Genomic DNA, 57,671 nt, shown 5'->3' on the forward strand with positions numbered 1-57,671 from the left:
AAGGGCTATGAAGCTTATACAGCAAGCACTTTAGGTTGCTTGTCGCCCCTTGAAGTGGTATAGATATAGGTTTTATCCGTCCCCCTGTTGAAGAGAACATATTTAACTGGGAGACAATTTTTCAAGAGTCGCTAATGGTAGCTTTACCTGAAACACATCTACTGGCAAATCAATTCAATATTCCTTTAACATCTTTGGGGAATGAGTCATTTATTCTATTTCCGAGAAAAATAGCGCCCGGACTCTACGATTTAATTATCAGTCTTTGTCAACAAGCAGGTTTTAGTCCTCATGTCGCCCAAGAAGCCATCCAAATGCAAACTACCGTCAGTTTAGTAGCAGCAGATATGGGGATAGCTATTGTCCCTGCATCTTTGCAAAATCTACAACGAACCGGAGTAGTTTATAAAAATATCCAAGAAGCCACTGCAAAAGTTGCATTAGCAATGACTTGGCGCAAAAACGAAACATCGCCAACTTTACAGAGATTTCTGCACACAGTTCGAGCGCTTCGGGAGTGTTTTTAAACCCTATTTACCATTGCCATGACTGTAGACAAAGGTACTTCGGCAAAATATTTCTGCTGAAATTGTTCTTCGCTGACGGTGGCTAAAAACTCTGCAATAGCGGTATCGGCGCTGCTGTCAATGATAGTATTAGGACTCCATATAAATTGCAAAGAACGATCTTGTCTTGTGACTGTAAAGCCCCAATATTTTAAAGCTTTGATGCCTAGAAGTAAGCTTCTGTCGCTAATTTTCAGTTTTTCTAAAATTTGTATACGGGTTGCTAATTGATTTGTGCGACTGAGATATTTAGCAATACCAACTAGGGTTATCCAAATTTCTTGTGGTGGTTGCAGACTGGGTTTAGACCAAGCAAGGACTAATTGTTGATTATTATAGAGCGATCGCCGCCACCAGGCGCGTAAATCATCCCAATTCATTGGGCATTCTTCTAGGATGAGGGATTGGGGATTGGGTGCTGGGGATTGAGGACTAGGGAGGTTACGCCAGTCGAGAATTTGGGTTGAGTGTTGGGTTTTGAGTTCTGAGTTAGGGTTGGGACGGACGGCGATTAATCTGATTTCGTAGCGTTTTTTAAAGGTGTTGTAGTCTAATTCCGCAATGCAATCACATCTACCTATGGGTAATTCATCTTTGTAATGTCCCCACCAAATACCGGGAAAGGGATTTTTGCTGGAGTCGTCACGGATATCAAATTCGGCTTTAATATACTGTACTTTTTTGCCTTGCGAATCTTGTTGATTGCGATGCCAAGAATTTTCAAACCAACAATTTTGAATCAAGAGTTTGGGAACAGGGTTGCCCATACCACAAGGTTCTAGCAGTTTTAATTCTAAAAATAACTCTTTACCTAAGTCTGCAACGGTGACTGCTATATCTGCTTGTACTGTTGGGGTAAGATTGACACTACCTAAGGTTTGCCGTAGTTGCTGATTAATTGCTTGGGTAAATAGGGGAATGTTTTGGGCTAACAAACTCAACCCAGCCGCAAAGGGATGTCCGCCAAAACGATGTAATAGATGTGCTTGGTGCTTCACCAATTGATATAAATCAACAGAATTCACTGAACGGGCTGAACCACGGGCGAGGGATTGGGAAGAATCTTGCTCATTCTCCAGTCCGTCAGTACTTAATAAAATTGTGGGGCGACCTGTTTCTTGGGCGACTTGTCCGGCGACTAGGCCTAATACACCTGCTGGCCATTGGGGGTCTTCGAGGACGATGACGCTGGTGGTGGATAAGTCTAACTGTGTAAGTTTTTGGGTGACTTGTGCTTGTACGTCTTTCTGTAAGGATTTACGCCTAGTGTTTGCTAGTTCTGTGACTTCAGCTAATTCATGACAGCGATTGATATCACGACTGGTTAATAGTTCTACACAGAAGCTAGCATCACCTTGAATGCGGCTGACAGCGTTAATGCGTGGCCCTAAACCAAAGGAAATATCTGTGGGGCGATCGCCACTCCTCTGGCACAATTCTAATAATCGCCCTACCCCTGGTCTACGCCTGGCGGTTGGTGGTTGTTGAAAATCGGCTTGCAGTCTCTGAATACCCAACTGTGCTAAATAACGACAATCTCCACTGAGTTGTACCAAATCAGCGATTAATCCGACTGCAACTAAATCGAGTAAATCTTCTAAAGGATTTTGGGGTACATCAGGTAAGGATTTATAAAGGGCTTCTATTAATTTATAAGCTACTCCCACACCTGATAAATGAAATAGCTGATGTTCGTTGGGTAAATAACGGGGGTTAATAATTGCTGTGACTGGTGGGCGTTCTGGGGGTAAGGTGTGATGGTCTGTCACTATGATATCTATACCTAATGTTTGGGCATAGATAATTTCGTCAATATTTGTACTACCTGTGTCGCAGGTGACGATTAATGTACAACCTTGCTTGGCTAAATTAGCAATACCAGCTTCATTCAATCCGTGGGATTCTTTGAGTCGATTAGGAATGTAATAATCTAACTGTTGATGTTGCTGAAAAAATTGCCCTAAACCATCCCACAAAACAGCAGTTGAAGTAATTCCATCAGCGTCAAAGTCTCCCCAAATGGCAATTTTTTCACCTTTGTTGCGTGCTTGTTGTAATCTTGCCACTGCCAACTGTATCTCTTGCCCAAACTCAAAGGCGCTAGCTGGTTGATAAGTTTTAAAGTTAATAAAGGCTGCTAATTGAGATTCTTGTTTTATTCCCCGTTGCCATAATAATTGTGCTGCATATATCCCTTTAGATGTAGCTGCATACTTCTGCACGGCTTGGATAAACCATTCTGGTGGTTGTTCGGTCGCTGTTATAATCCACTGCATTGAATTAATTTTAAAACTTATTAAAGTGGACTTTGTTCATCACTAATTTGATTTTCATTGATTAAGGGATTAATGACTACCTCGTTAGCAACTCCATCCGCTTTACGCGCTCGAATGGCAGGACGAGAACGCCTATAACCTGCTCTCTCAGCTTTTTGATGTTCGTAGTCAATTAGTCTGCCATAATAGGGATGCTTGCTTAAATTCATGGATAGAAAGATATGTTGGCGGATATTACCAAAACCTTTGCGGTTGAAAAATTTAACTGCTGGTGTATTTGTGGGGTCAGTATCTACTAGCATAAATCGCGCCCCATCTTCAATCATCCGAGCCACAACTTTATCAACTAATTTGTCAGCAACTCCCTGACGTTGAAATTTAGGATTTACTCCTAGCCATAAAATGTATCCATAAGTCCAAGATGCTTTTGTAATAATAGTTCCTAGAATAAATCCTGCTAGTTCTCCATCTGTTTCGGCAACTAAACAGTATTCTGGATCTGTGTTATATAGTCCAATTACTTCCCATTCATCCCAAGTACGATAAAGGTAAGGATATAAATCACTAGTAAATAGTTCTTCTCCTAAATGATATACAAGGGCTATATCATCTATGCCTAATTCGCGCACGTAAATAATATCATTTTCAGCAAAGTTTGCCATAATTTTTTAAAAAAATAGAGGCTAAATTAGTTTATTGACCTGGAAAGGGATATATATTTTCAGTACTTTTTCCTAAAGTGATACTTCTTCAATAGCGTCAAGATCAGGGAAAGATTGATTGATTGCTTGTGCTGTGATTTCCAGAGAATTTGATTCGCTACTATTTAGTTTATGACCGACTGTCGGTAGGAGGCGATCGCACTTTTTAGCAAATTGGCAATAATCACAGGCTTTACTATTTACGGGTACTTGGGGAAATAAAGTTCCTTGTTGATAATTATTTAGCCATTTAGTTAATTGATCTAGTAATTGATCTAGTTTTCTCGCTGTTTGAGTGTGTAAATTATGACTGTAAGTAAATTGAATATTTTGAGGTTTACCTTGAGATTGTACAAACCAGTAAGTCATAGAAATATTTTCGGGTGAGTATTGGCTAGTTTCAGCTAATACATACAGATATAAACGCGTTTGCCAATTCTGGGCTAATTTGCGTTTGTCTGGTGGTTTAGGGTATGTTTTCCAGTCAAAAATTTGGGCTTGTTGGTGGTCTGCAATTAATAAATCGTAGATAACCGTGAGTAAATAGTCTTGAAATTGGAGAGTGCGGTAGTGTTCACTTTCTCGAAAAGTTTGTCTATCGGTTGCTGGGGTCAGAATTTCTGGTGCTGCATTGGCAAAACCAGACATCCAGTTTTGTAGTTGGGTATCAGCTTGTAAGAAACTATCAATTGGCAAACCCATTTCTTGTTGCTGCATTAACAAGTGAAAGCGGCTACCTAAAGTTAGTTTGTCCGTATGGTCGGGATCTAAAGGTGAGTTGAGTTGTTCTAAGTGGGTATGTTGAAATTTACGCGGACAGGTTTCGAGTAAATTCAGTTGTCCTTGGGACAGACGTATTAATTGATTGTCAGTTGTCAGCATAATCCTATTTTAGAAGCGATCGCCTGACTATAACTAATAGGATTTTGGATCTGAGATAAACACCAAGTGGGAATAATAAAGTAATCGGTTTGAGGAAAGTATTTTTATGAGCAAAAAATCTCCCAGAGCCAAAGCTTGTAGCTGTCACAATATTACCTGCTGTCCCGCAAAAGAAGCAGGCAAACTATTTCTCTGGTTTCCCATTCCCCATACCCTGAAAAAAGTCACTGATTATTTACAAAAGTTGGCGATTAAGTTTGAATTGATGGGTGAAAGACCAGGTTTAGGTCTAGGTTGTAGAGCTGGACAAGCCCAAGAGATTGCTCATAGTGTGGCTCAAATCCTGACATCAAGAGAATTAAAAGAGACACAAGTTCTATTCATTCGCGGTGCTATCCAACCGCAACTCCAAGATTTTAGTGATATCTCATCATTACAACGCTTTGTCAAGTTTAGTCAGTCCGATTGGTTAGTAGAAATGCTGGCTCAGGAAAGATTCACCAGTCACTTTCAACCGATTGTCTCAATGAAGAATACATCAGAGATTTATGGATATGAAGCATTATTGCGCGGACTAGATGAACAAGGGAATTTAATACCGCCACAGCCCATTGTGGAGTTAGCAACCGAAGCTGGACTTCTTCCTCAACTCGACCGCATTGCTCGCCTGAGTACAATTGCTCAATTCAGCAGTCATCAAGTGAGTGGGCAAATTTTCATTAATTTTGCACCAACGGCGGTTTATGATCCAGCGTCTTGTCTTAAAAGTACAGTAGAAGCCATTGATCAAGCTGGTATTTCTCATGAACGGGTGGTATTTGAAGTTGTAGAGTCAGATAGTCCTCAGGATTTAGATCATCTGAAAGCTGTTCTCAAGTACTACCGGGATGCAGGTTTTTCTATAGCCCTTGATGACCTTGGTTCTGGTTATTCCAGTCTCAACTTACTACATCAATTACGTCCAGATTTTATTAAATTGGACATGGATTTAATTCGAGATGTGCATCAAGACTTATACAAAGCTTCAATTACCGAGAAGCTGTTAGAAATAGCTCAAAAGTTAAATATTCGTACCGTTGCTGAGGGGATTGAGTGCATTGAGGAACTAAATTGGGTACAAGAACGAGGTGCAACTTTTGCTCAGGGCTATTTAATTGCTAAACCTGATATAGTACCTGTGACAACAACACCGCATTTTGATACAAATACTTCAACTCTAGTTTTGCATTGTTCTAAGCAGGTTGAGCAGTTTGTCCAACACCAAAGTGAGTCTGAGAGAATTGTTGCTGCTGTTACACAACGTATTCGACAATCATTAAAGTTAGAGGAAATTTTGCAGACTACCGCAGATGAAGTGCGTCAGCTGTTTGAGGTAGACCGAGTATTAATCTATCGATTTGAGCCAGACTGGAGTGGATTAGTTGCTGTAGAGTCTTTAACGGAAGGATCTATGTCTATTCTGGGGTTTCATATCCTAGATACGTGCTTTCAATCTACTCATGCGGCTTACTACCAACAAGGCAATACTAGGGCGATGGAAGACATTGAAAATGCTGGACTGTCGCCATGTCATCTTCAGCTTTTGCAGAGTTTGCAAATTAGGGCAAATTTGATTGTGCCTATCTTACAAAAAGAACGTTTATGGGGACTATTAATCGCTCATCAATGCACTAGCACCCGACAATGGCAGCAATCTGAGATTAACTTATTTAACCAGCTGGCGAGTCAGGCCGCGATCGCCATTCAGCAGTCGGAACTTTATCTACAATTACAGCAAGCAAACCTGGAATTACAGCGCCTTGCTTGTTCAGATGGTCTGACTCAAGTAGCAAATCGACGCTGCTTTGATAATACGATCGCCTTAGTGTGGGAGCATTTAGCACGAGAGCAGGGTTCGTTATCTTTAATTTTGTGTGATGTCGATTGCTTTAAGCTTTATAACGATACCTTAGGGCATCTGGCTGGAGATGATGTACTTAGGCACGTAGCTGGGGCAATTTCTCGGAGTGTGAAAGGCCCTAGCGATTTAGTTGCTCGGTATGGTGGCGAAGAGTTTGCTGTTATTTTACCCAATACTGATGCGGAAGGGGCGATCGCTGTTGCTAAAGAAATTCAGTCCAATGTGAGTATATTACAACTGCCTCATCCTAGTTCTCAAGTTAGTGAACTCATTTCCTTAAGTCTTGGTTTAGCTACTACTATTCCCGATAGCCAGTCGTCTCCGGCAATTTTAATTGCTGCTGCTGATCAAGGACTATATCAAGCAAAAGCCCAAGGCAGAAATTGTCTAGTTCAGGTGGAGAGGATATGAATTAGGGATTCACGTAATCAGGTTTTTTGCTGGGGTAAGTTGCCAGGGCAACCCCTAAACCCCTAAACCCAGTCTCAACAAAAAATCCGGATGCGTAAGCCCAAATAAAAATAAAAGGTGAAAGAAATGAATTTTGCCTTTTAGTTCATCCTTTCACCTTTTTTATGTACCTGATGCTTATTTAATGTTAGCCTTTGCGTCCCTCACTGCGGCAAGAAAAAATAATCCTGTCAGAGGAATGCTCAAACCCAGGATAACTGCGGTGGTTTGGAAGCCTAAATCTGGTTGTCCATAACTGAGTTCAAACACCGAGCCAACAGCTGCGATCGCGCTTATGCAAGAGCCAAGGAGAAATAAACCGCTTTTTGGAGTTAAATACACTACTAATCCACCCTATGCTACTGGTTTCACTGCCTGATACGAGAAGCCATTTTTAGATAACTCCTGCGCCAAAGTCAAGGAATTATCTACACGGTCTACAAATACTACACCGTTGAGGTGATCCATCTCGTGTTGAATGCAGCGTCCGAGTAGGTCAGTAGCTTTCAAGGTCTGAGGACGGCCATTTTCATCTTTATAGGCAACTTCTACGACTTCCGGGCGTTTGACATCCATATAAACTCCCGGAATGCTTAAACACCCTTCTTGGGCGCTACAGATTTCGCGGCTGACTTGTTTAATTGTGGGGTTAATTAATACCAGTGGCGGATTCGCTGGGTTATCCGGTTCGCAATCGATGACAATGAGTTGTTTGTTAATTCCTACCTGGGGTGCAGCTAAACCAATGCCATCATTGCTGTACATAGTTTGTAGCATCTCCCGGATCAATTGCCGGGTTTCATCATCTACTTTGGTGATCCGCTTTGCTGGTTGACGCAGCACGCGATCGCCTAAATAGTGGAGTTGCAGAGGTGGATTTTTTAACTTTTTTTTCTCAACAGCAATTTCAGAAGGCATGACTTTTGTCGGCTAGATTGTGCAAATTCCTACTGACCTAATTCTATCAATTTAGTCATTAGTCCGTAGAGACGTTGCACGCAACGTCTGTCACTCAAAACAGAATTGTCCAACCTTGCTTTTGAGCCTGTTTTCTGGTGTAGGAAACACCATCAATCTTGATGCCTTTCTCATCTAGGAGAGTAATAATACCACCATTGTTGTCTAATTGAATACTATTGCTATCAATAGGTATTTTGACAACTTCACCGGAATTAATTACACCATATAGGTTTTGTTTGCGCTTGTTCCTATCTGCTAATGACCAACTATCCAAGTCTACTTTCTGGGGTGAAATATTAATTAAGGTAATCGTCTCTTTTGCTACATCTTCACCCGGAGGATTCACTAATGCAGCCACAATCCGTACTGCTCCGGTGGTGACAGTTGGTGTGATTATGTCTATATCGTCTATTCTGTTACCAGTGATATCGTCGGTATGGAATGTCTGGGATTGGAAGGCTAAGAAAATACCTACCCATTGATTTCGGGTTGGATAGTGAATCAACAGTCCGCCATCTTGCCAAACACCGTTGTCTTTTTTAAATTGGGCGGCGTTACCCTGGTTCATATGGATGTCATGAATACCGTTCCCTGGAAGAAACCCGAAATATTTGTCTTTGATATCCATTTCGGGTCCCCATCTTTCACCAAAAGGATAGAGGACTGCATCTGTGGAAGCGATCGCCCGTGCAATGTATAATTCCAGCAATTCATTGAGGTCATTATCAGGCCCCGGCACATCATAGGGCAAAGGCTTCATCTGTTTGGGGTCAAACAAATTCCCCCGAATGTAGTCTAAAGCAATTCCCCCTGGTTGGCGTGGCAACTCATAAAAGCCGAAATCTAACTCTAATAATTCTTTAGTTATGGGATGGGAGAAATTTTCATCCACAAGATAAAGCAATTCTGAAGGGCTTTGCTTTGATTTGACGTTGATAGCAATTCGGTGCTTTTGTTTGTTGTCCGTTACAAGTATTTGGTAATGGGGACTAGAACCTTCACCCAATTTACGATTTAGCGCACGACTTTTTAATACACCATAATTCTTTAAGGGCATTTATTTCTCCTAACTTTTAGGGTGCAGAATGCTACAACTGGATAATTGCTGGTTCACTAAGTTAATTACTAGGTATTGCTGGAATTGGCTAGTACCCAATAGGGTGATTTTTTGCTTTTATGTAGTCAATTAGCCACACACCAACCCTAACCAATGGAGATAAGCATCAGAATTCGTAGCTAGTAATTTTGCTCCTCGATAAGTTCTCAATACTGATTTGGCCGTCCCTTGCAGATTTGCCATTAGTCTTTGATTCTCAGCATTTGCTTCTCAGGCTAGACTCCACCACGTATTATTTTGCATCAGTAACTGGGTAATTTTCAGACTGCAAGTGCCATCAATACATTCATTATGAGCAACTGATTGTACTGAGAAATTAGAGAGAACTTGAGAAGAATTTAAATAACAAGTTAGATTCTGGAACTTATAGCGTTTCTTCACGAAGATGTGCTTTATTTGTGGACTGTAGAGACATTGCATACAACGTCTCTACATCATTTATGGGGTGCAACTTCATAGAGAATTGGTATTTGAGAGATATCTTCTCTTGTTTCTGGTAATTGCTCCTGATTAATTAAAGAATATTGCTGAAACCCAACTTTCATATCTTTTGGTATCGTACCAGGAGAAAACCAAGGCAATTCGTTACCTGTGAGCATAATATCAAAGTGTTGAGTGCTTGGTAGTGAACGGGGAATTCAAAATTACCTCCTAGCTGTAGGGTATGTTGAATTGATTTGTTCCCAGTCCTTCTTGGTCATGCGAAGCGATCCAGTTGATGGGACAATAAAAATGAGAAATCATGCCTACCTTCATATTGCTTCCGGCCTAAAGGAATCTGTAAAGATGTGGAAAAGAATTGTATTGACGTTGCTATTGGTCTTGAGTTTTAGCTTGAGTAATCCTGATGTAGCCAAGGCTGCTGGATTCAAAAGCTTTGTAGACACTGCTGATGGCTATGAGTTTTTATACCCTAATGGCTGGTTGCAGGTAAAAGTTGCTAACGGCCCTGATGTGGTGTTTCACGATTTAATTGAAATTTCCGAGAATATCTCTGTTGTCATTAGTCCCGTTCCCGATGACAAAAGTTTGAAAGAACTGGGTACACCAACGGAAGTAGGTTACAAATTGGGAAAAGCCGCTTTAGCACCTCCTGATTCTGGTCGCTCGGCTGAACTGGTCAACGCTTCTGAGTACGAATCAGAAGGTAAAACATACTACCACCTTGAGTATTTAGTAAAGCTTCCCAATCAGCAAGAACGACATAACATCGCCAGTGTGGCTGTTAGTCGTGGTAAACTTTTTACCTTTAACGCTTCGATTCCTGAAAAACGTTGGCGAAAAGTTAAAGGGACTATGGAAGATGTGGCGAACTCTTTTGTAGTGTATTAATAGAAAGTAGGAAATAGCTGTTGAGGGTTGAATGTTATCAATAATCAGGTAAATATATCAGGTCAGTTGTAAGACTTGATTGGCACAAAAAATAAACTCCTTCAATAATTAATTGAAGGAGTTACTTTAAGCCTTTATTGATAATTTTAGGAAATTTTTTTGAGCTGCTGGAGCTTAAGTTTGAATCTTTGGTTATGTTTGAGTACCGAACCAGCGCCGAGAGTCCCAAGGGCAATTAAGCTGAGGATAGAATTAGGCTCAGGGACGTTGATGATGGTTGCAGAAAAACTAATGGGTAACTCGCTATCTTCGCTTCCTAAATTTTCAAAACCTGGTGTTAAAGGCGGCGCTGAAAAAACTTCTAAATAACCGGGGGTGGGCAAAAAACTGGCAAAAAACGGACTAGCATAATTTCCCCCTGAAGTTGAATATCCAAAACCGTCACCAGTTAACTGCTGAGTATTCAGACTAATTAAATTGTCAACCCCAAAAGGTTCGTTTCCCGGTATTGGAGTCCCCACAGATTGTAAACCAGTAATTGTTTCGCCATTTCGTGTACCAGCAATTTCCAAAATCTCGTAGAAACCCAAATTATCAGGGATGTCATTAGTTTTAAAAGTACCTTTTGCTACTATGCCCGAACCAGAATAAATCCACTGCCAAAGTAAAGTAGAGGCAGAGGCGGCTTCCATACTCCCAAACAGCAATCCAGATGAAGCGGTGATAGCTGTAGCAGATAGTAGAGCTAGATTTTTCATTAATGTCGCTATTATGATTGCAGATATTGTAAATGATTTACGTATGTATGGGATTTTCCCACTATTTGTTTTTTACCTAAGTAAATTTTATGAAAACTACACAATTTATACTAGCTTCTGCTTCTCCGGCGCGTCGCCGCTTACTGCAAACTGTGGGTATTGAACCAATAGTTAGCCCTAGTGATTTTGATGAGTCGCAAATCGAAGAAACTGAACCCGGAAAGTTAGTGCAGATTCTCGCTCAATGTAAAGCGGAGACGGTAGCGCCACAGTTTCCATCAGGGTTGGTGATGGGGTGCGATTCGGTATTGGCTATTGATGGTAAAATTCACGGTAAACCAATAGATGCGGATGAAGCGATCGCTCGTTGGCAATTGATGCGAGGTCAGGTTGGCGACCTCTACACAGGCCATGTTTTGATTGACAATTTACAAAATCGCACTTTAGTCAAGTGTCAAGTAACAAGAGTTTACTTTGCTAATATTAGCGATCGCACTATTCAAGCCTATGTTGCCACAGGTGAACCACTCAAGTGTGCAGGTGCTTTTGCTTTGGAGGGTTTTGGTAGTTTATTTATAGAAAAAATCGCTGGTTGTCACAGCAATGTTATTGGGTTGAGTTTACCCCTACTTCGACAAATGCTAGAAGAGTTAAATTATGATGTCACTGATTTTTGGAAGTAGTTAGCACTTACCCATGAAACGAAAAATCAAGGGTTTGGAGAAGGGTATAGGGGTATAAATCAATTCAAAATACCCTACGGGAAGGCAAGCCTACAAAATTCAAAATTCAAAATTCAAAATAAATGTTTGAAACCCCTACACCCCTACACCCTTACCCCCTTACACCCAGTCTCAACAGATAACCTGGGTGCGTAAGTTTTATAATTACCTTTTACCTTCCTCCTCTGATTGACGTTGTGATTGTCTAAAAGCTTGGTACATATCTGGTAAACGGCTATAGAGGGCAGCGATTTTGAGATACATTTTGTGGGGAATAGCCGGAGTACCAGAAACAACTTCTCCTGGCTTAACATCGTGGAGAATACCTGTTTGAGCGGAAGCAGTCGAGCCGTCACCCATTTTTGCTTGATTAGCAATTCCCACTTGTCCTGCCAAAATCACGCGTTTGCCTAATTTTACACCTCCAGCCAGACCAGTTTGGGCGGCGATCGCACAGCCTGCGCCAATTTGGCAACCATGAGCAATTTGGACTAAGTTATCAATTTTGGTATCGTATCCCACTCTGGTTTCTCCCACTGAAGGGCGATCAATGGTAGAGTTACAACCTATGTCTACACGATCTTCTAAAACTACATAGCCTGATTGTTCCATTTTGTACCAACCATTGCGGGTAGGAACAAAGCCAAAGCCTTCCCCACCGATGACAGCACCACTATGAATAACGCAATCTGCACCGATTTGGCTGCGTTCCTCGATGGTGCAGTTAGCGTGTAAGATGGTGCGATCGCCTATTTTTACACCGGGGTAAATAACTACATTGGGGTGAATAATTACACCGTTACCAATTTCTACCCCTGGTTGAATCACGACATGGGGGCCAATGTAAACATCATTACCAATTTTAGTGGTCGGGTGAATGACGGCTGTGGGATGAATTTCTGGGGTTGGGGTGTATGGTTGGTAAAATAGAGCGATCGCTTTAGCAAACAACAGTCGCGGTTCTGGTGTCGCCATCCAAACAATACCCCGCGCTTGGGCTTGAGCCTGCATCCCTTCATTTTGTGGCAAAATCAAAGCACTAGCATTTGTCTCAGCGATAAAAGATGCAAACTTTGCACCTTCTATATAGCTGAGATTAGCACTTGTGGCTTCATCAATAGCTGCCATCCCTGTAATTTCAGGGTCATTGTTTGGGTTTTGTGTGAGGCTATGGTTTGTCACCTCTAGCTTTGATATGATGTCGCTAAATTTCATGTTGAGCTAACTACTAAAAAGTTACCGTTACTGACAGTTGATAACTTGCTAGTTTATCAGTTTCACTACGGCTGTACTTGGAGATTTTTTATCTGCTTACTTTTTTTGATAAATTGCAACAAACGGCTCATCAATTTCGGGGAAAGTACTATAACTAATAAAATTTTGATGATTAACTTATATGTATATATCTCCTTAATATTTTGGGGTCTTGAGTGAACATAACTCAGCAAATTGCCGATGACATACTTAATATCAACGGTTGCATTATTATCGATACTGTCTAGATATAACTCTACGTTGTATCTATAGATATTAGATAAACTATGATTTTTCAGGTATTGCAATTCCAAAGGAAGTACTTTCATAGCTTTATCTAAAATAGCCAAGCTAGCTTCCCGAATTATTTGTAATTTGAATGACTTGGATGTAACAGAACGGCGATAAAGAATTTGATGCTGTTTGACTACAACAAAAGGCCATTTATACGCCAAGCGTAACCAATAGTCCCAATCTTCACCTGACCTTAATGTAGTATCAAACTCTCCTACCGATGCTATTGCTGCTTTACGAATTAGAGGATTCGAGCCATTAGTGAGAAAATTCGCTAATAACAAATCTGTATATATATTCCCTTCATATACAGGTTCAAAAGGTTTTAATAATTCTCCTTTATCATCAATTGTATAAGTCCAGCTATAAGCCACACCAGCCTCTGGATGATGATTTAAAGCAGCTAATTGTAATTCAAGTTTATCAGGTGTCCACAAATCATCAGCATCAAGAAAACTGATAAAATCTCCTACTGCGTGAGAAATGCCATGATTGCGAGCGCCAGAAGCTCTACTATTTTCATATGAATAAACTTTCAAGCGCGCGTCATCAACATTTTGTAAAACTTCTACTGTTCTGTCTGTAGAACCATCATTGATCACAATGATTTCCAAATCTGAGAATGTTTGTTGTAGAACTGAGTGAATCGTTGCTAAAATTGTGCGTTCAGCGTTATAGGCGGGAATAATTACAGATATTTTAGGCATATTTGTTGTTAATCTCCACAAGATAAGTTCAGCAATCAAAAAACCATATAAGAGCTTGTTTAAAAATTAGCTCACAACAAATCAACTATGCCAGATAACTCTCAACCTAATTACCTTTAAAGTATTTCTCTAAACCTTGCTCAAAGTGTGAGTACGATTTTTGAAAATATACCTATAGCTCCATAAAACAGATACAGGAATAAACAGTAAATGAGATAATAAAACACCCACAGCTACCCAAAACACACCCCACTGAACTGTTAATAATACTGCGGCAGCAAAAAATATAGTAAATAGAAGATTAATATTTAAGTTAATATGGGTTTTATCTACAGCATTCAGTAAAAGTGAATTAGCCCATCCAAATACTCTAGGGATAACTGATAAACAAATTAAAATCAAAATTGGTACGGCTGTCGTCCATTTTTCGCCAAAGACTATTGGCACATATATAGGAGCTAAAATAGCTTGGGCTAGAATAATTGGTATGACAAACGATAGAATCTTCTTTAAACTATTGACATATCTTTGCTTAAATTCTGTCAAATTTTCTCTGACTGCACATATATAAGGGAATAAGGCAGACATAAATGTATTAATCACATTTATACTAATACCAGAACCAGCATTGAAGGCAAAAAAGTAAATTCCTAATTGTTCTGTACCTAGAAACTTACCAACTATTAAATAATCTAAGTTATTTCTGATTTTATTCAAAAATTCTACAGCCAGAATATTTTTTCCAAAACTGGTAACTTCTCGCCATTTATCGAGAGAAAATTTTGTTGGAGGTCGCCAAGAATTATTCATCCAAGTAACAATAAACCAAACTGGAGTTGAGAAAACTATAGGTAAAACTATAGCCCAAATCCCCATACCTAAAAGAGCAAACACAACTGTAATCACATTTCCGACAAATGCTTGAATAGCATTACATAAAGCTGTAATCTTTAGATGGTTATCGCGTTCAATCAGAGCAGAATTAATCATGTAAATAGGGTATATCAGGTATACAACAGCTAGGGTACAGATAGGGAAGACTAGTTGTTGATTACCATAAAATTGAGCGATGGGAAATGCAGCGATACATTGGCAAAAGAAAACTGAAATACCCAGAATTAGATTTAACCAAAATGAAGTATTACATATCGTGTTCAGATCCTTTTCATCAGCTTGAATAATCTTGGCGCCGATACCACCTCTGAGAGTGAAGACATTGGCAAATTCAAAAATTGTGTAGATGAGAGCCATTGCTCCGTAATCTTGGGAACTAAACATTCGCGCTAGAGTTACTGTCGTTCCTAAGCGAAAAATACGATTTATCAACTCTGCTGTTCCCAACCAACCTACATTGCGGATAAATTGACTTGATAATAGTTGTTTTATCTTTTTCATTAGCATGAGTAGCCAGTTGATATGAGCAGGTGAAATAAATACATGAACAAATAGCAAGATTAGGTTGCAGCGCCTAAAACCAATCTACGCAAGTTACGAATGAGCGATCGCAGGTTATCATAGCCTTGAGAGCCTAATAACTGCATAATCACAATAGCTATACTCAAACGTAAAAAATAGGCTGTGAAAAAAATCTGTGGGTAATGTAAAAGAGCTTGGCGACGATATTTGATTGCTTCCTGGTGATTCTTTTCATCCATACAAGTCCAAGCTGTATACAAATTTATCCACCCGTAGCTCCGGTTTCGCAAGTATAGTAGCTCTGTTGGGACAGTCTCAAAGGTTTTTTCAAAAACTCGGCGGATATTTTTGAGCATCTTCGGACGATTTTTGCTCATACTTTGTGAATGTCGGCGGTAGAGTGTGAGGGGTTCCTTGACAACCGCAAAGTGATAATGAGCCGCCAGTCTAATCCACATATCACGGTCTTCAGAACTGGTCAATTCTGTGTCAAATAAGCCTACTTTGTCAAAACAAATACGGCGCACCATTGCCGAACTACCGTTAGATATTTTGTCATTAACAACCATTTGTTCCCAGACATACCCTTCGACATCGGAAGCTACTATCACACCTGTAGGTTTACCAGTTTCATCAGTCCAAGCTGTCCACGTATAAACTAAACCAGCTTGTGGAGAATTATCTAAACATTTCACTTGTTTTTCTAGCTTAGTTGGTAGCCATAAATCATCAGCATCGATAAAGGCTATATATTCCCCAGATGCGTGGTTAATTCCCATGTTGCGCGCTCCCGATAAGCCTTGATTTTTTTGGGAAATTACTTGCACTCGTGGGTCAGTGATTTGTGCAGTCCAGGCAAGAATATTGTCTGAACTACCATCATTAATAATTAAAATTTCTATATCAGTAAATGTTTGTTGTAAGACACTCTCCACTGTGGCGGGGAGGTATTGCATTGCATTATAAGCGGGAATAACAACTGATACTTTTGGCATAAGTTTGGAGGTAATTTCAATGCAGAATTATGCAGGAGTTTAAGGTATTAAGGCTAAGATGTTTCTTCGCAAAGCTCGACTGATATTTCTAACTCCATCCAAGCCAGAAGCACCAAAGAAACGAGTTACCAATATGGCAAATTTTTGAGACAGACCAGACTTAGAATAAATAACTTGAGGGTCGCTATTATAAGCTTGTTGACGATAATAAATAGCTTGTTCGTAATTTCTATTATCTAAAGCTCTCCAGGCGAGATATAAATAAACTAAAGCATAGGCACGTTGTTTTAAGTTTTGTAGTTCTGGGGGTACAGATTTAAAGGTTTTTTCGATGACAGATTGGTTTTCTCGAAATACGCGATCGCAGTTTTTTGACATACTGCTACGATGTTGCCGATAAAGGGTTAATGGTTCTTTAATTAAGCCAAAACTATATCTAGATGCAATGCGAATCCACATATCCCAATCGGATGAGCCACCCATCTCTGGGTCGAATAAACCTACTTCTCGAAAACAAATATTTCGGACTAAAGGTGAACTACCACAGACAACAGTAGGACATTGAATAATTTGTTTCCAGACATTACCTTCGGCATTAGTTTTCAGTACCGTTCCTGTAGATTTCCCTGTTTCATCAACTAGCATTACCCAAGTATCTACTAAGCCAATTTCTTGATTTTCATCTAAGCAAGATACTTGTTTTTCTAGTTTGCTTGGTTCCCAGAGATCATCTGCATCCAAAAATGCTATGTATTCACCTTGCGCTTGCATCACACCTGTGTTGTGTGCGCCTGTTAAACCTTGGTTTTCTTGGGTGATAAGGCGGATTCTGCCATCAGTGAGACTAGAAACCCATTCAACAATATTGTCAGAGCTACCATCATTAATTATCAATACTTCAAAGTCGGTAAATGTTTGAGCAAAAACAGTTTCCAGCGTTGTTGGTAAATAGTCCATAGAATTATAAGCTGGAATCACTACAGAAACTTTGGGCATAATGTTTAGTTCTTGAATGTAATTAATGGTTTTGTTGATCACCTTGAATAGTTTTTAAAATCAACTCACGGTACCTTAAAGCTATGTTTTCCCAACTGAAACCCAGAGCATTCTGACGCGCTCTCACTTGCCAATCTTGAGTTAAAATCTCTCTAATAGCCGCAGCATAAATATCTGGATTCGTCACATCACATAATCTACCAGCATCACCAACAATCTGACGGCGCATTTCATCATCGGTAGCAACCACAGGTAAACCACTAGCCATTGCTTCCAAATAAGCCAATCCAAATGGCTCATCAATTGAAGGTAGAGTAAATACATCAGCACTACGATAAACTGTCGGCATTTGTTCATAGGGAAAGCTTTGAATCTTAAAACGCTCTTTCCCTAATAACTCATCACCCTTAGCTTGAAAGTAATCACGGTCAATACCATCGCCGCATAATAATAAACTGATTTGGGGTAAACGGGCTACTGCCTCCATAGCTAATCCAATGCGCTTATGGCTATGACGTTTGAGAGAGGCGACACAAAGAACAATAGGTTTTGGCAGACCAAACTTGATGTGATTTCCTACTGGAGTAAATCTATTTATGTCTACACCATTAGGAATAATGCTCACCTTTTGCTGAGGTTGTACACTACGTACAAATTCAGCCATTGCTTCAGAAAAAACAACTAATTGATCAGGATGAAACCGCAAATTACGTGTTAATGATTTACCTCCTCCCAATAAGCCGACGTGTTCGGTAAAAAGTATTGGCGTACCTTTGATAGCTCTGACAAAAGCTGCCATCGCCATCCCGCCATAGTCATTACAAGGAAATATCAAATCAGCAGATTTAGTTAATAGTTGAATAGCACAAGGGAAAAAATTGCTGAGATGTTCAATCACTATTTCAGGATGGCTAGCAAACCTAGAAAGTAGTTTAGAAATAAGCGGATGGCGGACAATGTTAAAGGCTTGAGTGCGTGAAATACCACCAGATGGAAAGGAAAAAGAGCCACAGTCAGCGCCGCTCAAAAGTTCCACATTGAAGTACGAATTAAGATGTCTTGCTAACTCTATGGCAAAAATTTCTGAGCCACCACTCCAATTTACTCCCGCACTAGGATGTACTAATACAACTCGGTAACGCTTTTGGTTTTCTAATGGTGATAGATGATTTTTGCTTGTAGAGTTAATTACTTGTTGTGTCATGTTTTGGCTGCGTCATGGATGTGCAGTTGGCGTGAATGTTGCGCGATGACATACAGTCACCTATATTGCCGTCGGCATAAATTACTAAATGAGGATGGAGATGATATCATTAGTAATTTTTGTCCGCGTCTTGAATCACGGCATAGATTTTAAAACATCACGGCCAAGGTCATTTTATCCAGATACTAAAAGAGCCTTATACCCCTAAGAGGAAGATATTTTTCTTGATTATTTAATCATTAGTGGGTTATTTTTATTTCTTAGGATATATATTTTAGTTAATATCCATTTTTTTATCAGCCAGATAATTAAATCCTGAGCATAATTTGCTAATAAAATTGGCGGGTGCAAGCGAATTGCCTGCCATAATTTTTCTCTAGCATGACGGACTGCCTCAATATTGTTAATATTCTGCTTAAGGTATTGTTGTGTAGAATATTGATAAATCCAAGCCAAACTCTGGTTTTTTAAATATTGCAGTTCCGGTTTTACAGACTGAAAAGTTTTTTCAATCACTAATAATCCATTATCTTCCATATTTTTAACTTTAGTAGATGACATGGAAGTGGCAGATTGACGATAAAAGATTTGGTGTTTGGGAACTACAACAAAGTTCCAAGCAGCTGATAAACGTAACCAATAATCCCAATCTTCACAAGCCGTATAGTTAGAATCAAACTCTCCTACAGATTCAATGGCTTGCTTACGAACTAGGGGATTTGAACCACTAGCAAGAAAATTATTAACTAACAAATTAGCTTGGACATCACCCTCAAAGAATAGGGAAACACCAGGGATTGAAGATTTTCCCTGCTCATCCATAAAATAAGTCCAACTATAAGCAACTCCCGCCTCTGGATTTTGTTGTAATGCTGTTAGTTGCAATTCTAATTTATCTGGTGTCCACAAATCATCGGCATCAAGGAAAGCAATAAATTCCCCACTTGCAAGAGAAATTCCTCTATTACGTGCTACTGGTAAACCACCATTTTCATAAGAAAATATCTTCAATCGCTCATCTTGAATATTCTGAATTAACTCTAGAGTCCGGTCAGTAGAACCATCATTAATGATAATCAACTCAAAATCGGAGAATGTCTGTTGCTGAACAGAAGATATTGTCTCTAAAATTGTGCGTTCAGCATTATAGGCAGGAATAATTACAGATATAGTAGGCATAAGTATTTCCGGATAATTTATTTTTTTGTGTTCCCTTAATTGACAAATCCTCTTTAAGTATTGTGAGATTTTTCAGGAATATAAACCATGTGAAATTGTAATAATATCCAACTTTTAATAAGTTTTCTTATGAGACCATGAGTATAGTCTTCTAAAAGGTTTTTTGGATAGAGATTAATAGCCATTTTTAATCTTTTAGCGGCTAGTTTAATATCAGCGAGTTTATCACTGTTATATTTCAAACATTGTTGAGCCGTAAATTTGTAAACCCATGCTAGACTTTGTTTTTTTAGATGTTGTAATTCTGGAGGAGCGGTATTAAAAGCTCTCTCTATGACAACAGAACTATACTTTTCCATAACATCTAATTTAGATGTCATAGCAGTTGGGGACTGACGATAGATAATTTGTGCTTTTTTAACTAAAGCAAACTGCCATTTAGCCGCTAACCGTAGGTAAAAATCCCAATCTTCGCAAGATTTCAAAGTCGGATCAAAAAGTCCTACAGAGTCAATCGCTGCTCGCCGAATTAGAGGATTGGAACCGTTCTGCAAAAAATTCTTGACTAGTAACTCAGCATAAACATCACCTGCAAATGAATTAGATTCGTCAGCATAAGAATCGGCTTCATTTGCAAATTTATAATAAGTCCAACTATAAGCTAATCCTGCTTCTGGATATTCTTGTAATGCAGCAAACTGAAGTTCTAGCTTATCTGGTGTCCAAAGATCATCAGCATCAATAAAAGCAATAAATTGACCTACAGCGTTGGTAATACCGCGATTACGAGCTACGGGTAAACCACCATTTTCATAAGAAAAGATTTTCAAGCGATTATCTTGAATATTTTTCACAAGCTCAAGAGTCTTATCTGTTGAGCCATCATTGATCACAATGATTTCAATATCTAGGAAGGTTTGCTGTTGAACGGAAGCAATGGTTTCAATAATGGTTTTTTCACCATTGTATACAGGAATGATTACAGATATTATTGGCACAAAATTTAGCCTCCCTAATATTGCAACATCTACACTGGTTAATTAGTTTTTAGCAATTTCAGAAATCTCAATCAATTCCCGAACTGTATCGGCTATTTTTTCAGGATCTTTGACAAAACGACAAAAGGGTATTTGATGTGTCCAAGCCTCATAAAAAGCTTCATTTTTGTGGTAGGAATTAGGGAGAAAAATATGGGGAATTCCCATCAAAGTAGAGAGAATATGACCATGTAGCCTATTTGTAATAATTAGCCGATGTTGTTTGAATTGGTAAACTCCCTGATACATATAACTCCAAGCTTTGCGATGTGATTCAGGGTTATAAGCTTGAGAAAAAGCAGTAGTATAGGGATGGAAATATTTCCATATTTGACGAGTAATCCATTCATCAGGAAATAATTTGCCTTGTTCCCAACCGTGGAAGATTCTGGCGAAACTTTGAATTACAGAATTATTCGGTAATTTTTTGTAAGAATCGCTCTCATATTTATAAGAAGCCCAATCTTCTACTATTAAATTTGGCAAGTCAAGGTTATTAGGAGAACTAGCTTGATTTACATTTAATTCCTTATCGTTTCTAAAATGATAAAGAATAGAACTTTTATTTTGATATGAAGAAGCTATCCCCGGAGTATTAACTAGTTGAAATGCTGCGTCAGGTGATTTAATAATTCGACAATTGTAGAAATAATTTGTTGCTAACTGGTAACTGTAGTTATCCCGAACAAATATAGTTAAGTTTGGGTGTGAATTGAAGATGCGAGCAGCCTTAACTAAATTATCTTCTTCTTGGAAATAAATACTTTGGGGGAAAATGATAATTGGGTTTTCTTTGTATTCAGATATAATATACTCTCTAAAATTCTGAAACTTTAGCCATAAATCACCCAGATTTCCTCCTCCATGTAAAAAAATGGGAATTTTTGTAGAAGATTTGTATTTATCCATTTCTTGGACTGAGAAATTTTCAACACTGGCATTATAAGTAATTTGGGACTGGCGAGTGTTGTGCAAATAAAGCAATTCTCCCAGCCAAATTAAGTTGTCACCAATGTTTGCATGGTCAGGATAATCTAGAAGAATACATTGTTCAAAAGGCTCTATTTTACCTAAAGCTTCATGTAAGTAATTTTTGACAGTTTCTGGTGTTGTGAGATTAAGGACTTGTATCATGTGTTATTACCTATAGAGTAATGAATTGTTTTTTGTAAAAAGTGCGGTTAACAACCCAAATGTTAAACATGGGGGCTATGAATAGTTGGCAGATAACAACTGCGATCGCTACATGAATAATTCCTCCATGCACTGATATTAATAGTCCAGTAGAAAATAGTATTGTATAGATTAAGTTCCAATAGAGAGTTAAGCGGGTTTTGCCCATTGCGTTAAGCAAAAGAAATGTAGCTCTACCAAATTGTAGGCTTAAAGCAGATAGACAAATTAGCATCAATACTGGAATAGCAGATGACCATTTCTGCCCAAAAATAATCGGAACATAGATGGGAGCTAAACAGGTTTGCAATAGAATTAAAGGTGTGATTACAAAGTAAGCTTTTTTCAAGCTACTAAAGTATCTTTCTTTGAGTTGGCTTAAATTACTCCGCACTTCACAAAGGTAAGGAAATAATGCTGAACCAAAGGTATTAATCACGCTCATGCTAATACCCAAGCCAGCATTAAAAGCAAAATAATAAATACCTAATGCTTCAATACTTAAAAAGCCACCAATAATGAGATAATCTATATTTCCTCTTAATTTACCTAGTAACTCAATCGCTAGTAAGTCTGCCCCAAAACTAATAACTTCTTTATATTTGTCTAATTTAAATAATTTAGGTGGTCGCCAAGAATGATTTCTCCAGGTGATGATAATCCAGACTGGAGTTGTCAACACCATAGACCAGACTATAGCCCATACACCCATACCCATGAGGGCAAAAACCACAATAATGATATTGCTTAATAATGATTGAATAACGTTACATAATGCTGTAATTTTTAGTCGATTTTCCCGTTCAATGATGGCAGAGTTAACCAAAAACAAAGGAAACATTAAATAGACTAAACCAACTGTACAGATTGGTAAAACCAACTGTTGGTTTTTATAAAACTGAGCAATCGGAAAAGCAGCAATGCACTGGAGTAAAAAAATCGCTATGCACAAAATCCAGTTCAACCAGTAAGATGTGTCACAGATAGTTTTCACATCCTGCTCATCAGCTTGAACAATCTTTGCGCCAATTCCGCCTCTGAAGGTGAAAACAGTGGCAAAATCAAACACTGTATAAACAACCGCCATTAATCCATAGTCTTGGGGGCTGAACATCCGCGCTAGAGTGATGGTTGTTCCCAGGCGGAAGATGCGATTGGCTAATTCTGCGGCTCCTAGCGCGCCAGCATTGCGAATAAATTTGTTTGATAGTGACTGTTTAAACTTACTGATGAGCATGATGTGGGTTCTGACCTAAGTAGGTCGGTGTAAATAATTATTGCTGGAATAAGGCAGGGGGCAGGGAGCAGGAAGAGAAGTCGCAAGGAGGGTTTCCCTCCGGGCGAACTTCGGGAGCAGGGGGAGAAAGCGTTTGAGCCTTATTTACATTTCTTTAGATAGTTTGGTTTTATTGCATAGACTTACTTAAAATAAAGTCTCGTAGTTGTTTGCCAACTATTTGCGGTGCAAAGTAACTCTCTACACGCTGTCGCGCACGTTTACCTAACTCCCGTCCCCAGGCTTCATTGTCGAGAACTTGCGCGAGTGCTTGCGCTAAGGCTGTCGCATTTTCTCGCGGTACGACTAGGCCGCCAGAAATGTCTCCACCTGCAAAAATGTCCGGTACACCAGGAGCGTCAGCCGCTACTACTGGGAGACTACAAGCCATTGCTTCCAAGGGTGCAACCGGAAAACCTTCTTGACGAGAGGGGAGGGTGTAAACATCAGCAGCCGAGAGATAGCGTTGCATGATAGCGCGATCGCTCACAAATTCATTCAGCCATAACACGCCTTTTAGCTGCATACTGGCAATACGCTGGTGCAATTGTTCGGCATCGCTACCTGTACCTACAATTAGTAGCCGCAGGTTAATATCTGGACGCTGATTGCAGATTTGCTGCCAAGCTTCTAGTAATATATCTAGCCCTTTGCGCTCTATCTCTACTCTGCCATGCCAAACGACTACCCTTGCATCCAGGGGAATATCTAGTGCGGTTCGTGCTTGCAGGCGATCGCTTCTTTGCCAAGTTGCTATGTCTACAGGGTTGAAAATTTGCCCGATTTTGCTAGCGCCAATCCCGTAAGCCGATTGGATGCGTTGAATCTCGGTTTGGGTAGCGACAATAACACCCGCACAGTTGCGAAAAGATAAGTGTCGCCAGGGAACTTCTAGCCAACTCTGAGTGCGATCGCCTCCTTGGAAGGTGGCGAACACGGGAATACCTGTCATTTTTCCCAGGAGTGTACAACTGTCGAAGCGCGCATACTCATATTCCTGACACAAAATTGCTTGACAGTTTTCGCGCTTTAGTTCCTCAGCTAATAACCCCAGTGGTGTACAGAGGTAGGTTCCCACACTCTTCGCCAAATCTTTCACTGGTGTCAGCAAAGAACGGCGAATGGGATTGCTATCTTGAATCTCCTTAAAAGATTGAGCTGTACTAGCGCCATAAACATTCAGAGACTTACGCCGCAAAGCACGGTAAGGACGATATGTTGGGGATGGGGGTAAAACGCAGATTTGGGTATTGGTGGGTATATGAGTAAAGCGTGATGGGCGCTCAACACGGGCGGAAATGCAAAATAATACCGTCCGCACACCAGCTTCCTTGAGAGCGTTGATATAGCCAAACATCCAGCTACCGACGAACTCCTGACAGAAAGTCTCGAAAGAAATATTAATGCTATCTAAGAAGTCATCAATCAAATCGTAACAGTGGAGTAAGGCGATCGTTGGTTGGGGAATTTGTAATTCTTTTGTATTTGTGTTCTGTAGCTCTGCAAGTTCGTAATTCAGAATATTTTTCATGCTTCTAACCTCGGAACATTCAGAGAAATACGTTGTTTTGTTAACTGCAAAACATAATTAGTCACCTGTGGGGGAAAAATCTTTTTCAAGAGAAACTTGATTAATAACTTTTGAGTTGTTTTCTCTAGTAAAATCTTTTGATTTAACCCAATTGCTGCCAACAAATGTTGTTGCGCTTGGCTAACTGCAAACTTGTCATCACGATGTTGAATATACAAACTTGAGCAATAGAGATGAAAGCTACTCATAGTATATTTTTTCAAAAATTGCAGTTCTGGTGGTGCTGCTTGATAAGCCTTTTCCATTGCTATGAGACAGGCTTCTTTCATCACCTCAACTTTAGATGACATTGCCCCAGGAGTCCGACGATAAAATATTTGGTATTCAGGGACTACAACAAAATCCCAATGAGTTGCTAGGCGCAGCCAATAATCCCAATCTTCACAAGATTTGAGCATCGGATCAAATTCGCCTACTGAATTAATTGCTTCCTTACGTATCAACGTATTTGAACCACTGTGAATAAAATCACTCACTAACAGATTTTGATACACATTTCCGGTAAAAGAGTATTGAGATGAAGGCAAATATGCTAAAGGTTCTCCTTGTTCATCTACATCCATAAAACAAGTCCAACTGTAGGCAACTCCAGCCTTTGGGTTCTGTTGCAAGGCTTTTAATTGCCTTTCCAGTTTATCAACAGTCCATAAATCATCTGCATCAAGAAAAGCGATAAATTCTCCAGTTGCATGAAGAATACCACGATTACGCGCTACTGGTAATCCCCCATTTTTATAGTTAAAAATTTTTAGTCGCTCATCTTTGATACTTTGAATAATCTCTGGAGTTCCATCCGTAGAACCATCATTAATAACAATGATTTCCCAATCAGTAAAAGTCTGGTTTTGTACAGACTCGATTGTTTTTTTAATAGTCAATTCTGCATTATAAGCAGGTATGATCACAGAAATTAATGCCATATTTTTTCATGAATAATAACTAGCTTCGGTCTTAATTACTCTCATTACTTTTGTAAAGCTAACTTGACCCGCCGCATAGTGTGAAATAATGGCAACAACTTACTATAGCCATCAGCCCCCAAACATCCCATGAGATTAATAGCTATACTCAAGCGGATATATTCTTGGGAAAAGCGTAAACCGGGATAGTAAACCAAAGCTTGCTGACAAAACTCACGAGATTTTTGATAATCTTTCTGAAGACTTTGTAGTGGCTTCCAAGCTAGGCAAAGGTAAGTAAAACCATAACTTTTATTTTTTAAAACCTGTAAATCTGGTGATGCAGTTGCAAAAGCTTTTTCAATAACTATGGCAAAACTTTGTGCCATTGCTTCCCAATTTTTAGAAGCACTATTTGAGCGTTGTCTGTAGTGAACTAAGGCTTCTTTGACAACCTTAAAATCATAACTTGTGGCAATGCGTAGCCACATATCCCAATCTTCTACATAAGAGCCTAAATTGCGGTCAAATAAACCTATTTTTTCAAAACAGATTTGACGTACCATAGCCACGCTACCGCACTCAACAATATTATGTTCAGTCAACTGCGGCCATACATAACCTTCCACCTGATTTTTAAATATTTTTCCTGTTGATTTACCCTGCTCATTAATATAAGCAACCCAGGTATAAACTAACCCGACTGCTGGATTTTCATCCAAAACTTTTACTTGTTTTTCTAATTTAGTCGGCTCCCAAATATCATCAGCATCCAGAAATGCAATATACTCGCCTGAAGCATTCAGAATACCAGTATTTCTTGCTCCTGCTAATCCTTGATTTGCTTGAGAAATTAATTTGATTCTAGGATCTAAAATTTGAGAGACGAATTCTTCAGTTTTATCAGAACTACCATCATTAACAACTATCACTTCAAAATCGTCATAAGTTTGCCTGAAAACACTATCCAGTGTCTCTGGTAAATAAGGCATAGCATTGTAAGCAGGAATTACTACAGAAACTTTCGGCATATCTTAAAATTCTCCTGAATATAACAAGTAAACTTAGGTAATCTCCTCGCCCCTCCGCGCTTTCCTCCGCGACCCTCCGCGTTTAAAAACATAAACCCTCAAGCATTGGCAGTTTTTCTAGGTTGAAAAGTAAGAATTAATGGTTTTTCAATGAACGAATGAACTAAACAGCCAAACACAATAGATATTGCAGCAATTAAAAGACCAATACTATTTAAAACAAAAATATTTTCGGTCATACTGGGATAAATCTTTTGGATAAGTTTGCTAATATTATTAATCGCAAATCCATGTGCCAAGTAAATAGAGTAAGAAGCATCACCTAAATATACAAGTAAGGAAGGAACCTGAATATTTTTTGTGTTCTCTAGAGAAACACAACCTAGCACAAGCAACATAGAAGGAATACCAAAGGTAATGACTTGCGACAGATTGACAATTTGATAGTGATAATTAATTGCCGATAATGTGTAAAGAAAAGCGCCAACAGAAATTAAAACCATGCCCCATTTAATTTTGGATCTAGCAAATAAATATGCTGCCAAGCAACCCAAGGCAAATTCCAGATTATAATGACTGAAAATGAACTTAAGAAATAAGCTATCTGGTGGTAAATTCAGTAATCCCCAAAAATTACCGAATACACCTAATAGCCAAACACCAACTATAGGGAACGAAATTCTAGTTGGTAGGGCGATTAATAAAGCAAAAATTATATAGAATAAAATCTCATAGCTTAAAGTCCAACTTACCCCCAAGAAACTGCTCGAAAGAATTTCTTGCTGCTGGGGGAACAATGTAAATGCCTTGAGCGTTTCAAGAAAGCTTCTTTCTGTACTGCTGGGATTGTAAGAAAAGGTAAAAGAAGCTAACAGTTTTAGGCTAAGAAAAACCCAGTATATGGGGTAGATACGTAGAAATCTTTTGAATAGAAATTTAAATGTTTTACTTTTATTGGCAATGTCTTTTTTGTGAACATACAAAATAATAAATCCGCTCAAGACAAAGAAAAAGTCTACACCGGAACCACCGAAATTAAATATTTTGAACCAAAAATCTTGACCAAAATTTTGATTAAAAATCAAGTCTCCATGTGCAAGGACTACCAGCACTGCTGCTAACCCCCGCAACACTTGGATAGTATAAAGTTTTTTCTTAGGTTGAGAATTATCAGCCATGATGCTTCCTTATTCTTAATCTGTGTAATCTGGAATTTAAGAATGTTTATTTTGAATTTTGTTGGCGCAGCCTTTCCATAGGCTATTTTGAATTTTTAATTTTGAATTGTATTACGTTGTTGGCTCGGCGTTCCAATCCCAACCCGCCACCGCCAGCAAAGTAAACCAATAAAAGAACAACATGGTATGACTCCAAACATTTTCGGTAATCATCCCCACAGGAATGGTTAAAATAAGTGCTAGTAAAACCAAGCAAAGACTACTCTGTGTTTTATTAGAGAGCGATCGCCTCATTAACTGCACAATTCGCCCTATCTGTACGCCAAAAAAGGCTATAAAGCTGACTAAACCGACAATTCCGCCTTCTGTTAATGCCCGGACATAATCGTTATGGGCATATAACCCGTTACTGGCAATATGTGTAGTCACGCCCAACCCGTAACCGAACAGTGGGTACTGTTTCCAGGCTTCGAGTAATTCGTGCCATTGAGCAATTCGCCAGTTGAAGCTGTTATTGTCGCTATAAGATAAGAGAATTGCTCGCCATATATCTATATCTGGATTGAGCAATGGTGTTTGTGCTATTGATCCCAGCCGTTGTTGTCCAAACTCTGTACTACCAAACAGAAATATCACTAAGCCGAAGAAAAACGCCGCACCGATAAGTTTCAATAAACTTAATCTGGGAGCAATTAACACCAGCATAAATACAGCCAACATCATCAAGCTAAACAATGCTTTTGTGCTGACATAAAAGAAAGCCAATAAGCCCAGCAACAGCAACCAAGGCCAGCGTACTTTGGTAATAGTTAGCTTCCACGTAGTCAGACCAATAAACAATAACAAGAAGGTGGCAAAACTGTTGGGATGTCCAATAGAGCCTCTAATGCGAGAACCTTCCGCCAAAACCCCCCCAGACAACGGTGCAAACTGGGATGGCAAAATCCCAGGTACGAACATTTGTAAAAGAGCGATCGCCAGAGGTATGACTAAAGCCCAAAATAGAAGATTGATTACTGTTTGGGGGTGAGTTTTTTCCTTTAGCTGCATGACTAGTAAATACAGCATCAGCCAGGAGAACAAGCGAACCCATTCTCGCAAACTAGTAGCAAACACCGCGCCATCCAGTCCTAGTCCACCTATAGGTAACAGGACTAACCACATTGTTTGGAAAATTACCCAAGCAACGAAGAACCACAAAAACCAATCGGTGTGAACAGTACGCTTTTGAAACAACAGAACGACTACATATAGTAAGGTCAGGATATCGATAGCGATCGCAAAAGCCGAGGGTAAGGGCGGAGAAACAATACCATCTATGGCACTGCGAATAATCAAAGCGCTCAATACAGCTTGCTCTAGGTTTCTGAAAAAGAAACCCAGTACCACTAATGAAACTACTGCTAAACCAGGTAAAACCGGACTAGCACCGGCAGCAAACCCGGCAATTAAACCGATAGTTATCACTCCTAACCAGATGGCTAGAGCAGAAAAGTTAATTGAGCGCTGATAATTCCTCATCTTCAGTTCGACCTAGAATCGTTAGCGGAATTTCTGGTGCTACTACCCAGAGATGTTAAACGTCTCAAAGGTCTAGATAATATCGAGGGATATTCCTCTGATGGGTAACGGTAGTATTTTTCTGTACCACTTGTCATACCATTGACCACTACCCCCAAAACGGGAATGCGATTTTGGTTGAGTTCTGATACGGCTCGTTGTAAAACCTCCTTCAGGGTAAAACCGGGGCGTGTGGTGAGGATGACTCCATCACTCATCTGACTCAAGGTGGAAGCATCAGCGCAGGCGCTCAAGGGTGGGGTATCAATAATGACTAAATCGTAGCGTTGGGCTGCTTCTGCCACCAAAGACTTCATCTCGGCTGACTCTAGGATCTGGGAAGGTCTTCCTCGCAATTCGCCACAAGTCAACACCGAAAGATTTTCTATGGTTGTTGACTGCACCGCACTGAGTAAAGGTCTAGTCCCATCAATTACATCTGTAATTCCTGGTCTGGGAGGTAGATTAAATAAGGTATGTTGTGAGGGTTTACGCAAATCTGCATCAATAATTAATGTCCGTCGAGATAACATGGCAGAAACCGCAGCCAGATGGGAAACAATAACTGACTTACCTTCTCCAGCCAGGGGGCTGCTGACAACTATTACCTGCAAATTGTCCACATTGCGAAACTCTAGATTCTTCAGCAGCATCCGGTAAGGTTCCACCAAACCCAAGTCATCAAGAAATTGTTCGGCTGGTTCCAGACTCAGTTTGGTAGCAGGAAGACGGGGTAAAACTCCCAACAATGGTAATTGCAGTAACTCTTCTGCTTCTGTCGCATCGCGCAGAGTGTTGTCCATAAGTTCCAGTAGCAATACCAACCCTACTGCCAAGATGCTGCCAAAGAACCCAGCAATCACCAGTACTACTGTACGTTTGGGGGATGTGGGTAACTCTGGGGCTACAGCCGTTTCGATAATGCGGATGTTGCTAACTTTCTGCGCCTCCGCAATCTGCGCTTCTTCTAGCTTGCTTTGGAGAAACTTCAGTGATTCGGCGGCTTCTTCCCGTTGACGTGTCAAGACGGTTAACGGTTGCTGTTGAATAGGGATGAGTGCCAAACGACTTTGAATATTAGCTCTCATTTTCTGAATAGCATTCAGCTTATTTTCTACGGCTAAACGCGTAATATCGTTAGTGATTAAATCAGAAATAAGGGTTTGACTAATTTGGTCATTGGCTAAATTCTGAAAATTAGCTGTTTGTCCACTAGAAGATACCCTAGCCATTTGCTGTCCATACAAAGCCCGGATTTCATCCCTTTGCTGGACTAAATCTAAAACTGTGGGATGGGCTTCTTGATATTTGGTACGTGCTTCTATCAGCTTGGTTTCTATATCAGTTAACTTGGTGCGTAATACCTTGAGTTGTTCGTCTTGTCCTTCTCTAACAGAGGCGTAAGCGGTATTGATATTTTTCGCATCTGTCACTTGGCGTAAAGATGCGTCACGCGATCGCGTTTCTTGGAGTTGTACCGCCAAGATGCGTTCTTGATTTTCCAGTTCCGCTAAACTACCCACGAGACTCCTAGTCTGATCATCTGTAGCGACAACGCCGCTTTGCTGTCTGTATTTAGTTTCCGCGAGTTCTGCTTGTAGTAGCCTTTGACGCGCTATGGGTACTTTCTCAGCCAAAAATTCCCTTACCTTTGTAGCCTCAGAACTGATGGTTTTGATATTTTCCTCCACCATCGCCTGGGATACAGCATTGAGAATCTGCGCTGCTTGATTTGGATTGGGACTTTGATATCTCAAATCTAAAATGTTCGTCGCTGGGACTATGATCACTTTCAAATTTGAGCGAATATCCGAAGCTGTTAGTGGTTTTTGTGTGGAACTATCTTTTATCGGCGGATTGAGTTTAGAAATAGCTAGTTGCAAGACTGTTTGTGACTTCAGTAACTCTGCCTGATCTGCTAAGGGGTTACGTCCAATGGCTGTAGAGTTTATCTGCGTCAAGTCACGCCCCAATTCAGACACACTCGCCTTTTTATCATCTAACATCAATCGTGCTGATGTTTCATACAAACGTGGTGTCACCGCCAAGTAAGCAAATGATGCTCCGATGACAGCTGCAAACACAGTCACCGCCGGAAAGCCTCTGCGTCCCAAGACCCCCAATAAGGTTGAAATGCCTTTTCCCATTACATATACCTGTAATTCACAATACTCTACAAGAAGGCTTGCACCTGTGTGATGAAGCAGCCAGAAATGAGAATCTTCTGGATTCTGACTTCTGGATGTGTGCAATTATTCTTTACTGCCAACTCTGGCTAGACTAACTTCTCTAGAATTCGCTATCCCGACTGGTTGAGATGAACTTAACAGCGTTTTGTATAGTTTGAGATTTTCCGCAGTTATATGCTCCCAACTATAATTTACTTGAATATTTCTTTGGGCATTTTTAGCCATTGCTGCTATTTGTTGGGGATGATGAATTGCCCAATCCAAGGAACTCACTAAAGAGTCTGTATTACCAGCCATAAATAGGGTTCCCATGCCTCCATTAATCAATTGTTGGTGAGGCAGAATATCGCTGGCTACTACTGGAACACCTTCCTGCATAGCTTCCAGCATTGCTAAAGGTAATCCCTCTAAATCAGAGGGTAAAACAAACATTCCTGCACCGCGAACAATTTCCCATAAACGAGAGCCGCGCAGTTCACCTGCAAAAATAATATTGGGATTATTAGCGACCTTTTCTAATAATTGAGAGGTATAAGATTGAGTATCGCTAACACCTCCGGCTAATACTAGTTTCCATCCTGGTGCTTGTAATTTAGAGAAGGCTTCAATCAGCAAATCAGGACGCTTTTCGGGAACTATTCTGCCAACAAATATCATGTAACGCCCAGGCTCTAGACCCAGTTGTTTACCATAGGTAAAACTGGGGTCTGATTCACCGTAGCTTGCGGGAGCGTTGGGGATATAAACCGTGTCTCGTCCATAGGTTTCCGCAAAGTAGGTTTTAAGAGCATCAGAGACAACAACCATGCCGTGAGCAAAACGGACGGCTGCCTTTTCTCCACTTTGAATTAGCCGAGTCGAGAAGCTACCCCATTTGGCGCGTTGCCAATCTAAACCTTGACAAGTAACTACAATTTTCGCTGAGTTGGCAACTCTGGGTAGGAAAGTGAACAAAGAGGGGCCAAGAGCATGGAAATGTACAATATCATATCTCTCTGCGGTTGCAGCGATCGCTCCTAACGCAGAGGTGATGAATGCGTCTGCTCCTCTAGCAGCTATCCCAGGTAAGGAAATGACTCGCACACCTTGAAAATCATAATTTCCCAGCCAAGAAGTGTCTGTATATGAAGAACGGGCGAATAAATCCACACTATGACCTTGTGCAACTATCCGAGGATATACTTCTGCACAGTAATGCTCAATGCCACCCTGTTTAGGAGGAAGACCTTTTGCACCAATTACAGCAATTTTCATAGTCATGATGTTGAATTCTTTGATGAGGGAACACACTAAAATTAAAGACAGTTGGGAAAACTGTCTGTTTGTCAGCTAATGACCGAGAACTCTTTTAATTCCCAGCGATTTAACATATCGCCATAAACATCTCTCACGACAGTACGCGCAGCATAAGGTTGTGCTGTGCGGATACAAGCCTCAATGGGATAATCTTGTGGTTTTAATAGTATTCGTCGCAAGCCATCGGCTATAGAATCCGGTGTCCTTTGCTCACAGACAATACCACTATCACAATGAAGTAATTTGGGAGTTTCACCGCATTTAGTTGTTACCACTGGCGTTCCACTAGCCAAGGCTTCTAAGACAACTAAGGGTAAACCTTCATAAGCACTGCTGAGAACAAAAGCACTACTCAAGCGATGTAATCTAGCCAATTCTTTTTGTTTCAATGCTCCCAGCATTGTCACCTGACTGGATAAGCCTAACTGTTCAATTTCCTGACGTACTGGAGTTGCTAATTCTCCATCGCCTGCTATTAATAGGTGCGTGTGGGGTTGATTTAAAGCGGCGAAAGCACGTACTAACAACAAGGGATCTTTTTGGGGATGCAGTCTTCCAGCAAACAGAATAAAACGTGTTGCTGGGTCTAGTCCCATCTGCAATGCCAATTCGCGCCGATTCGCTTCCCTTTGTGGCTGACTCCCAGAATAGAAAACCTCGTTATCAAAGGAGTTTTTTACGAATGCCACACGGTCTTGTAATTGGGGATAACGCTGGCGGTAAAACTGTGCAGCATCAGTGTTACAAGACAATATCTGACTAAACTGGCGGATTAATATACTCTCAAGAGCAAAGTAAGCTGCTGGAAATCTGCGCCACAGTATGGCTTTGCGGTCGGCCACAGTTGCCATCTGTGTGTGAATATCATTGTGAATAAATATCGTTTTTTCTCCCTGCCAGTTCATGGCTGCCAAGCTTGGCTCAAGCCGATGAAAGTGCATAAAATCTGATGACAGGGAACGGCCTAATAATGCAGCCGTATATCTGACCGTAGTCGGGATTAAACCTCTAACGTTATCGTCTTCTAACTTGAGGATTGGTAAAAAGCTAACTTCTCTACCTGCAAATTCTGCATCTTGCCATTTACCAAGGGACTGACTAGAATCGCTAGCTGTTCCCACTAGCCGCACTTCAAAATCACTAGGAGCATACTTGATAAACGTGTTGATTAATGTCTGAATTCCTCCAATAGAAGTTTGCCAGGGATTGAACTGGTAAAAGATGGTTAGAACTGGTTTACGCATTACTCACACCCTAGGCGATATCATCACCCCGCAAGTTTGCAATCTAAGTCAATAGGGAAAACACTGCAAAATAGTTGTAAATTTTATAACTACTTTACATAAGAACACACAGGTATATGGTAGTATCTCTAGGTTGAAAAGTCACTGTATCATTCCACTCTTTATAAAAACTTTACATTGTGGAGAGTATATACACTTGTAAAACACTTACGCAACACATAGGATTACTATTTGATTTGTGAATTATATATAGGATGGGCAAAGACTACCTTATCAGGGTTTTGGTGGACATTGCTCACACTAAAAATACTTATGTTTGTTCAATAATCAAATCGAATTCCTAGAGAATTTAATTTCATTAATTTAAATCAACTTCATCATAACTTTATCAAGTTTGTGTATTTGTGCGGAAACAGGCTTATTGTCTTTTGTATTTGCCTGTACTTTGCTTTTTTCTAATTAAATGTGCTGACAGTATTAATAGATTCATTGGGGGATTGGGGAAGGTGGGGCCCCCTCTGGGGATAAGGGGTAATGGGGATTGGGGACGAAATTTACTCCCTGGCTCCCGTTCGCGTAGCGTCCCGGAGGGAAGTTCGCCCGGAGGGAAACCCTCCTTGCGACTTCTCTTCCTGCCTCCCCTACATATCTTTCAACCCTTGCAAACGCACAGCCACACTACCTGCGTGGGCTGGTAAACCCTCGGTTTCTGCAAGAGTTACGGCAGACTCACCTATTGCCTGCAATGCTGCTTGATTGCATTCTAAATAGGTGATGCGCTTGAGAAAATCGTAGACACTTAAGCCGGAAGCAAAGCGGGCAGAACGGGAAGTTGGTAATACGTGATTGGGGCCACCTAAATAATCGCCGATCGCCTCTGGAGTATAACGACCTAAAAATAAACTACCAGCACACTTAATTTGACTAGCTAGCAATTGGGGGTTATCTACACACAGTTCTACGTGTTCTGGAGCTAGTTGATTGAGCAAAGGGATACTTTCGGCTAAATCCCTGACAATAATTACTGCCCCGTGATTTTGCCAACTGCTACTGGCTACTTTGGTGGTGGGTAAAGTGGTCAAAATTTGCTCAACTGCCGCCATCACTTGTTGGGCAAAGGATTCAGAGTCAGTAATTAAAATTGATTGAGCGCTGGGATCGTGTTCAGCTTGAGATAATAAATCCCAGGCGATCCATTCTGGATTGTTTTGGCGATCGGCGACAACTAAAATTTCTGAAGGCCCGGCAATGCTGTCAATCCCCACAGTCCCAAATACTTGGCGTTTGGCTTCAGCAACGTAGGCATTACCAGGCCCCACAATTTTATCTACGGGGGTGATAGTTTCTGTACCGTAAGCTAACGCCCCGACAGCTTGCGCCCCACCTATACTATATATTTCTGTCACGCCGGCAACTTGGGCAGCAGCCAGGACGGCGGGATTGATTTCCCCATGAGGCATAGGAACAGTCATAACTATGCGTTCTACACCTGCAATTTTGGCGGGTAGGGCATTCATCAAGACCGAACTGGGATAACTGGCGCGTCCTCCAGGGACATAAATTCCCACTTGCGATAAAGCTACCCAATTTAAGCCTAGTTTTACGCCTACGGTGTCGGTGTAACCAATATCTTGGGGTAATTGTTTTTGATGAAAAGAACTAATACGTTCAGCCGCTAGTTCTATGGCTGCTTTTACCTCAGATGAACATTTCGCTGCTTGTTCGGCGATGAAAGCCGCACTCAAATGATGAGAATGGGGGCTATAGTGATCAAAACGACTGGTATATTCCTGAACTGCTGCATCACCATGCGCTTTCACATGGGCGAGTATATCGCGTACTGTACCACTAACATCAACCGTTGCTTCTCGGCGATCGCTCACCAAGCTTTGGAATCTGGTAGAAAATTCTTGGTTGGTTGTTTTCAAGACTAGCATGGACAGTATCTCTGGGCTAATGCCGGTTTGCAGTAAGGACAATATTTAGTGTAGAGCGATATTAACCCTGAGTGGAAGTCAAATGCTGACTCCATCTGATAATTTTCATCTTGACTGTTGGCTGGTCACAGATACCCAGTTTGTATGCAATACACTTTGACCTCTCTCCAAACCTCTCTCCTGCGAGGAGAGAGGCTTTGAGTCTTACTCCCCTTCCCTTGTAGGGAAGGGGATGGGGGTTAGGTCTGTATTTGACTCAATTGCAAACCTCTATATACCGTGACTTTTGCCAATCACCCAATGACGACGGAAAAACCGAGATAAGGAAGACTCATCTAATGACAAATAAATCGGCCGACCGTGGGGACAAGTGCGGGGGTTGCGAGTACGTTGCCAATCGTCTAGTAATTTCTGCATTTCTGGTAGACTCATGGGAGTACCGTTGCGAATAGCACTGCGACAGGCGACGGCTACTTGGGCTGTTTGTAAGTCACCTCCCCAACTGAGTTCTAAAATGGCTTCGGCGCAGTCTTCACGTTGTTGTAACATTGCTGGTAAGTTACGCAGTGCCCAAAGTTGTTCACCAAAGATGTCAATATCTAAACCGATGCGTTGCAATTGAGCAACTTGGGCTGGGGATAGTTGATAAAGAATAATTGGTGGTTCAACGGGAATAAGTCGCCAGTTATCACACAATTGTTCGTATAAAACTCGCTCATGGGCAATGTGCTGTTCTACTAGCCACATTCCCCCAGAATGTTCTGCGACTATATAAGTATTACTGACTTGGGCTACTGCTTTTAAGTAGTGCTGAGTGTTGTCTGCTGGATTGGCGTTTTGAGGATTAAAGTTATAGTTCCCTTTTTCCTCGGCGGCTTTGAGTAGTTGACTCACTCGCGTTGTCTGGACAGATTCTTTTATATTGGCAGCGCTAATCCGTAGTGCTTGGTTAATGGCTTGAGTCACTTGTTCTTGCCAATAACTCAAATCGTGGAGGTAAATTTCTGTTTTGGCTGGATTGCGGTTCCAGTTGATTTGGTCAGGGGAAATCAGAAGATGGAGAAAACAAAGGGGGTAGCGATCGCGTGGTAATGTTTTGTGGAATGCTGCCAAAATTGTTTGTTCTAATTCTGGCGACTTAATCATCCGTCCGTTAATTGCTACCCGCACCCAATCTGGACGATGGCGGTGACAACGGTCTGGTAATCCTACAACTAAAGAAAGTGTTGTGGCGTTTGGCTCGTTGTTGGTGCTGAGTTGCGGGTTTTCTGGGTTGGGTATCTCTAGCTTAATTTCTTGTAAATCACCAGGGCGTAGTTGGGGAAGAAGTTGGGGTATGAGTTGTCCGGCTGTGGCGGCGGGGGAGATGGTGAACCAAATCCGGTCATTTTGCCAAACTTGCCAGGTGGTTTGGGGATGACAAAGGGCGATTTGTTGAATTGTGGCTTGCACAGCTTTCATTTGCTGTGCTGTTGTGGGTAAGCCTTGACGACGAGCCGCACAACTGGCGAATAAATTCGAGACTGTGACTACTGTACCAGGAGCGATCGCTGTAGCTTCAACTTGAGTTGCTTCCCCGTGATCACCATAAACTACTCGCCAGCCCACATTTTCCGGGGCGCGACTAATAATTTCTACATCTGCTAGTGTCGTTAAACTATGTAGCGCTTCACCCCGAAATCCCAAACTATGAATTTTCCACAAATCTGCACTAGAACGAATTTTACTGGTGCTATGGGCTGAGGCGGCTTGTTGCAAATCATCCAAGCTCATACCGCAACCATTATCTGCCACCCGAACACGCCATTGCTGCGGCCATAAGTAAACTACAATTCTCTTTGCACCTGCATCCAAGGAATTTTCTACCAATTCCCGCACTACAGCAGCAAATGAGTCGATGACCTCCCCTGCTGTGATGAGGTACACGACTTCTTGAGGTAAAGCTTGAATAGTAGATGCCATAAACTATAGTTTATAACTTTTGGTACAGCAGTCAACAAGAGGCAGGGGGCAGGGGGCAGGGGGCAGGGGGAAACTTTCTCGTCATCTCCCAGCAAAGCTGCCCCTTTTCCTCTTCTTGACCAGTTTTTGCTAAATTTTGCAGATTAATTAAAATTAAAGTATTCAATCATACTAAGTAAATTAACAATGTGGGAATAAGTATTGACACCAGATGTATAATTAGCCAGTTTATTCCTGTATAACAAGATAAATTTAAAACTTATTCGTTTTCTGTTCCCTGTACCTGAATAGGAGCATTATGTGGCAAAAAAATAAACAAGATAGTGGCATAGTGAATCTGGCATTATTGTTTGCCTTAACAACCACTCCCATCGCAGCAAATCTGTTGTTGTCAGCCCCGATGCTGGCACAGTCGGAGACAGACACACCCACCTTCGCGCTACCGCAAACTGTGGAAAGCGGAACGACGGTGCGGATTGATGGCTCAAGTACCTTGATAGCGGTGAATCAAAGCTTGAAACAGGGTTTTGAGCAACAGTTCACTGGTACAAGAGTAGATGTAGCTACTAATGGTACAGAAGCTGCACTCAAATCTGTATTAGCTGGCAATATTGATGTGGCGGCTATTGGTCGTGGTTTGACCCCGGAAGAAAAAGCCCAAGGTCTGGAACAGGTCAGGTTACATCGGGAAAAGATAGCCATTATTGTTGGGGAAGAAAATCCCTTTAAGGGCAGCTTGACCGATCGCCAATTTGCCAGAATTTTTCGCGGACGCAGCATTACTAATTGGTCACAACTGGGAGCGCCATCAGCCAAGATTCGGGTGATTGATCGCCCTAGTACCAGCGATACCCGCGAAGCATTAAATAACTATCCAGTTTTCAAGGCTGCTAAATTTGCTACAGGCTCGACGGCAACTCAGGTAACAGAAGACAACACCGCCGAAATTATTAAACAGCTAGGTAAGGACGGGATCAGCTACGCCAGAGCCAATCAAATCTCTAAATTGCCTGGTGTGCGGGTACTTAAATTACACGATACCCCACCAGATGACCCTAAATATCCTTTTTCTCAGCCTCTAGTTTACGTTTATAAAAAGAATCCTAGTCCAGCGATCGCCTCTTTTCTCGGTTTTGCTTTAGCGTCACCAGGACAAAAGGCAATAGAAACGGCAAGAGTAGCTGAAGCAGAAGCGATCGCCAAAGATGCAGCCCAACAAGCATCCTTCACAACCGCCAATTCTCTGGCTCCAGCAGCCAGCGCTTCCCCCACAGCAGAAACCACGCCAGCAATCAATTCCTCTCCCATTCTGGAAAGCCCACCCACAGCTAACACTTTTCCTGATACTGCCAGTACCAGCACTAATGTGAATCAGCCTGCGATCGTAGCTCCCCCAGAAACACCTAGATTGGATCGCTCCTTGTTATGGTGGTTATTGTTGCCAGTAGGGGCTATAGCTGGACTATTATTGTGGTTTGTCAAACGTTCATCTGCGACTAAAGTATTAGAAAGCACGACAGAACCCATCACTGGTGATACGGAAACACCTGCCACTGAACCATTAGGAGAAAGCCACAATGGGCTACATCCCAACCTAAGTGATGGCAATACTGTAACCGCAGTCCCAGGAACAAATGCAGTAGCATCCCCCACCACAACTACTACGGCTGTAGCTGATCAAGAGCCGAAAAACACCAATTACACAAGTAATTATCAAGTAAAAATCCCGCCTGAGTTGGAGCAATCACCTTGGGATATGGAAGCACCCGCATCTGTGGTTAACACTTCCTATCCCCAAATGATCGAAGTCGGCAAAGCGCCCACTCATGCAGAAACCCAAACAACAGATATCGCCCCAGAAATCCCCGAAATCTCATCAAATGGGGATAATCGTCACCCAATCACAGAGGAACAACCCCAGCCACCAGAGAATTTAGCAGATCAGACTCATAGGGAGCCAGAAGATCACCAAGAACCCGAATTAGTAAGCCATCCAGTAAATGAAGATACATCGGAGATAGTAGATTCACTGCCAGAATTACCAGACTTTGAAGCGATTTTTGCCGATGAACCAGAAGAAAATAGCGAAGTCGCTAACAACTGGATAGCCCCAATTACAGAACAGACAAATATCTCATCTGTTGATGGACAAGTTGAGAACACCACAACAGCGATCGCCTCGGCTGAATTACCAGAACCAGAGACAACAAAAGAAGTAACAACCACACTGCCAAAGTTTGCCGATATTCCCGAAGATGCCCTCAATTTGGTAGCCGATGCAGCCGAAATTCATGAAGGTGGCACACTGGAAGATCCAGATTATCTCACTCCATCCAGTTTAGGGGCTTTAGCCGGTGGTGCAGTCTTAGCAGGTGTAGGGGTACAAACCTGGGTTGGTAAACATGATGTAGAGGAAAGTGACACATCCACAGTGCCAGCATCACCCAATACTCCTGAAGTAGCTACAACTGACGAGTTAGAGGATGGGGAAGAAGACAGTAATATTGTCCTTAGACCCCGTAACCCTGAATGGGCTTATGTTTCCTGGTATATTTCACCGAGTGATCAGCAAAAGTTCCAAGCTCAAAGTTCCTCAGAATTGGCATTGCGACTTTATGACATTACTGGTGTTGATCTGAGTTACCAAAATCCCCAGCAGGCGCAGCAGTATGAGTGTGAACCAGGAACAAGCGATCGCTATGTACCCATTCCGGCGAGCGATCGCGATTATATAATTGAAATTGGCTATCTAAGCGGCGGTGAACACTGGACTACTATTGCCCGTTCTCCTAGCGTCCGCATCTTTGATCGTCTACATATAGACTCTCTGTCCCCAAATTTACCAGCAATAGACGAAGCCAGTAGTGTTGTCTTCCAGCACCGCACTTCCAAATGGGCTTATGTAAGTTGGGACATTTCCGCCACTCATCAGCAATTACTCAAAGATGCAGGGATTTCCCAGCTAGCACTACGGCTTTATGATGCCACCAATATTGACCTGAGTTACCAGCGCCCCCAATTGGTGCAGCAATATGAATTTGATGAAATCACCCGCGATCGCTATGTGTCAATTCCCCAGAGCGATCGTGACTACATGACAGAAGTGGGTTACTCTACCCCAGAGGGTGAATGGGTAACTATCACTAGTTCCGATACTGTTCGTGTCTTTAGTAGTCCCCAAGGAGATTTTTGGTTCTTAGCAGATACTGAGTTAATTATCCACGGAGCCACAGATCCAGGTGCAACAGTCAATATTGGCGGCAAACCAATCACCCTCAAATCTGACGGCACTTTTCACCTGCGTGTCCCCTTCTCTGAAGACTTGCTCGATTATTTGATCACTGTCACTAGTGGAGAACAAAGAAAAACCATCCGTAAGAAGTTTGTTCAAGAAACTTCGGAAAGCTAAAACAGCGATGCAGTTATCTGGGTTTGGTAATTGGTAATTGGAATTTCTGCTCAATTACCTATTACCTATTATGAGGGAACACCAAAAAATAAATTGTCCGAAATCGATGGTTTGGTAGGGTGCGTCAGTGTGAATAATTTCTGAGTATAGTTAGGTTATGTTGCACTGACGCACCCTACTGGATATTTTTTTATTTATAGGATTACTATTTGATTTATGAATTATATGTAGGGTGGGCAATGCCCACCAAAACCCGGATATGGTGGGCAATGCCCACCCTACAGATACTTACCGTTGTTCAATAATCAAATATGATTCCTATAGAAGTATAGCTGTTGCTAGTAGTGTTAGGACATCAATAGATGATATAACCTAGACACAACAAGACTTTTCACCCAGTACCCAGTCCCCAGCTATACCTAACATTCTGGTAAATTTTTCTCAGCATATTTGCAATCAAAATGAATTAGAGCATCCCTTGTAGAGGTAAATGTTGTGGTTGTGCGGTAGGGGCTACTGTCATAACTTGCATCCCGTAACCAGATTTTTAGATAGTAACTTTTGTTATCATCACTAGACCATAATTCGTAACGATACTTACCTCCTGTTCCCTGACTGCTGAGGTAGTCAGCTAGTGCTAGATTTGATGTCCCTAAAACACTAAATACTGTCAGGAAGGGAATTATAGCTAATTTGAGTATTTGGTTCAGTTTCATAAATGCACACAAAAATTACTCCCTCTACCTTCACTCGTTTATGTATATTTTTAGTTCAGTAATAACTTTGAACATTGTGTGAAAATATCGTAATCTACCAGCAAAAAATTAGCTGTTACTAACTCGAAGCGCTAGTATAAAACCGCAAAGCAAAGCTCCAAAACTTGCTGGAAGCCCAAAAAAGCACCGCAGCCAAGACTAATGCACCTATTAACCAAGGAACTTGCACTCTACCTAATATGACTTCGGCTGGCACTGTGGTTAAAAATGTTACTGGAACGATAAAAGTGAAGAAAAAGCGATAAGCCGCAGGGTAAGCCACCATTGGATATCTACCCGCCTCTAATAACCCCCGTAACACCTCAGTAGCGTTATATATTTTTACAAACCAAATGCTAGTTGCACCTAGTATAAACCAAAGACTGTAAAGAATTATCAAGCCACAAAACAAGGGGATAATGCTTGGTAGATAGTTAGTAATTCCCAAGCCAAGGCGTTTACCTGCATAACCAATAATCACTCCACCAAAAATTAAATCTGGTACTCCCCAAGGGGATATGGTGTGGGTGGAAAGCCAAAACTGACTACGTATGGGTTTGAGCAGAACAAAATCTAAAGTCCCTTCTTGGACATGGCGAACAATACGGTTGAGATTGGGAGCAAGAAAGGTAGCAGAAAAGCCTTGCAGTAAAGTAAAAATTCCCAACACTACTAAAGCTGCTTCCCATGACCAGCCACTAAAAGTATAGCCATTCCGGTAAAACAAGAATAGTCCAAACAGGCTGCCTGCTAAATTTCCTATACTACTGAGGGTAGCTATAAAGAAGTTTATACGATATTCTATCTCAGCAGCGATCGCTGCACTCCAAAACAGTTTTAGTACTTTCAAGTATCTTTGCATTTTGCACCCGTAACCCAATTTCACTACCTGAATCTGGAGCTATCTACCATGTTAAAAAAATACCTTCCTTTGGTCGCGCGTTCGTTTCTGGCTGTGATTTTTATTTACACTGGTGTGAACAAAGTCTTTAACTTTGCCCAGACTAGTGAATTTATGGCTAAAGCCGGACTACCTATCGTAGGAGTACTACTAGTTTTTACTATTGCATTTCAGATATTAGGCGGGTTGTCTATTATTCTTGGCTATAAAGCAGAAATTGGCGCAATTTTACTCATCATTTTCCTCATTCCTGCTACCATCGTGTTTCATAATCCCTTCGCAGATCCCAGTCAATTCAATAATTTTTTCAAGAACTTGTCTATTATTGGTGGACTATTACTCATCCTCGCCTATGGTTCTGGCACTCTTAGTTTAGAAGCAAGCGATCGCTCTTCTTATGCCTCACAGCCAGAGGAATAAAAGATGAGGGAGGCAGGGGAAGCAGGGGAGGAATCAATTCAAAATGAATAATCGCTCCCCACTCCCAGGAAAAATTTAAGCCACACAACAAATAGGGGTAGGCTTGAAACCCACCCCTTTTGTTTCTGATATAGTCCGTCCCACAGCTAAAGCTACAGGCTTTAAACTATCAACCAAACTCACCATATCTTCTAGGGATAAAGCCTGACGTGCATCAGAAACAGATTTTTCTGGTTCTGGATGACACTCAATAATTAAACCATCTGCACCACAAGCCACAGCCGCCTTAGCTAAAGGTGCAACTAGTTCCCGTTTACCCACAGCATGGGAAGGATCGACAATTACAGGTAAATGAGTAATTTGCTTGAGTGCTACTACTGCTGCTAAATCTAAAACATTGCGGGTGTAATTATCGAAGCTACGGATACCTCGTTCACACAGCACCACATCCGGATTACCATGACTGACGACGTATTCAGCCGCCATCACAAATTCTTCTATTGTCGCGGCTAAACCACGCTTGAGAAGTATTGGTTTACCTGCTTGTCCTAAGGCTTTGAGCAAATCGAAGTTCTGCATATTGCGGCTACCCACCTGCAACATATCAACATGGGTGGCGATCGCCTCAATTTGAGCAATTGACATCACTTCAGTCACAACAGGCATATTGTAATGCGATCGCACCTGAGCTAAAACATCTAATCCAGCCTCTCCCATACCCTGGAAAGTGTAGGGTGATGTACGTGGTTTGTAAACACCACCCCGCAGCGCCTGCACAGATGAGCCTTCTAAGCGTTGGGCGACAGTCTCCATCTGCTGTAAGCTTTCCACTGTACAAGGGCCACCGATAATGACTAATTCCTTCCCACCGAAAGCAACTGTTTCTGAGATTTGAACAATTGTCTGGTGATTAGGGTGAGACTGGGAAACGAGTTTAGCGTTAATCATGGTTGGATTCTCCTAAAGGGTTGGGGATTGGGGATTGGGGATCTAAATTTTGTTGGCGCAAGCCTTGCCGTAGGCTATTTTGAATTTTGAATTTTGTAGCTTGCTTCCCGTAGGGTATTTTGAATTTTGAACTGATGACTCCCTGAACTGTTGCAAACAAAAAAGCCCAGAACCTTTGGGTTCCGGGCGCGTATGATTTATCGGCATGACGCTATTTACCCGGAACTTGGTCTGGGCCAAAAGTAAAAGCTATAAAACCAGCTAATAAAATAGGTCATCACGATGAAATTTTACTCCTGAAAAAACAAAAACCGCAGAGTTTGCTCTGCGGTTCACTGGGCGGTTTCCATCGGGAAACTTAATTCACACCCTGTGAACCGCCTTACGCCAAAAATAAAAATAATTACTGCTGCTGATTGTATACACGATAGTAAGCGAGAATTATATGTATTACGTTATCTTAGCACAAAGATAACAGAAGAATTTGGTAGCGTCAAGACCAGCAAAACTTCTTGAAAAACGATAAACTCAGTACAAATCTGAGACGAAAAACCTTTGACTGGTAGATATATAGCAGGATGCTTATTATTAATAGACTGCTCTCAATTGTGATCAATCTTATTGTTTAGGTAATGAGTAATCGATGAGTATAACTATCAGTAAATCAAACTATAACATGAGCCTATAGAGGTATTTTTACACAAAATTATCGGATTTACGTATTAAATGCAGTACACCCTATTACAGTATGGCGTAAATAAAATTTCTCACCCACAAGGGGATGAGGAATTTGGTAATAGGTCATGGGTCATGGGTAATTGGACTATTACCTATTACCTATTAACTATTACCCAAGCGGCGGTGCGGCTATCCCTCTCCTCCCACAAAGGGATGGAGTTTTCCGCCGCTTTTATAAAAACCCATTTTTCATCAAGTAAATACTTACGCTGTATTCATTTTAAATTTTGTTATCCCAGTCTTTCCTATTCTCAATCCCCAACGAGAACGCTAACGCCAAAATGAAGGAAACTCCGAATACCCCGTTGGCTCACTAGTCCCTAATTCCTATTTTCAAGACAGTTTTATTATGTCCAGGTCTAAACTCTTTACCAAACCTTTCGATACTCATGATGTTTATCCCTGTCCGGTTTGTCGAGTAGGGAAAATTTCTCACATACCATTGATGGAGGCGATGGGTTGTGATTTCTGCCACGAGATTTTTACTGTAAATATAGAACAGCAGCAAATTAAGATGCCTTCTCGTCAACCTCCTCTAGTTTGGCGCTGGAATGGCTTTAATTGGGCGGAAGCTCAGTTAGAAGGTGTAGAATTAGGTTGGGGTTATGGGTTAGCCGCCACCATCTTTGTCTTACTGCCTACAACTTTAATTGGCATTGTCGCTTATTATTTCCCACCGACAGTCCATGATCCTCTCACTTGGCTGCCTTATATTTGGACAATATTAACTTTCTTGTCGCATTTATCAATTATTATTTGGATTTTTATAGAAGTTTATCAAATTCCCGTAGCCGCATATTTTCGAGCTATCACTAGGTGGAGAAATAGGCAAGCCGAAAGATAATTGCTGAAGTCTTCAGAATCTAGAATAGAGCAACAAGTAAATTTGGATTTCCATACTCATTGCTGATTTCTGAATTCCTATCTCTGGCCTAGCAGGGAAAAAAGTTATTGATAGACTGAGTTTGCTGCGATAGGCTTATATAATGTCTGAGTACTAATGTTTTACCGTAGCATCTAAACTATGTAGGACTTACCCATGAAAACCAAAGATCAAGGGTTTGGACAAGGGTGTAGGGGTATAAGGGTATAAATGCTTGAAACCCTTACACCACCGTACTCTTGAACCCTTACACCCGGTCTCAACAGATAACCTGTTTGCGTAAGTCCTACTATGTAAAAGTGACTACGGAACTGCCCAGTCCCTATTGGTAAATATGGAGGGCTATATCTCTCATAATTAAGTTGATTCGCCACTAAAACATCTTATGAGCGAGCTGGAGCGGTATTATAGGGTATTGGAATTGGAAGTAGGGGCTACCCTTGAGGAAGTTAACCAAGCTTATAAAGATTTGGTGTTTGTGTGGCATCCCGATCGCCTACCCAAAGATAATGTCCGCCTACAACAAAAAGCACAAGACAAACTCAAAGCCATTAACGAGGCTCGTGAAAAATTACGCTCGTTAAATGGCAATGGTAAGGCTCATCATGTTTATCACCATCGCCCACCGGAACCCCCAAAATCCTACCAAGAAACCCATCAGCCACAAAAACAAAACTCAGACTTGAGTGGCAAAGATTTTAGTCGGGCAAATTTGAGTAACAAAGATTTATCTGGCAGAAACCTCAGCTATGCGAACCTGAGCGGCGCTAATCTCAGTGACACTTTTATGCACAAAGTGATTCTCAGAGGCGCGGATTTGTCAGAGGCCAACTTGTTTAGAGCTAATTTACTCTTAGCTGACTTAAGAGAAGCGAATTTGCGTTCTGCTAATTTAATTGGTGCTGATCTGAGTGGCGCTGATTTGCGAGGTGCGGATCTGACAGGCGCGCGGATTCGTTCAGGCGATCGCCTGCTGGTAAAGTTGATAGGCGCAAACTTAAGTGGTGCGATTATGCCTGATGGACTTGTTCATCGTTAATGAGCTGTGCTGAGTTGGGAATTCTTGCTTTAAGCTAAATTTCCCATTGATCAATCAGTTATGTAGTTAAAATCTATTTCAATTCCTAACGGGGATTGATACGAAAGACTCCATCCCCCTGTGGGTGGAGTTTTCGGTAATAGGTAATTGGTGATAGGGACAACATTTACCAATCACCCGTTACCTATGACCAAATATTGTGGCTAAATTGTGGCTTACCCAATACTCAGACAATTATTTATGAACGAAAACACAGTAAAAGTAGTTAAAAATAAGTCATTTCCACCAGGAGATTATGTTTCGTCTGGGTTTTCTACTATTCAACCAGATTCATGTTTTCCTAATATGATTTTGGGCAACAGATATGATTCTTTGTGGTTTTATCTCCGGCGCAATATTGCCCATAACTTTTATGTTGATCAGCGCCGTCAAGAGGTGGGATTTGTTAGCAGAGATGAGGCTCACATTTTATACAATACAGCCTTAAAATTTCAGGGGAAAAAAGCTTTAGAAATAGGTTGTTGGATGGGGTGGTCAGCTTGTCATTTAGCTCTAGGAGGAGTAGAGCTTGATGTCATTGATCCTATGCTCTCTGAACAATTGTTTAATGAAAGCGTGACAGAATCACTGAAGTTAGCAGGGGTGAAGGAATCAGTAAATCTCATACCAGGATACAGCCCCCAAAAAGTAGAAGAGATAGCAAATCAATTTCAACGTAAATGGTCGTTGATTTTTATAGATGGTCATCACGAAGCACCAGCCCCACTTAATGATGCAATTATTTGTGAACAACTTGCAGAACCGGATGCTTTAATTTTATTTCACGATTTGGCTTCTCCTGATGTAGGGCAAGGGTTAGATTATTTGAAAGAAAAAGGTTGGAACACAATGGTGTATCAAACCATGCAAATTATGGGAGTTGCATGGCGAGGTAATGTTGAACCTGTAATACATCAACCAGATGCTAATATTGACTGGCAATTACCGCCGCATTTACAAGATTATGTTGTTAGCGGTGTCAGTCAAACTGTAGGACAAGATAAGTTGGGAGAAATTCTCAAAACACTCCAACCCTATACATTATTAAGTAAAGCCCAGTTATTCTCGCTTTACAGCCACGCAAAACAAGCATATGCTTATCTTTTTTGGCTACCGCAGATGTTAGTCAGGCGATCGCTAAAATGAAAATAAAAAACGACTAGGTTGAGCGTACAGTAGCTCTATCTACTATAAATAAAGCCATCTGTAGGGACACAGAGGACGAGGAATAGGCTTGAGAGGCTTTTAGTATCAAAATTTTATTACTAAAATATATCCTCATGTATCCAAATATTGCCATACCACTACAGATGGCTGTCTCTGTAGCTAGCTTTTATATATTTTGATGATTGGTGTTATCTTTGGGCGATAGGGATTGCTAAGGTTTAATTTATAGAAAGCTCGGAATATATTTTCGTCTTTGTTACCTTTTACAGTAACAATATAAGTTGCAGCCTGGTCAGAAAGTTTTTCCACTTTTTCAATCTGTTTATTTTGAATCATTTGGGTTTCGGTTATTTTCTTGGTTTTTTGAGAGTTAGTATTAAACAAACAAAAAATACCTGTAGAATTGGGAAGTTTTAGCACTTGTAAAAAATATTTTTGTTTATTAGCATTGAAACCCGATGTGAAGTATATAGTTGCGCGGCTTTGTAGAGGAATTTTTTGAATATTTTGTGGCGTTCTCCGATGATAGCGACAATTTCTATCAATTATTGCTTCACCCGCAATCACAGGGGTTGTAAATATTGGTATATAACTGGAAAACAATCCTATAATTGTTAAATTCAATACAATATTGCTTGACAATTTCAACATGAATATAACTCCTCAAATTATCTATGATGATGGAGTCAATTGATCAGAAGTTCCTCAGCTTATTAAGTAACTAGATAATAACCACTTATATATTATTTGCGAGTATAAAAAGATATTTAAAACATTAGCTAATATTTAATTAATAAAATCAGCAGTAGTTTATTATATTTATGATTACTCGCTTTCTAAGCTGATGCGTACCTAAATTGCATAACTAGCATAGTCGAAGGATCAACCGCCCTCACGATGGATTATGCAGCTTCAAAGCAGAATAGCTTATTAAATCTTTACCTGTATAAGTATGCCAGAAAATCAATCAATACACGAAACAACGAAAGAACAATTTGTATTACAACAATCTCCATTTCCTACTGATTTAGATTCACATATATACGATGTTATTGTTGTGGGTGCTGGGCCTATTGGCTTGGCCACAGCTATCGGTTTATATAAGCGGGGTATCGAAAACATTCTTGTATTAGATCAAACCCGTGCTTTTCGTCAAGTTGGTCAAGGTTTGGATCTTCTTCCCAATGGATTAAAAGCTCTCAGATGTTTGGATAATCGTGCTTATGAAGCAGTGAAAACAGCCAGTATTACTTTTGCGAAGTCTCAGCCTAAATCTCAACATAAAACAGCACCTGATACTGCACAAAAGTGGCATTGCAGAAATTTACAAGGACAGATAGTTTACTCAATTCCTCTGGATTTTGATCAATGGGTTCAAGATTACGGTGAAGGTAGATTAACAATATCTTGGTACGATTTGCAGACAGCTTTAAGAAACTTACTACCCCAAAATAAAGTTAGAGCTAATCACCGTTGCATCAATATTGTAGATGAGCCAGAGAGTGAATATGTGCAGTTGGATTGTTTATCTGATACGACACTAGAAGCCAATCCCTATGCTCATTGGAATGACACAAGTTTGGAAAATTCGGAGAATAATGTTCAACAATCGGTGGCAAAATCTTTCCGAGCTAAACTAATAGTAGCCGCAGATGGAATTAACTCGACAATCCGTAAAGTTCTTTATCAAGATAGTCCTAATCAAGATTTCTCCAAACCTGAATATTCTGGGTTTGCTGCTATATTTTGTCAAGGTCTTGATGATATCCCCAAGGAATTAGAAATAGAACTAGAAAATAAGTTTTTACAAGGCTCAACAATTGTGACCATCTTTGATGGTGAAGTATCTAAAAATGCGGCAGATGATACACCAGATATCAGAATATTGTTATTCCGCAGAGCTAATCAGTTTGGATATGTCGTACATTTGCCTGTAGCTTTGGAGTCTTTGCAAGATCCACCTAATAATTCTTTACAAGAATTAGTTATTCAGGTATTTAAACAAGCGGGATTTCCCGATTCCCTACGGCAATTAGTTCTTTTATCTCCACCAGATAATATAAAACAGCGTCCATATTATGTGCATCGCATCACTAATTTAGATTCAGATAATAGTATAAATATCTCTTCTCAAGTTCAACCCAAATGGAGTGCTGGGCGAGTTGTATTAGTTGGTGATGCAGCACATGGAATGCCCCCATTTATGGCTCAAGGTGCTAATCAAGGATTGGAAGATGCGTTAATAGTAACCACACTAATTGCTAAAATTGCCCAAGGTAATTATTGGCATAATCAACAAGCTATAGATACCGCATTTGAGAAATATGAATCGCTTCGTCGCCCATTAATGGCTTATGTGCAGCAGGCGACATTAAAACGTTCTCCTTATGCTTCACAAAAACACTGGCAAAGTTACTCTCAACAAGTTTATCAGCGTAATTTTGATGAAATACTGGAGGAGTTGTTGTAAGAATTCATGCAGAAAAATACCCGATCTTTCTAACAAGTCGGGTATTGATGCTGTGATTTTAATCAGGACTGACGCAAGTGTCACAATTGGTAGTTGGTGCGTGACGCTATAAGTTTCATAACTAGGTTCAAGTCTTCTCGCTGCGTCACACACCCTACAGGAAAAATATGCCAGTTGCGTAAGATTAATATCTGATGAGGTGTAATACATCGCGTAGGACGCTATAGCCTGCTAAATCCCACAGCAAATAAGCGAGAAATCCAATCATTGCTAGGCGACCGTTCCATATTTCGGCTTGTGGTGTCCAGCCGAATAGAAAAGCATTACGGTCTACACCGTTATATGCGGGTGCAACAGGTGGTAAATCAGTGGATGGACGAGTTTGCATCGTTTTTCCTCCTAGATAAAGTTGATGTTCGACTACGAAATTTTTTAGTAACCGATGAGGTGTAATACATCACGCAGGACGCTATAGCCTGCTAAATCCCACAGCAAATAAGCTAGAAATCCAATCATTGCCAAACGTCCGTTCCATATTTCCGATTGGGGAGTCCAGCCAAATAGAAAAGCGTTGCGGTCTACACCGTTGTATTCTGGGGCAACTTTTGGTAAGTCAGTAGTAGAGCGAGTTTCCATTTTTTTATCCTGAATAATTGCGTTACTTAACTTTACTTTAGCTATTCATCAATAAGATGCTTTCTGTCGGTGGGTACAAAGTATAGCCACTTCTAGGGGACTATTGCTGCATACATTTCAATGCTGTCAAATACACCTGAAGGAGGTGATAAAAATCATATTTGTAAATAAATGTAAATTCATCAAAGAATTTCACCAAAAAAAAGCTTATTTAAATAAATATATTCACGGGAATCAAGCAATTAAAAATAAATCTAGAATAAGCATGATTAGCAAGGCTTTTCAGTTGATATTCAGATGAAATTAAAGGAAAATTGCCATCTTTAAATAGTCAAAGTTCTATCCACCGCAGGATATAGGTTTCAAACTTTGGGAGGATGTTCTGATGTACTAAATTCTTGGATTCTGTAAGCAAGAAGATTTGGGTATTGCGATAGATACAGAAATTACAGTCGTAGCTGACAAAATTCTAAATCCATCCAAATTTAAATTGCTTAGAAGAAGGAAATACAATGTTTCAAGGTACGGAAATTATATTGGAAATGTTCAAGCCCCCATTATGGGTGGCACAAATTCCAGTCGAGACAACAGGTATTACACCAGCACAGGCATCGGTTTTAACTTCTGGCCCGCGCTTTTTCGTGGCTTTGCTTTCTGGGGTGATTCTCGCCTTTGCCTTCCAGTTAGTATTAACCAACCTCTCTGTAGCCGCAGGTATTTCCTACCTGGGGCGTTCATCTGACTCAGGGTCAGATACGGGGGAAACAGGAAGCTTTGGGGGGACGATTCGCAAGATTGGTACAGCCGTGGGGCTGTGGACACTAATTACTGTGACGATCGCCTTATTAATTGCTTCTTTCTTGGCGGTCAAACTCAGCTTAGTAATTCTAGACCCTAGATTGGGGGCAATTCTCGGTCTGGTTATTTGGGGTGCATACTTCCTGCTGTTAGTTTGGGTGAGTTCTACTACAGTTGGTTCCCTCATCGGCTCGGTAGTTAACACAGCCACTTCTGGCTTTCAGGCGATTATGGGGACAGCTACCGCCGCTTTGGGAGCAAAAGCCGTTAATCAACAAGTTGTAGCCACAGCCGAAGCCGCCGCCGCCGCCATGCGTCGAGAATTAGGCAGTGCCATCGACCCTCTCAGCATCCGCGAAAACATAGAAGATTATATTGAAAAACTGCGTCCACCAGAGTTAGACATATCTAATATTCGCAGTGAGTTTGAAACGTTACTGAGTGACCCTCAATTAAAAGCGATCGCCGGTAGTCCAGACTTACGTAATATTGATCGGCAAAAGTTCATTGATTTAGTAAGCAGCCGTACTGACCTTTCCAAGCGAGACGTGAAGCGGATAGCTGACACCTTATACAATGTTTGGCAGCAAACAGTAACTCAGCAACAACCTACCCAAGACCGTTTGGGTGAGTTGGTCGATTATCTGAAATCTCTGCCACCGGGACAAGCTAAGACTGATGAACTCAGCGCCAAGCTGGACAGGTTAATTGCCGAAAGCCGTTCCGCGAAGGAAGCAGACCAAAAATCTACAGCAGTAGGGCCAATTCAAAGCACCATCCAACAAGGTATATCCGCATTAACTGGGATTGCTTTGGGGAGAACAGATTTATCTGATTTGGATGTGGAAAAAATTTGGCAAGCACTCACCACAGCTAAAGATAAAGCCACAGATCAAGCAGGTAAATTAGGCTTACCTGTGCCATCACAACCATATAGTCCCATTCGGGCGGATGTGGAAAACTATCTGTCTAACACCTATGCTTGGCAATTGAGTGAGCAGAGAATTGCGGAAGAATTCCGCGATGTCATCCATGATCCAGCAGCCGACCCTGGAACAGTGCGCCGGGAACTAGAACGCCTTTCCCGCAATGACTTTGTGAACATTTTGCAACAACGAGGACTGCTTACCCAAGCCCAAATTCAGCATATTGCTGACCAGCTAGAAGCGGTGCGTCAGTCAGTACTGGTGATAGTTACAGCTGAAGAAGAACGAGAAATTACCCAAGATTTGCAACGCCGAATCGAAAGTTATTTGCTGGTGACAAATAAAGCAGATTTGACATCAGAAGGTATTGAGAGAGATTTTCCGCCCTTGTTACAAGATGCAGATGCAGATCATGAAACCCTGACTCGGCGACTGGCAATAATTGACCGCTACTCCATGCAGCAGATATTGTTAGAACGTAATGATATGCAGCCAGGGGAACCAGACAGAATTATTGACGATTTGGAAAGACAGCGCGATCGCGTCTTGTTAGAGTCGAAAAACTTGGCAGACCAAGCCAGGTATCAAGCTGAAACCCTGTGGTTAAATGTCGAGTCATATCTGCGTAACACTGGCAAAGGAGAATTAAACCCTGATGCCATCCGTGGCGACCTGAAAACACTATTGGCAGATCCCCAAGCTGGAATCTCGGCAATTCGGGCGCGTTTATCTCGTTTTGACCGGGACACATTGGTGCAGTTGCTCAGTCAACGTCAAGATATTAGCGAAGACCAAGCCCATCAAATTATTAATACCGTGGAAGAGTCTTGGCATAGTGTCCGTCACACACCCCAAATCGTAGCAGACAAAGCCAAAGAGCAATACGACTCTGTAACCACAACCATTGCCGATTATCTACGCAAGACTGGCAAAGAAGAACTTAACCCCGAAGGAATTCAACGGGATTTAAATAGACTGTTTGAAAATCCCCAAGAAGGTGCAGTTGCTTTACGTCGTCGCTTGTCGCACGTAGACCGGGACACCTTAGTAAAATTACTCAGTCAACGCCAAGACTTGAGCGAACAGCAAGTCAATGAAGTGATTGACTCAGTACAAACTTCCATCCGCAATATTGTGCGCGCACCCCGTCGCTTAGCTACCCGCACTCAACAACAGGTGCAGAACTTCCAAGCATACTTGGCAGAATACCTACGGCAAACTGGTAAGGAAGAATTGAATCCAGAAGGTATTAAACGTGATTTGCAGTTGTTACTGCATGATCCACGGGTGGGGGTAGAAAGCTTGAGCGATCGCCTAGCCCATTTTGACCGTTCCACAATTATTGCCCTGTTGAAGATTCGAGAAGATATCAGCGATGAGGAAGCAGCCAGAATTGCTGACAATATAGTTTCCGTACAAGAGCAATTTGTCGAACAGGTGCGGAGTATCCAACGGCGGATTCAAGATGTGATTGACGGGATTTTTGAGCGCATCCGTAACTACCTCAACGCCTTGGAACGTCCCGAACTCAACTATGATGGCATTAAGCGGGATGTTCGTACCTTATTGGAAGACCCACAGGCCGGATTCGATGCTTTGCGCGATCGCCTATCCTCATTCAACCGGGACACCTTAGTAGCGATCGTCAGTTCCCGCGAAGACATCTCAGAGGAAGATGCTAACCGCGTCATTGACCAAATCGAACGAGCGCGCAACACCGTATTACAACGGGCTGAACGCCTACAACACGAAGCCCAACGCCGCCTGGAAGAAGTGAAACATCAAGCCCAACGGCAAGCCGAAGAAACCCGCAAAGCCGCCGCTACAGCTTCTTGGTGGTTGTTTGCCACAGCAGTGGTTTCCGCCATTTTCGCCGCTTTAGGAGGAGCGATCGCTGTTGTTCTGGTGTAGGTAGACAGATTTTCTCCGCTAAATTTCTCACCTCCCACACATTGGGAGGTTTTTTTAGGTAGGTCTGGGGATTGGGGACTGGGGATTGGGGATTGGGGATTGGGTGAAAAGTCCTGTTGTGTCTAGGTTGCATAATCTATTTTTTGAATTTTGAATTTTGTAGGCTTGCCTTCCCGTAGGGTATTTTGAATTGTATATTGGATGGGGAAAAATTAAACGCAGATAAACGCGGATAAACGCGGATGAAGCAAACAGATGTAGTAGTTATTGGTAGCGGCGTTGGGGGGTTGAGTTGTGCTGCTTTGCTGGCAAGTTATGGGTTTGATGTGACTGTTTGTGAGAGTCATTCGATTCCTGGTGGGGCGGCGCACGGTTTTGAACGTCAAGGATTTAAGTTTGATTCGGGGCCTTCTCTTTACTCTGGGTTGTCTTATAGTCCTTCGGTTAACCCTTTACGGCAGGTGCTAGATGCAGTTGGTGTTGATTTGCCCTGCGTCACTTATGATACTTGGGGCTGTTGCTTACCTGAAGGTGATTTTGATGCTGCGGTGGGTGCAGAACAATTTTGTCAAGTGCTGGGGAGACTGCGGGGAGAGGCGGCGGTGGCTGAATGGCGGCGGTTGCAACAGGTGATGACACCACTAGCCCAGGCGGCGATCGCTCTCCCCTCGGCTGCATTACGCTGGGATATAGGCGCAGCTCTCACTATCGGTCGATTTGCTCCCACTCTGGCTAAACAATCTGCCCATTTCCTCAAGTTAACGGGGCCTTTCTCTCGCATCATGGATGGGGTTATCTATGACCCGTTTATTAGTAACTGGCTGAATTTACTGTGTTTCCTCCTCTCTGGACTCCCAGCGTCGGGAACCAATGCGGCAGAGGTAGCATTCATGTTCGCTGACTGGTATCGCCCAGGAGTCGCTTTAGATTACCCCATCGGTGGTAGTGGTGCTTTAGTTAATGCTTTGGTAGAGGGATTAAAAAAACACGGTGGGGAATTGCTACTTCATGCCCATGTTGAACAAATCTTGGTAGAAGGTAACAAAGCGGCGGGTGTCAGGTTGGGAGATGGGCAAGAAATTCGGGCGCGGCGGGCGGTTGTGTCTAATGCCTCGGTGTGGGATACGCTGAAGTTATTACCGGAGGGGGCTGTATCTCCAAAATTCCGCAACCAACGCCAGTCCACACCGGAATGTGATAGTTTCATGCACCTGCATTTAGGTATTAATGCCCAAGGTTTATCCCCAGATTTGGCTTGTCATTATATTGTGGTAAATGATTGGGAATTGGGGATTACTGCACCCCAGAATGTTATTTTGGTATCGATTCCCTCAATTCTTGACCCGTCTTTAGCACCACAGGGTAAACACGTAATTCATGTATATACCCCTGGTAATGAACCTTACACACTGTGGCAAGGGATGGACAGGAGAAGTCAAGAATATGAACAACAAAAGCGATCGCGTGCCGAAGTCATGTGGCAAGCTTTAGAACGTATCATTCCTGATATTCGCTCTCGTTGTGAAATCCAATTGGTAGGTACACCCCTTACCCATGAGAGATTTTTACGCCGCTATCGTGGTTCCTACGGCCCCGCAATTTCCGCCGCCTCTGGTTTGTTTCCTGGTCATGGTACACCCCTTCCAGGGTTGATGTGCTGTGGTGATTCCACATTTCCCGGTATCGGTCTGCCAGCCGTCGCCGCTAGTGGGATGATTGTGGCTAATACCCTAGCTCCAGTCAGTCAGCATTTGGCGATGCTGGACAGAGTCGGCCTTTAAACGTGGGAATACGCAGAGTGTGTGTTTAAATTGGTAATACCGTTTCTTGATGAAGATCACTTTATTCTGTACTGTAGAGACGTTGCATGCAACGTCTCTACATCATTTATTTGACGCAACTTCATAGAGAATTGGTGTAAGAATTACGCATGACAACGAAATACCAAAGGTAAGGGGTATGAATCAATTCAAAATTCAAAACAAATGTTTGAAACCCCTAAACCCCTAAACCCTTACACCCCTAAACCCCTACACCCTAATCTGGTTTCCTCGCAATAATTGTCCGGTGTCGGGGGTCACTGGGGACGGTGACTGGTGGTGCAAAACCTACGGCTTGTAGTGCGGCTTCGATGTCAAAGGTGTAGTAGTCATCACTCCACGGCTCAGTGCTTTTCATGAGAGTGAAGAGGACGGGGGGGAGATTTTGGATGACAGGCGATCGCGGGTTATTATCAACTAAAGCAATATAACCACCAGGACGTAATAACCGTTTGGCTTCGGCAAAAATTTCCTGACTGACGTAGCTAGGGAGTTCATGGGTAACAAACTGGATAGTAACCAAATCAAAAGATTTATCGCTTAAGCCTGTGTTTTCGGCTCTAGCATGAAGCCATTCGGATATTTCACTATTAACATCCCTAGTTTTAGCTACAGCTAGCATATGAGGTGATAAATCCAAACCCACAGTCCTGACTGGATACCTCTCCCGGCGTTGGTAATAACGATGGAGCGCCAAAGTAGAAATACCTACTGAGCAACCAATATCTA

Annotated in this window: 47 protein-coding genes (1 of these 47 running past the window's edge); 12 read left to right on the top strand and 35 right to left on the bottom strand. The window is 41.4% G+C overall.

Going from position 1 to position 57,671, the window contains the following annotated elements; genetic code table 11:
* Nucleotides 1-65: 65 nt before the first annotated feature.
* Nucleotides 66-527, top strand: a complete 462-nt coding sequence (locus tag ACM5QX_RS13765; protein ID WP_414754130.1) for a LysR family substrate-binding domain-containing protein — start codon at nt 66-68, stop codon at nt 525-527.
* Here the strand turns inward: ACM5QX_RS13765 and recJ are convergent.
* The 3 genes from recJ to ACM5QX_RS13780 form a co-directional block, all read right to left on the bottom strand.
* Entirely contained in the window at nt 524-2,842 is a 2,319-nt protein-coding gene (recJ, locus tag ACM5QX_RS13770; RefSeq protein ID WP_414754022.1) for a single-stranded-DNA-specific exonuclease RecJ, read from the bottom strand. The genes ACM5QX_RS13765 and recJ overlap by 4 nt on opposite strands.
* 20 nt (nt 2,843-2,862) lie before the next feature.
* A complete protein-coding gene (locus tag ACM5QX_RS13775; protein WP_011317681.1) occupies nt 2,863-3,504 on the bottom strand; it encodes a GNAT family N-acetyltransferase in 642 nt (213 codons plus the stop codon).
* A 72-nt stretch (nt 3,505-3,576) separates the two neighbouring features.
* The gene (locus ACM5QX_RS13780; protein WP_414754023.1) at nt 3,577-4,425 is read right to left on the bottom strand and encodes a PD-(D/E)XK nuclease family protein; all 849 of its coding nucleotides are present in this window, start codon (nt 4,423-4,425) and stop codon (nt 3,577-3,579) included.
* A gap of 106 nt (nt 4,426-4,531) precedes the next feature.
* Here ACM5QX_RS13780 and ACM5QX_RS13785 point away from each other — a divergent pair, with 106 nt between their 5' ends.
* Nucleotides 4,532-6,736, top strand: a complete 2,205-nt coding sequence (locus tag ACM5QX_RS13785; protein ID WP_414754024.1) for an EAL domain-containing protein — start codon at nt 4,532-4,534, stop codon at nt 6,734-6,736.
* A 177-nt stretch (nt 6,737-6,913) separates the two neighbouring features.
* On the opposite strand, the gene ACM5QX_RS13790 is transcribed toward ACM5QX_RS13785, so the two are convergent.
* From ACM5QX_RS13790 to ACM5QX_RS13805, 4 genes are all read right to left on the bottom strand, one after another.
* On the bottom strand, nt 6,914-7,117 hold the full coding sequence (locus ACM5QX_RS13790) for a hypothetical protein (protein ID WP_190565407.1): 204 nt from the start codon (nt 7,115-7,117) through the stop codon (nt 6,914-6,916).
* A 12-nt stretch (nt 7,118-7,129) separates the two neighbouring features.
* Nucleotides 7,130-7,693 carry a peptide deformylase gene (gene def / locus ACM5QX_RS13795; RefSeq protein ID WP_414754025.1) on the bottom strand — a complete coding sequence of 188 codons (564 nt, stop codon included), beginning with the start codon at nt 7,691-7,693 and terminating at the stop codon, nt 7,130-7,132.
* 94 nt (nt 7,694-7,787) lie between these two features.
* Entirely contained in the window at nt 7,788-8,792 is a 1,005-nt protein-coding gene (locus tag ACM5QX_RS13800) for a DUF2278 family protein (protein WP_414754026.1), read from the bottom strand.
* A 494-nt stretch (nt 8,793-9,286) separates the two neighbouring features.
* Entirely contained in the window at nt 9,287-9,451 is a 165-nt protein-coding gene (locus tag ACM5QX_RS13805; RefSeq protein ID WP_414754027.1) for a hypothetical protein, read from the bottom strand.
* A 187-nt stretch (nt 9,452-9,638) separates the two neighbouring features.
* Between ACM5QX_RS13805 and psbP the strand changes: the two genes are divergently transcribed.
* On the top strand, nt 9,639-10,184 hold the full coding sequence (psbP, locus tag ACM5QX_RS13810; RefSeq protein ID WP_041456005.1) for a photosystem II reaction center PsbP: 546 nt from the start codon (nt 9,639-9,641) through the stop codon (nt 10,182-10,184).
* Between the two features lie 146 nt (nt 10,185-10,330).
* Here the strand turns inward: psbP and ACM5QX_RS13815 are convergent, their stop codons facing one another.
* Nucleotides 10,331-10,942: a PEP-CTERM sorting domain-containing protein gene (locus ACM5QX_RS13815; RefSeq protein ID WP_414754028.1), complete on the bottom strand. Its 612-nt coding sequence runs from the start codon at nt 10,940-10,942 to the stop codon at nt 10,331-10,333.
* Between the two features lie 89 nt (nt 10,943-11,031).
* Between ACM5QX_RS13815 and ACM5QX_RS13820 the strand changes: the two genes are divergently transcribed.
* On the top strand, nt 11,032-11,625 hold the full coding sequence (locus ACM5QX_RS13820) for a nucleoside triphosphate pyrophosphatase (protein ID WP_011317690.1): 594 nt from the start codon (nt 11,032-11,034) through the stop codon (nt 11,623-11,625).
* 204 nt (nt 11,626-11,829) lie between these two features.
* Here the strand turns inward: ACM5QX_RS13820 and lpxD are convergent, their stop codons facing one another.
* The 20 genes from lpxD to mutL all read right to left on the bottom strand — a co-directional run bounded on the left by lpxD (nt 11,830) and on the right by mutL (nt 38,082).
* Entirely contained in the window at nt 11,830-12,879 is a 1,050-nt protein-coding gene (gene lpxD / locus ACM5QX_RS13825; RefSeq protein WP_414754029.1) for a UDP-3-O-(3-hydroxymyristoyl)glucosamine N-acyltransferase, read from the bottom strand.
* A 65-nt stretch (nt 12,880-12,944) separates the two neighbouring features.
* Nucleotides 12,945-13,919, bottom strand: a complete 975-nt coding sequence (locus ACM5QX_RS13830; RefSeq protein ID WP_414754030.1) for a glycosyltransferase family 2 protein — start codon at nt 13,917-13,919, stop codon at nt 12,945-12,947.
* A 129-nt stretch (nt 13,920-14,048) separates the two neighbouring features.
* Nucleotides 14,049-15,320, bottom strand: coding sequence for a lipopolysaccharide biosynthesis protein (locus ACM5QX_RS13835; protein ID WP_414754031.1), 1,272 nt, complete (start codon nt 15,318-15,320; stop codon nt 14,049-14,051).
* A gap of 53 nt (nt 15,321-15,373) precedes the next feature.
* Nucleotides 15,374-16,330 carry a glycosyltransferase family 2 protein gene (locus ACM5QX_RS13840; protein WP_414754032.1) on the bottom strand — a complete coding sequence of 319 codons (957 nt, stop codon included), beginning with the start codon at nt 16,328-16,330 and terminating at the stop codon, nt 15,374-15,376.
* Nucleotides 16,331-16,369: 39 nt separating this feature from the next.
* Nucleotides 16,370-17,326, bottom strand: coding sequence for a glycosyltransferase family 2 protein (locus ACM5QX_RS13845; RefSeq protein WP_414754033.1), 957 nt, complete (start codon nt 17,324-17,326; stop codon nt 16,370-16,372).
* A 22-nt stretch (nt 17,327-17,348) separates the two neighbouring features.
* Nucleotides 17,349-18,530, bottom strand: coding sequence for a glycosyltransferase (locus tag ACM5QX_RS13850; RefSeq protein WP_414754034.1), 1,182 nt, complete (start codon nt 18,528-18,530; stop codon nt 17,349-17,351).
* A gap of 228 nt (nt 18,531-18,758) precedes the next feature.
* Complete coding sequence (locus tag ACM5QX_RS13855; RefSeq protein ID WP_414754035.1) at nt 18,759-19,709, bottom strand: glycosyltransferase family 2 protein; 951 nt, start codon at nt 19,707-19,709, stop codon at nt 18,759-18,761.
* A 53-nt stretch (nt 19,710-19,762) separates the two neighbouring features.
* On the bottom strand, nt 19,763-20,707 hold the full coding sequence (locus ACM5QX_RS13860; RefSeq protein WP_414754036.1) for a glycosyltransferase family 2 protein: 945 nt from the start codon (nt 20,705-20,707) through the stop codon (nt 19,763-19,765).
* Between the two features lie 42 nt (nt 20,708-20,749).
* Complete coding sequence (locus tag ACM5QX_RS13865; protein WP_414754037.1) at nt 20,750-21,880, bottom strand: polysaccharide pyruvyl transferase family protein; 1,131 nt, start codon at nt 21,878-21,880, stop codon at nt 20,750-20,752.
* A 10-nt stretch (nt 21,881-21,890) separates the two neighbouring features.
* Nucleotides 21,891-23,156, bottom strand: coding sequence for a lipopolysaccharide biosynthesis protein (locus ACM5QX_RS13870; RefSeq protein ID WP_414754038.1), 1,266 nt, complete (start codon nt 23,154-23,156; stop codon nt 21,891-21,893).
* 169 nt (nt 23,157-23,325) lie between these two features.
* The gene (locus ACM5QX_RS13875; protein WP_414754040.1) at nt 23,326-24,726 is read right to left on the bottom strand and encodes a glycosyltransferase family 4 protein; all 1,401 of its coding nucleotides are present in this window, start codon (nt 24,724-24,726) and stop codon (nt 23,326-23,328) included.
* Nucleotides 24,723-25,706, bottom strand: coding sequence for a glycosyltransferase family 2 protein (locus ACM5QX_RS13880; protein ID WP_414754041.1), 984 nt, complete (start codon nt 25,704-25,706; stop codon nt 24,723-24,725). Before ACM5QX_RS13880 ends, ACM5QX_RS13875 begins: the two co-directional genes overlap by 4 nt.
* 44 nt (nt 25,707-25,750) lie before the next feature.
* Nucleotides 25,751-26,716 (bottom strand): glycosyltransferase family 2 protein, encoded by a 966-nt coding sequence (locus ACM5QX_RS13885; protein ID WP_414754042.1) that lies wholly within the window; start codon nt 26,714-26,716, stop codon nt 25,751-25,753.
* Between the two features lie 98 nt (nt 26,717-26,814).
* Nucleotides 26,815-27,894 carry an acyltransferase family protein gene (locus tag ACM5QX_RS13890; RefSeq protein ID WP_414754043.1) on the bottom strand — a complete coding sequence of 360 codons (1,080 nt, stop codon included), beginning with the start codon at nt 27,892-27,894 and terminating at the stop codon, nt 26,815-26,817.
* A 111-nt stretch (nt 27,895-28,005) separates the two neighbouring features.
* A complete protein-coding gene (locus ACM5QX_RS13895) occupies nt 28,006-29,415 on the bottom strand; it encodes an O-antigen ligase family protein (RefSeq protein ID WP_414754044.1) in 1,410 nt (469 codons plus the stop codon).
* A 2-nt stretch (nt 29,416-29,417) separates the two neighbouring features.
* The gene (locus ACM5QX_RS13900; protein ID WP_414754045.1) at nt 29,418-31,601 is read right to left on the bottom strand and encodes a GumC family protein; all 2,184 of its coding nucleotides are present in this window, start codon (nt 31,599-31,601) and stop codon (nt 29,418-29,420) included.
* A 105-nt stretch (nt 31,602-31,706) separates the two neighbouring features.
* Nucleotides 31,707-32,897: a glycosyltransferase family 4 protein gene (locus ACM5QX_RS13905; protein ID WP_041456617.1), complete on the bottom strand. Its 1,191-nt coding sequence runs from the start codon at nt 32,895-32,897 to the stop codon at nt 31,707-31,709.
* 71 nt (nt 32,898-32,968) lie between these two features.
* Nucleotides 32,969-34,183, bottom strand: a complete 1,215-nt coding sequence (locus tag ACM5QX_RS13910; RefSeq protein ID WP_414754046.1) for a glycosyltransferase — start codon at nt 34,181-34,183, stop codon at nt 32,969-32,971.
* Between the two features lie 641 nt (nt 34,184-34,824).
* The gene (hisD, locus tag ACM5QX_RS13915; RefSeq protein WP_414754047.1) at nt 34,825-36,120 is read right to left on the bottom strand and encodes a histidinol dehydrogenase; all 1,296 of its coding nucleotides are present in this window, start codon (nt 36,118-36,120) and stop codon (nt 34,825-34,827) included.
* Between the two features lie 270 nt (nt 36,121-36,390).
* Nucleotides 36,391-38,082, bottom strand: a complete 1,692-nt coding sequence (gene mutL / locus ACM5QX_RS13920; protein WP_414754049.1) for a DNA mismatch repair endonuclease MutL — start codon at nt 38,080-38,082, stop codon at nt 36,391-36,393.
* A gap of 298 nt (nt 38,083-38,380) precedes the next feature.
* Between mutL and ACM5QX_RS13925 the strand changes: the two genes are divergently transcribed.
* Nucleotides 38,381-41,491 carry a DUF4912 domain-containing protein gene (locus tag ACM5QX_RS13925; protein ID WP_414754050.1) on the top strand — a complete coding sequence of 1,037 codons (3,111 nt, stop codon included), beginning with the start codon at nt 38,381-38,383 and terminating at the stop codon, nt 41,489-41,491.
* A gap of 419 nt (nt 41,492-41,910) precedes the next feature.
* On the opposite strand, the gene ACM5QX_RS13930 is transcribed toward ACM5QX_RS13925, so the two are convergent.
* The gene (locus ACM5QX_RS13930; protein WP_414754051.1) at nt 41,911-42,207 is read right to left on the bottom strand and encodes a hypothetical protein; all 297 of its coding nucleotides are present in this window, start codon (nt 42,205-42,207) and stop codon (nt 41,911-41,913) included.
* A gap of 118 nt (nt 42,208-42,325) precedes the next feature.
* Entirely contained in the window at nt 42,326-43,108 is a 783-nt protein-coding gene (locus ACM5QX_RS13935) for an ABC transporter permease (RefSeq protein ID WP_414754052.1), read from the bottom strand.
* A gap of 48 nt (nt 43,109-43,156) precedes the next feature.
* Here ACM5QX_RS13935 and ACM5QX_RS13940 point away from each other — a divergent pair, with 48 nt between their 5' ends.
* A complete protein-coding gene (locus tag ACM5QX_RS13940; protein WP_414754053.1) occupies nt 43,157-43,567 on the top strand; it encodes a DoxX family protein in 411 nt (136 codons plus the stop codon).
* 75 nt (nt 43,568-43,642) lie between these two features.
* Here ACM5QX_RS13940 and aroF read toward each other — a convergent pair whose 3' ends face one another.
* Entirely contained in the window at nt 43,643-44,515 is an 873-nt protein-coding gene (aroF, locus tag ACM5QX_RS13945; RefSeq protein WP_414754054.1) for a 3-deoxy-7-phosphoheptulonate synthase, read from the bottom strand.
* A gap of 1,087 nt (nt 44,516-45,602) precedes the next feature.
* On the opposite strand from aroF, the gene ACM5QX_RS13950 reads away from it, so the two are divergent.
* From ACM5QX_RS13950 to ACM5QX_RS13960, 3 genes are all read left to right on the top strand, one after another.
* On the top strand, nt 45,603-46,097 hold the full coding sequence (locus ACM5QX_RS13950) for a hypothetical protein (protein WP_414754055.1): 495 nt from the start codon (nt 45,603-45,605) through the stop codon (nt 46,095-46,097).
* Between the two features lie 424 nt (nt 46,098-46,521).
* Nucleotides 46,522-47,175 (top strand): pentapeptide repeat-containing protein, encoded by a 654-nt coding sequence (locus tag ACM5QX_RS13955; RefSeq protein ID WP_414754056.1) that lies wholly within the window; start codon nt 46,522-46,524, stop codon nt 47,173-47,175.
* Between the two features lie 240 nt (nt 47,176-47,415).
* Nucleotides 47,416-48,360, top strand: coding sequence for a class I SAM-dependent methyltransferase (locus ACM5QX_RS13960; protein WP_414754057.1), 945 nt, complete (start codon nt 47,416-47,418; stop codon nt 48,358-48,360).
* A 180-nt stretch (nt 48,361-48,540) separates the two neighbouring features.
* On the opposite strand, the gene ACM5QX_RS13965 is transcribed toward ACM5QX_RS13960, so the two are convergent.
* Nucleotides 48,541-49,032, bottom strand: coding sequence for a hypothetical protein (locus tag ACM5QX_RS13965; protein WP_414754058.1), 492 nt, complete (start codon nt 49,030-49,032; stop codon nt 48,541-48,543).
* Between the two features lie 301 nt (nt 49,033-49,333).
* On the opposite strand from ACM5QX_RS13965, the gene ACM5QX_RS13970 reads away from it, so the two are divergent.
* Entirely contained in the window at nt 49,334-50,851 is a 1,518-nt protein-coding gene (locus ACM5QX_RS13970) for an FAD-dependent oxidoreductase (RefSeq protein ID WP_414754060.1), read from the top strand.
* A 184-nt stretch (nt 50,852-51,035) separates the two neighbouring features.
* Here the strand turns inward: ACM5QX_RS13970 and ACM5QX_RS13975 are convergent, their stop codons facing one another.
* Both ACM5QX_RS13975 and ACM5QX_RS13980 read right to left on the bottom strand, forming a co-directional pair.
* Nucleotides 51,036-51,239 (bottom strand): chlorophyll a/b-binding protein, encoded by a 204-nt coding sequence (locus ACM5QX_RS13975; RefSeq protein ID WP_011317722.1) that lies wholly within the window; start codon nt 51,237-51,239, stop codon nt 51,036-51,038.
* 44 nt (nt 51,240-51,283) lie between these two features.
* Nucleotides 51,284-51,487: a chlorophyll a/b-binding protein gene (locus ACM5QX_RS13980; RefSeq protein WP_011317723.1), complete on the bottom strand. Its 204-nt coding sequence runs from the start codon at nt 51,485-51,487 to the stop codon at nt 51,284-51,286.
* A 512-nt stretch (nt 51,488-51,999) separates the two neighbouring features.
* On the opposite strand from ACM5QX_RS13980, the gene ACM5QX_RS13985 reads away from it, so the two are divergent.
* Entirely contained in the window at nt 52,000-55,122 is a 3,123-nt protein-coding gene (locus ACM5QX_RS13985; RefSeq protein WP_414754061.1) for an MFS transporter, read from the top strand.
* A 242-nt stretch (nt 55,123-55,364) separates the two neighbouring features.
* Nucleotides 55,365-56,903 (top strand): phytoene desaturase family protein, encoded by a 1,539-nt coding sequence (locus ACM5QX_RS13990; protein WP_414754062.1) that lies wholly within the window; start codon nt 55,365-55,367, stop codon nt 56,901-56,903.
* A 256-nt stretch (nt 56,904-57,159) separates the two neighbouring features.
* On the opposite strand, the gene ACM5QX_RS13995 is transcribed toward ACM5QX_RS13990, so the two are convergent.
* Nucleotides 57,160-57,671: the 3' portion of a class I SAM-dependent methyltransferase gene (locus ACM5QX_RS13995; protein ID WP_414754063.1), read on the bottom strand. 439 nt of this gene lie beyond the right edge of the window; the window shows 512 of its 951 coding nt (coding positions 440-951); its start codon lies off the right edge, out of view — the gene reads right to left on this strand; it ends in the stop codon at nt 57,160-57,162.

The sequence above is a fragment of the Anabaena sp. CCY 9910 genome, assembly GCF_963920875.1.
GTDB classification, from domain to species: Bacteria; Cyanobacteriota; Cyanobacteriia; order Cyanobacteriales; family Nostocaceae; genus Trichormus; species Trichormus variabilis.

What these genes read in the sequence shown, in the direction of transcription:
- recJ (WP_414754022.1), bottom strand. Translation starts at nt 2,842, where the DNA reads ATGCAGTGGATTATAACAGCGACCGAACAACCACCAGAATGGTTTATC.
- ACM5QX_RS13775 (WP_011317681.1), bottom strand. Translation starts at nt 3,504, where the DNA reads ATGGCAAACTTTGCTGAAAATGATATTATTTACGTGCGCGAATTAGGC.
- ACM5QX_RS13780 (WP_414754023.1), bottom strand. Translation starts at nt 4,425, where the DNA reads ATGCTGACAACTGACAATCAATTAATACGTCTGTCCCAAGGACAACTG.
- ACM5QX_RS13785 (WP_414754024.1), top strand. Translation starts at nt 4,532, where the DNA reads ATGAGCAAAAAATCTCCCAGAGCCAAAGCTTGTAGCTGTCACAATATT.
- def (WP_414754025.1), bottom strand. Translation starts at nt 7,693, where the DNA reads ATGCCTTCTGAAATTGCTGTTGAGAAAAAAAAGTTAAAAAATCCACCT.
- ACM5QX_RS13800 (WP_414754026.1), bottom strand. Translation starts at nt 8,792, where the DNA reads ATGCCCTTAAAGAATTATGGTGTATTAAAAAGTCGTGCGCTAAATCGT.
- ACM5QX_RS13805 (WP_414754027.1), bottom strand. Translation starts at nt 9,451, where the DNA reads ATGCTCACAGGTAACGAATTGCCTTGGTTTTCTCCTGGTACGATACCA.
- psbP (WP_041456005.1), top strand. Translation starts at nt 9,639, where the DNA reads ATGTGGAAAAGAATTGTATTGACGTTGCTATTGGTCTTGAGTTTTAGC.
- ACM5QX_RS13815 (WP_414754028.1), bottom strand. Translation starts at nt 10,942, where the DNA reads ATGAAAAATCTAGCTCTACTATCTGCTACAGCTATCACCGCTTCATCT.
- ACM5QX_RS13820 (WP_011317690.1), top strand. Translation starts at nt 11,032, where the DNA reads ATGAAAACTACACAATTTATACTAGCTTCTGCTTCTCCGGCGCGTCGC.
- lpxD (WP_414754029.1), bottom strand. Translation starts at nt 12,879, where the DNA reads ATGAAATTTAGCGACATCATATCAAAGCTAGAGGTGACAAACCATAGC.
- ACM5QX_RS13830 (WP_414754030.1), bottom strand. Translation starts at nt 13,919, where the DNA reads ATGCCTAAAATATCTGTAATTATTCCCGCCTATAACGCTGAACGCACA.
- ACM5QX_RS13835 (WP_414754031.1), bottom strand. Translation starts at nt 15,320, where the DNA reads ATGCTAATGAAAAAGATAAAACAACTATTATCAAGTCAATTTATCCGC.
- ACM5QX_RS13840 (WP_414754032.1), bottom strand. Translation starts at nt 16,330, where the DNA reads ATGCCAAAAGTATCAGTTGTTATTCCCGCTTATAATGCAATGCAATAC.
- ACM5QX_RS13845 (WP_414754033.1), bottom strand. Translation starts at nt 17,326, where the DNA reads ATGCCCAAAGTTTCTGTAGTGATTCCAGCTTATAATTCTATGGACTAT.
- ACM5QX_RS13850 (WP_414754034.1), bottom strand. Translation starts at nt 18,530, where the DNA reads ATGACACAACAAGTAATTAACTCTACAAGCAAAAATCATCTATCACCA.
- ACM5QX_RS13855 (WP_414754035.1), bottom strand. Translation starts at nt 19,709, where the DNA reads ATGCCTACTATATCTGTAATTATTCCTGCCTATAATGCTGAACGCACA.
- ACM5QX_RS13865 (WP_414754037.1), bottom strand. Translation starts at nt 21,880, where the DNA reads ATGATACAAGTCCTTAATCTCACAACACCAGAAACTGTCAAAAATTAC.
- ACM5QX_RS13870 (WP_414754038.1), bottom strand. Translation starts at nt 23,156, where the DNA reads ATGCTCATCAGTAAGTTTAAACAGTCACTATCAAACAAATTTATTCGC.
- ACM5QX_RS13875 (WP_414754040.1), bottom strand. Translation starts at nt 24,726, where the DNA reads ATGAAAAATATTCTGAATTACGAACTTGCAGAGCTACAGAACACAAAT.
- ACM5QX_RS13880 (WP_414754041.1), bottom strand. Translation starts at nt 25,706, where the DNA reads ATGGCATTAATTTCTGTGATCATACCTGCTTATAATGCAGAATTGACT.
- ACM5QX_RS13885 (WP_414754042.1), bottom strand. Translation starts at nt 26,716, where the DNA reads ATGCCGAAAGTTTCTGTAGTAATTCCTGCTTACAATGCTATGCCTTAT.
- ACM5QX_RS13890 (WP_414754043.1), bottom strand. Translation starts at nt 27,894, where the DNA reads ATGGCTGATAATTCTCAACCTAAGAAAAAACTTTATACTATCCAAGTG.
- ACM5QX_RS13895 (WP_414754044.1), bottom strand. Translation starts at nt 29,415, where the DNA reads ATGAGGAATTATCAGCGCTCAATTAACTTTTCTGCTCTAGCCATCTGG.
- ACM5QX_RS13900 (WP_414754045.1), bottom strand. Translation starts at nt 31,601, where the DNA reads ATGGGAAAAGGCATTTCAACCTTATTGGGGGTCTTGGGACGCAGAGGC.
- ACM5QX_RS13905 (WP_041456617.1), bottom strand. Translation starts at nt 32,897, where the DNA reads ATGAAAATTGCTGTAATTGGTGCAAAAGGTCTTCCTCCTAAACAGGGT.
- ACM5QX_RS13910 (WP_414754046.1), bottom strand. Translation starts at nt 34,183, where the DNA reads ATGCGTAAACCAGTTCTAACCATCTTTTACCAGTTCAATCCCTGGCAA.
- hisD (WP_414754047.1), bottom strand. Translation starts at nt 36,120, where the DNA reads ATGCTAGTCTTGAAAACAACCAACCAAGAATTTTCTACCAGATTCCAA.
- mutL (WP_414754049.1), bottom strand. Translation starts at nt 38,082, where the DNA reads ATGGCATCTACTATTCAAGCTTTACCTCAAGAAGTCGTGTACCTCATC.
- ACM5QX_RS13925 (WP_414754050.1), top strand. Translation starts at nt 38,381, where the DNA reads ATGTGGCAAAAAAATAAACAAGATAGTGGCATAGTGAATCTGGCATTA.
- ACM5QX_RS13930 (WP_414754051.1), bottom strand. Translation starts at nt 42,207, where the DNA reads ATGAAACTGAACCAAATACTCAAATTAGCTATAATTCCCTTCCTGACA.
- ACM5QX_RS13935 (WP_414754052.1), bottom strand. Translation starts at nt 43,108, where the DNA reads ATGCAAAGATACTTGAAAGTACTAAAACTGTTTTGGAGTGCAGCGATC.
- ACM5QX_RS13940 (WP_414754053.1), top strand. Translation starts at nt 43,157, where the DNA reads ATGTTAAAAAAATACCTTCCTTTGGTCGCGCGTTCGTTTCTGGCTGTG.
- aroF (WP_414754054.1), bottom strand. Translation starts at nt 44,515, where the DNA reads ATGATTAACGCTAAACTCGTTTCCCAGTCTCACCCTAATCACCAGACA.
- ACM5QX_RS13950 (WP_414754055.1), top strand. Translation starts at nt 45,603, where the DNA reads ATGTCCAGGTCTAAACTCTTTACCAAACCTTTCGATACTCATGATGTT.
- ACM5QX_RS13955 (WP_414754056.1), top strand. Translation starts at nt 46,522, where the DNA reads ATGAGCGAGCTGGAGCGGTATTATAGGGTATTGGAATTGGAAGTAGGG.
- ACM5QX_RS13960 (WP_414754057.1), top strand. Translation starts at nt 47,416, where the DNA reads ATGAACGAAAACACAGTAAAAGTAGTTAAAAATAAGTCATTTCCACCA.
- ACM5QX_RS13965 (WP_414754058.1), bottom strand. Translation starts at nt 49,032, where the DNA reads ATGTTGAAATTGTCAAGCAATATTGTATTGAATTTAACAATTATAGGA.
- ACM5QX_RS13970 (WP_414754060.1), top strand. Translation starts at nt 49,334, where the DNA reads ATGCCAGAAAATCAATCAATACACGAAACAACGAAAGAACAATTTGTA.
- ACM5QX_RS13975 (WP_011317722.1), bottom strand. Translation starts at nt 51,239, where the DNA reads ATGCAAACTCGTCCATCCACTGATTTACCACCTGTTGCACCCGCATAT.
- ACM5QX_RS13980 (WP_011317723.1), bottom strand. Translation starts at nt 51,487, where the DNA reads ATGGAAACTCGCTCTACTACTGACTTACCAAAAGTTGCCCCAGAATAC.
- ACM5QX_RS13985 (WP_414754061.1), top strand. Translation starts at nt 52,000, where the DNA reads ATGTTTCAAGGTACGGAAATTATATTGGAAATGTTCAAGCCCCCATTA.
- ACM5QX_RS13990 (WP_414754062.1), top strand. Translation starts at nt 55,365, where the DNA reads ATGAAGCAAACAGATGTAGTAGTTATTGGTAGCGGCGTTGGGGGGTTG.